Source organism: Kitasatospora sp. NPDC085895 (assembly GCF_040702125.1).
GTDB lineage: Bacteria > Actinomycetota > Actinomycetes > Streptomycetales > Streptomycetaceae > Kitasatospora > Kitasatospora arboriphila.
In genome coordinates this window covers 1-52,635 of the sequence record NZ_JBFBJY010000061.1, presented here as the reverse complement: position 1 = coordinate 52,635, position 52,635 = coordinate 1, and the positions used below count along the sequence as shown (strand labels likewise).

Annotated in this window: 47 protein-coding genes and 1 pseudogene; 27 read left to right on the top strand and 21 right to left on the bottom strand. The window is 75.4% G+C overall.

Annotated features, from left to right (window positions below; translation table 11 throughout):
• Nucleotides 1-752 precede the first annotated feature (752 nt).
• A complete protein-coding gene (locus tag AB0442_RS29925) occupies nt 753-2,507 on the top strand; it encodes an FUSC family protein (RefSeq protein ID WP_366166769.1) in 1,755 nt (584 codons plus the stop codon).
• Here AB0442_RS29925 and AB0442_RS29920 read toward each other — a convergent pair.
• Nucleotides 2,431-4,035 (bottom strand): MFS transporter, encoded by a 1,605-nt coding sequence (locus tag AB0442_RS29920; protein ID WP_366166768.1) that lies wholly within the window; start codon nt 4,033-4,035, stop codon nt 2,431-2,433. The two genes, AB0442_RS29925 and AB0442_RS29920, sit on opposite strands and share 77 nt — an antisense overlap.
• Before the next feature lie 180 nt (nt 4,036-4,215).
• Between AB0442_RS29920 and AB0442_RS29915 the strand changes: the two genes are divergently transcribed.
• The 3 genes from AB0442_RS29915 to AB0442_RS29905 all read left to right on the top strand — a co-directional run bounded on the left by AB0442_RS29915 (nt 4,216) and on the right by AB0442_RS29905 (nt 6,555).
• Complete coding sequence (locus AB0442_RS29915) at nt 4,216-4,791, top strand: GNAT family N-acetyltransferase (RefSeq protein ID WP_366166767.1); 576 nt, start codon at nt 4,216-4,218, stop codon at nt 4,789-4,791.
• 329 nt (nt 4,792-5,120) lie between these two features.
• Nucleotides 5,121-5,366 carry a chaplin gene (locus tag AB0442_RS29910; RefSeq protein WP_366166766.1) on the top strand — a complete coding sequence of 82 codons (246 nt, stop codon included), beginning with the start codon at nt 5,121-5,123 and terminating at the stop codon, nt 5,364-5,366.
• Nucleotides 5,367-5,568: 202 nt separating this feature from the next.
• Nucleotides 5,569-6,555 (top strand): GNAT family protein, encoded by a 987-nt coding sequence (locus AB0442_RS29905; RefSeq protein WP_366166765.1) that lies wholly within the window; start codon nt 5,569-5,571, stop codon nt 6,553-6,555.
• A 24-nt stretch (nt 6,556-6,579) separates the two neighbouring features.
• On the opposite strand, the gene AB0442_RS29900 is transcribed toward AB0442_RS29905, so the two are convergent.
• Nucleotides 6,580-7,356 (bottom strand): DUF2785 domain-containing protein, encoded by a 777-nt coding sequence (locus AB0442_RS29900; protein WP_366166764.1) that lies wholly within the window; start codon nt 7,354-7,356, stop codon nt 6,580-6,582.
• 220 nt (nt 7,357-7,576) lie between these two features.
• Here AB0442_RS29900 and AB0442_RS29895 point away from each other — a divergent pair, with 220 nt between their 5' ends.
• From AB0442_RS29895 to AB0442_RS29875, 5 genes are all read left to right on the top strand, one after another.
• The gene (locus tag AB0442_RS29895) at nt 7,577-8,662 is read left to right on the top strand and encodes a PP2C family protein-serine/threonine phosphatase (RefSeq protein ID WP_366166763.1); all 1,086 of its coding nucleotides are present in this window, start codon (nt 7,577-7,579) and stop codon (nt 8,660-8,662) included.
• Nucleotides 8,663-8,723: 61 nt separating this feature from the next.
• Nucleotides 8,724-9,362, top strand: coding sequence for a PAS domain-containing protein (locus tag AB0442_RS29890; protein ID WP_366166762.1), 639 nt, complete (start codon nt 8,724-8,726; stop codon nt 9,360-9,362).
• A complete protein-coding gene (locus AB0442_RS29885; RefSeq protein ID WP_366166761.1) occupies nt 9,359-10,492 on the top strand; it encodes a pyridoxal phosphate-dependent aminotransferase in 1,134 nt (377 codons plus the stop codon). Before AB0442_RS29890 ends, AB0442_RS29885 begins: the two co-directional genes overlap by 4 nt.
• Nucleotides 10,489-10,962, top strand: coding sequence for a hydrolase (locus AB0442_RS29880; protein ID WP_366166760.1), 474 nt, complete (start codon nt 10,489-10,491; stop codon nt 10,960-10,962). Before AB0442_RS29885 ends, AB0442_RS29880 begins: the two co-directional genes overlap by 4 nt.
• A 64-nt stretch (nt 10,963-11,026) precedes the next feature.
• Nucleotides 11,027-12,310 (top strand): aminotransferase class I/II-fold pyridoxal phosphate-dependent enzyme, encoded by a 1,284-nt coding sequence (locus AB0442_RS29875; protein ID WP_366166759.1) that lies wholly within the window; start codon nt 11,027-11,029, stop codon nt 12,308-12,310.
• A gap of 88 nt (nt 12,311-12,398) precedes the next feature.
• Here the strand turns inward: AB0442_RS29875 and AB0442_RS29870 are convergent, their stop codons facing one another.
• On the bottom strand, nt 12,399-13,763 hold the full coding sequence (locus AB0442_RS29870) for a chloride channel protein (protein ID WP_366166758.1): 1,365 nt from the start codon (nt 13,761-13,763) through the stop codon (nt 12,399-12,401).
• Nucleotides 13,764-13,863: 100 nt separating this feature from the next.
• Entirely contained in the window at nt 13,864-15,300 is a 1,437-nt protein-coding gene (locus tag AB0442_RS29865) for a DUF2252 domain-containing protein (RefSeq protein WP_366166757.1), read from the bottom strand.
• Nucleotides 15,301-15,508: 208 nt separating this feature from the next.
• Here AB0442_RS29865 and AB0442_RS29860 point away from each other — a divergent pair, with 208 nt between their 5' ends.
• Entirely contained in the window at nt 15,509-17,026 is a 1,518-nt protein-coding gene (locus tag AB0442_RS29860; protein ID WP_366166756.1) for a hypothetical protein, read from the top strand.
• A 46-nt stretch (nt 17,027-17,072) separates the two neighbouring features.
• Here AB0442_RS29860 and AB0442_RS29855 read toward each other — a convergent pair whose 3' ends face one another.
• Together AB0442_RS29855 and AB0442_RS29850 are read right to left on the bottom strand one after the other, a co-directional pair.
• A complete protein-coding gene (locus AB0442_RS29855; protein ID WP_366166755.1) occupies nt 17,073-18,026 on the bottom strand; it encodes a DUF389 domain-containing protein in 954 nt (317 codons plus the stop codon).
• A gap of 100 nt (nt 18,027-18,126) precedes the next feature.
• On the bottom strand, nt 18,127-19,881 hold the full coding sequence (locus tag AB0442_RS29850; RefSeq protein ID WP_366166753.1) for a cation:proton antiporter: 1,755 nt from the start codon (nt 19,879-19,881) through the stop codon (nt 18,127-18,129).
• Between the two features lie 559 nt (nt 19,882-20,440).
• Between AB0442_RS29850 and AB0442_RS29845 the strand changes: the two genes are divergently transcribed.
• Nucleotides 20,441-23,323 (top strand): ABC transporter substrate-binding protein, encoded by a 2,883-nt coding sequence (locus AB0442_RS29845; RefSeq protein ID WP_366166751.1) that lies wholly within the window; start codon nt 20,441-20,443, stop codon nt 23,321-23,323.
• 22 nt (nt 23,324-23,345) lie between these two features.
• Here the strand turns inward: AB0442_RS29845 and AB0442_RS29840 are convergent, their stop codons facing one another.
• From AB0442_RS29840 to AB0442_RS29825, 4 genes are all read right to left on the bottom strand, one after another.
• Nucleotides 23,346-23,672, bottom strand: coding sequence for a hypothetical protein (locus tag AB0442_RS29840; protein WP_366166749.1), 327 nt, complete (start codon nt 23,670-23,672; stop codon nt 23,346-23,348).
• A 67-nt stretch (nt 23,673-23,739) separates the two neighbouring features.
• Entirely contained in the window at nt 23,740-25,254 is a 1,515-nt protein-coding gene (locus AB0442_RS29835) for a CYTH and CHAD domain-containing protein (RefSeq protein WP_366166748.1), read from the bottom strand.
• An 81-nt stretch (nt 25,255-25,335) separates the two neighbouring features.
• The gene (locus tag AB0442_RS29830; protein WP_366166746.1) at nt 25,336-25,887 is read right to left on the bottom strand and encodes a YceI family protein; all 552 of its coding nucleotides are present in this window, start codon (nt 25,885-25,887) and stop codon (nt 25,336-25,338) included.
• A gap of 182 nt (nt 25,888-26,069) precedes the next feature.
• On the bottom strand, nt 26,070-27,545 hold the full coding sequence (locus AB0442_RS29825) for an MFS transporter (protein ID WP_366166744.1): 1,476 nt from the start codon (nt 27,543-27,545) through the stop codon (nt 26,070-26,072).
• Nucleotides 27,546-27,739: 194 nt separating this feature from the next.
• On the opposite strand from AB0442_RS29825, the gene AB0442_RS29820 reads away from it, so the two are divergent.
• The 3 genes from AB0442_RS29820 to AB0442_RS29810 all read left to right on the top strand — a co-directional run bounded on the left by AB0442_RS29820 (nt 27,740) and on the right by AB0442_RS29810 (nt 30,184).
• Nucleotides 27,740-28,444, top strand: a complete 705-nt coding sequence (locus AB0442_RS29820) for a TetR/AcrR family transcriptional regulator C-terminal domain-containing protein (protein ID WP_366166742.1) — start codon at nt 27,740-27,742, stop codon at nt 28,442-28,444.
• A 122-nt stretch (nt 28,445-28,566) separates the two neighbouring features.
• On the top strand, nt 28,567-29,514 hold the full coding sequence (locus tag AB0442_RS29815) for an MBL fold metallo-hydrolase (protein ID WP_366166740.1): 948 nt from the start codon (nt 28,567-28,569) through the stop codon (nt 29,512-29,514).
• A gap of 112 nt (nt 29,515-29,626) precedes the next feature.
• Nucleotides 29,627-30,184: a TetR/AcrR family transcriptional regulator gene (locus AB0442_RS29810; protein ID WP_366166738.1), complete on the top strand. Its 558-nt coding sequence runs from the start codon at nt 29,627-29,629 to the stop codon at nt 30,182-30,184.
• A gap of 62 nt (nt 30,185-30,246) precedes the next feature.
• On the opposite strand, the gene AB0442_RS29805 is transcribed toward AB0442_RS29810, so the two are convergent.
• Together AB0442_RS29805 and AB0442_RS29800 are read right to left on the bottom strand one after the other, a co-directional pair.
• Nucleotides 30,247-30,798 carry a heme-degrading domain-containing protein gene (locus AB0442_RS29805; protein WP_366166736.1) on the bottom strand — a complete coding sequence of 184 codons (552 nt, stop codon included), beginning with the start codon at nt 30,796-30,798 and terminating at the stop codon, nt 30,247-30,249.
• Nucleotides 30,795-31,889 carry a Gfo/Idh/MocA family oxidoreductase gene (locus AB0442_RS29800; RefSeq protein ID WP_366166734.1) on the bottom strand — a complete coding sequence of 365 codons (1,095 nt, stop codon included), beginning with the start codon at nt 31,887-31,889 and terminating at the stop codon, nt 30,795-30,797. Before AB0442_RS29800 ends, AB0442_RS29805 begins: the two co-directional genes overlap by 4 nt.
• 137 nt (nt 31,890-32,026) lie before the next feature.
• On the opposite strand from AB0442_RS29800, the gene AB0442_RS29795 reads away from it, so the two are divergent.
• The gene (locus tag AB0442_RS29795; RefSeq protein ID WP_366166733.1) at nt 32,027-33,142 is read left to right on the top strand and encodes an ROK family protein; all 1,116 of its coding nucleotides are present in this window, start codon (nt 32,027-32,029) and stop codon (nt 33,140-33,142) included.
• 145 nt (nt 33,143-33,287) lie between these two features.
• On the opposite strand, the gene AB0442_RS29790 is transcribed toward AB0442_RS29795, so the two are convergent.
• Complete coding sequence (locus AB0442_RS29790) at nt 33,288-33,836, bottom strand: TetR/AcrR family transcriptional regulator (RefSeq protein ID WP_366166771.1); 549 nt, start codon at nt 33,834-33,836, stop codon at nt 33,288-33,290.
• A gap of 370 nt (nt 33,837-34,206) precedes the next feature.
• Here AB0442_RS29790 and AB0442_RS29785 point away from each other — a divergent pair, with 370 nt between their 5' ends.
• Together AB0442_RS29785 and AB0442_RS29780 are read left to right on the top strand one after the other, a co-directional pair.
• Nucleotides 34,207-36,150 (top strand): glycoside hydrolase family 3 N-terminal domain-containing protein, encoded by a 1,944-nt coding sequence (locus tag AB0442_RS29785; RefSeq protein WP_366166731.1) that lies wholly within the window; start codon nt 34,207-34,209, stop codon nt 36,148-36,150.
• A gap of 264 nt (nt 36,151-36,414) precedes the next feature.
• Nucleotides 36,415-37,653 (top strand): cation:proton antiporter, encoded by a 1,239-nt coding sequence (locus tag AB0442_RS29780; RefSeq protein ID WP_366166729.1) that lies wholly within the window; start codon nt 36,415-36,417, stop codon nt 37,651-37,653.
• 204 nt (nt 37,654-37,857) lie between these two features.
• On the opposite strand, the pseudogene AB0442_RS29775 reads toward AB0442_RS29780, so the two are convergent.
• A pseudogene (locus AB0442_RS29775) lies at nt 37,858-38,691 on the bottom strand (EamA family transporter); the annotation flags it as partial.
• A gap of 39 nt (nt 38,692-38,730) precedes the next feature.
• Between AB0442_RS29775 and AB0442_RS29770 the strand changes: the two are divergent.
• Complete coding sequence (locus tag AB0442_RS29770) at nt 38,731-39,243, top strand: MarR family transcriptional regulator (protein ID WP_366166727.1); 513 nt, start codon at nt 38,731-38,733, stop codon at nt 39,241-39,243.
• Between the two features lie 433 nt (nt 39,244-39,676).
• The gene (locus tag AB0442_RS29765) at nt 39,677-41,644 is read left to right on the top strand and encodes an ABC transporter ATP-binding protein (protein WP_366166725.1); all 1,968 of its coding nucleotides are present in this window, start codon (nt 39,677-39,679) and stop codon (nt 41,642-41,644) included.
• 30 nt (nt 41,645-41,674) lie between these two features.
• Here AB0442_RS29765 and AB0442_RS29760 read toward each other — a convergent pair whose 3' ends face one another.
• Nucleotides 41,675-42,895 (bottom strand): saccharopine dehydrogenase C-terminal domain-containing protein, encoded by a 1,221-nt coding sequence (locus AB0442_RS29760; protein ID WP_366166723.1) that lies wholly within the window; start codon nt 42,893-42,895, stop codon nt 41,675-41,677.
• 120 nt (nt 42,896-43,015) lie between these two features.
• Here AB0442_RS29760 and AB0442_RS29755 point away from each other — a divergent pair, with 120 nt between their 5' ends.
• Nucleotides 43,016-43,720, top strand: a complete 705-nt coding sequence (locus AB0442_RS29755; RefSeq protein WP_366166722.1) for a helix-turn-helix domain-containing protein — start codon at nt 43,016-43,018, stop codon at nt 43,718-43,720.
• 21 nt (nt 43,721-43,741) lie between these two features.
• A complete protein-coding gene (locus AB0442_RS29750) occupies nt 43,742-44,275 on the top strand; it encodes a GNAT family N-acetyltransferase (protein ID WP_366166721.1) in 534 nt (177 codons plus the stop codon).
• A 138-nt stretch (nt 44,276-44,413) separates the two neighbouring features.
• On the opposite strand, the gene AB0442_RS29745 is transcribed toward AB0442_RS29750, so the two are convergent.
• The 4 genes from AB0442_RS29745 to AB0442_RS29730 form a co-directional block, all read right to left on the bottom strand.
• Complete coding sequence (locus tag AB0442_RS29745; protein ID WP_366166719.1) at nt 44,414-45,139, bottom strand: lysophospholipid acyltransferase family protein; 726 nt, start codon at nt 45,137-45,139, stop codon at nt 44,414-44,416.
• A 116-nt stretch (nt 45,140-45,255) separates the two neighbouring features.
• A complete protein-coding gene (locus AB0442_RS29740; RefSeq protein WP_363542175.1) occupies nt 45,256-45,522 on the bottom strand; it encodes a hypothetical protein in 267 nt (88 codons plus the stop codon).
• A 73-nt stretch (nt 45,523-45,595) separates the two neighbouring features.
• Nucleotides 45,596-46,414 (bottom strand): maleylpyruvate isomerase family mycothiol-dependent enzyme, encoded by an 819-nt coding sequence (locus tag AB0442_RS29735; protein WP_366166717.1) that lies wholly within the window; start codon nt 46,412-46,414, stop codon nt 45,596-45,598.
• 83 nt (nt 46,415-46,497) lie between these two features.
• Nucleotides 46,498-47,907 carry an FAD-dependent monooxygenase gene (locus AB0442_RS29730; RefSeq protein WP_366166715.1) on the bottom strand — a complete coding sequence of 470 codons (1,410 nt, stop codon included), beginning with the start codon at nt 47,905-47,907 and terminating at the stop codon, nt 46,498-46,500.
• A 173-nt stretch (nt 47,908-48,080) separates the two neighbouring features.
• Here AB0442_RS29730 and AB0442_RS29725 point away from each other — a divergent pair, with 173 nt between their 5' ends.
• The 4 genes from AB0442_RS29725 (at nt 48,081) to AB0442_RS29710 (ending at nt 50,523) form a co-directional block, all read left to right on the top strand.
• Entirely contained in the window at nt 48,081-48,500 is a 420-nt protein-coding gene (locus tag AB0442_RS29725) for a hypothetical protein (RefSeq protein WP_366166714.1), read from the top strand.
• A 54-nt stretch (nt 48,501-48,554) separates the two neighbouring features.
• A complete protein-coding gene (locus AB0442_RS29720) occupies nt 48,555-49,130 on the top strand; it encodes a GNAT family N-acetyltransferase (protein WP_363542170.1) in 576 nt (191 codons plus the stop codon).
• A 112-nt stretch (nt 49,131-49,242) separates the two neighbouring features.
• Entirely contained in the window at nt 49,243-49,605 is a 363-nt protein-coding gene (locus AB0442_RS29715; protein ID WP_366166712.1) for an STAS/SEC14 domain-containing protein, read from the top strand.
• A 207-nt stretch (nt 49,606-49,812) separates the two neighbouring features.
• Entirely contained in the window at nt 49,813-50,523 is a 711-nt protein-coding gene (locus AB0442_RS29710; protein ID WP_366166710.1) for a hypothetical protein, read from the top strand.
• A gap of 5 nt (nt 50,524-50,528) precedes the next feature.
• On the opposite strand, the gene AB0442_RS29705 is transcribed toward AB0442_RS29710, so the two are convergent.
• On the bottom strand, nt 50,529-50,783 hold the full coding sequence (locus AB0442_RS29705; RefSeq protein WP_344627159.1) for a hypothetical protein: 255 nt from the start codon (nt 50,781-50,783) through the stop codon (nt 50,529-50,531).
• Nucleotides 50,784-51,035: 252 nt separating this feature from the next.
• Between AB0442_RS29705 and AB0442_RS29700 the strand changes: the two genes are divergently transcribed.
• Nucleotides 51,036-51,494, top strand: a complete 459-nt coding sequence (locus AB0442_RS29700) for a hypothetical protein (RefSeq protein ID WP_366166708.1) — start codon at nt 51,036-51,038, stop codon at nt 51,492-51,494.
• Nucleotides 51,495-51,517: 23 nt separating this feature from the next.
• Here AB0442_RS29700 and AB0442_RS29695 read toward each other — a convergent pair whose 3' ends face one another.
• The gene (locus tag AB0442_RS29695) at nt 51,518-51,895 is read right to left on the bottom strand and encodes a hypothetical protein (RefSeq protein WP_366166706.1); all 378 of its coding nucleotides are present in this window, start codon (nt 51,893-51,895) and stop codon (nt 51,518-51,520) included.
• Between the two features lie 631 nt (nt 51,896-52,526).
• Here AB0442_RS29695 and AB0442_RS29690 point away from each other — a divergent pair.
• Nucleotides 52,527-52,635 (top strand): HutD family protein (locus AB0442_RS29690; RefSeq protein WP_366166770.1); only part of this gene is annotated, 109 nt, incomplete at its 3' end.

Below are 52,635 nucleotides of genomic sequence, written 5' to 3'. Positions count from 1 at the left end.
CGCGGGGGCGCCGGGGGGCGGGCCCGCGCGGGGGGGGGGGGGCGCGGGAGCCCGCCCCCCCGCCCCGGCCGCACGCCCGCGGGCCCACCGCCCGGCCGGGTGCGGCGGCCCCGGGGACACCGACAGGGACAGCGGGGTGCCGATGAGCCGGACGCGCGCACTGCCCGACCGGCTCCGCGCCCGCGACCCCGGCCTGCGGATCGCGCACCGCGCCGTCCGGGTCACCCTGGTGGCCTGCACCGGCTTCTACACCTTCCGGTACGGCCTCGACCGGCCGACCGCCGCGACCTACGCCCTCTTCGGGGCGATCTCGCTCGGCCTGCTCTCCCGGATCGGCGGCGGCGCCCGAGCCCGGGCCCGCACCCTGCTCCACACGCTGCCCGCGGCCTACCTGCTGATCACCCTCGGCACCCTGCTCGCCGTGCGCCCGTGGGCGGCCGCCCTCGGCATGCTGGGCATCGGGTTCGCCGTCGCCTACAGCTCGGTCGGCGGGCCGCGGCTGGTCGGCCTCGCCAACGGCCTGCAGCTCCTCTACATCCTCCCGTGCTTCCCGCCGTACCGGCCGGAGGACCTGCCGCTGCGGCTGATCGGCGTCACCGCCGGGATCGTGCTGCTCGCCGCCGCCGAGCGGCTGCTGTGGCCGGTGCCGCCGCCGGTCGACTACCGCGACCGGCTCGCCCGCGCCGCCGCCGCGGTCGCCGACCTCGCCGACCGCACCGCGGCCGCCGTCACGGCACCCCCCCGGCCGTCCGGTGGAGGACCGCGCCCCGCCGGGCGCCGCGGACGGCCGTCCCGACCCGGCCGCCGCGGCGATGGACGACCTGAGGTTCTCCCGGATCCCCCTGATGGAACGTCCGGCCTCGGCGAGCGCCGCCGACCGCGCCCTCTCGCACGCGGCCACCGCCCTGCGCCACACCCGCGCACAGCTGCTGCGGATCGGCCGGATCAACGACCTGGCCGGCCCGCTGCCGCAGGCCGCCGCGCTGGTCAGGGCCGCGGCGCGGGCCGTCCGCGCCGCGGGCGAGGGCGTCCGGGACGGCGGGCCGGTCCCCGGCACCGACCCGATCGAGACCGCCATCGCCGACTTCGAGACCGTCCGGACCACCCCGTTCCACCCCGACGGCGGCCACCGCCCCGGCCCCGCCCCGGCCGCCGGTTCCGGCCGGATCGGGCCGTACCGCACCACCGACCCGGCGGAGGCGGCGGCCGCCGCCCGGCTCGGCCTCGGCAGCATCGCCCTGGAGGCCGCCGAAGGGGCCCGCTTCCTCACCCTCGCCGTGCGGATCAGCCGGCGCGCACCGCTGCCCCCGGACCCGACACCGCCCGCCGAGCGGCCGGGCCCGTTCTGGTACGGCCACGAGCCGGCCCTCCGGCTCTGGTGGGCACGGTTCCTGGCCAACCTGACCCCGCGCTCGGTGTACTTCCAGAACGCCGTCCGCACCGCCGTCGCCCTCGCCGCGGCCCGCCTGGTCGTCGGCGGCCTCGACCTCACCCACGGCTTCTGGGTCCTGCTCGCGACCCTCACCCTGATGCGGACCACCGCCGCCGACACCGGCATGGCCCTGCGGCCCGCGCTCACCGGCACGCTCTGCGGGGCGGCCGCCACCGCGGCGATGCTGATGCTGGTCGGCGACCGGCCGCTGTTCTACGCCGTCGCCCTGCCCGTCACCATGCTCACCGCGTTCACCGTGGGCCCGGTCCTCGGTCTGGCCTGGGCCCAGGGCACCTTCACCGTCGTGGTGGCCATGGTCTTCGCCCAGCTCGCGCCCGCCAGCTGGAAACTCGCCGAGGCGCGGCTGCTCGACGTGGCCACCGGCGCCGCCGTCGGCATCCTCACCGGGCTGTGCGCCTGGCCGCTCGGCGGCGGCCGCGAACTGCGCCGACGCGCGGCCGAACTGCTCGCCGACAGCGCCGCCGCGCTCCACGAGACCGTCGCCGTGCTGACCGGCGGACCCGCCGCGGGCCGGGCGGTGCGCCGGGCCCGCCGCTCCGCCGTCCTCGCCGAGGCGACCTACGCCCAGTTCCGCTCCGAGCACCACACCGCACCGCCGGGCACCCCGGACTGGCAGGCGGCGCTGCTGACCGGCCAGCACACCGTCCGCGGCGCCGAGCAACTCCTCGCCAGGATCGCCCCGCACTCCCTCGCCGGCTGGCCGGACACCGCCGGCGCCCTCGTCCGCGACGCCGACACCGCGGCCGCCGCCTTCCGCCAGGAGGGCGCCGCGCTGCGCGCCGGCCCGGACACGCCCGTCCCGCCGGACCCGCTGCTCACCGAGGCGCGCGCCGCGCTGCTCGACGAACGCGTCATGGCGGCCCGCCTGCCGCCGGCCCCGGCGGCGCTGCACGCCGTCGACACCGCCGTCTGGCTGGTCGGCCTGGTCGACGACCTGGCGGCGGTGCCCGCCGCGAAGGCCCCGGCCGACGGGACGGTCAGCCCTCCCGCTCCGGCTCCCGGCCGGCCGGACGTGCCTCCGGACGGGACCGGTCCGCCCCGCCCTCCGCGGTGATCCGGGTGCCGGGGTGCCACAGCGCGCAGAGGAACGCCACGGCCAGCGCCGCCGCCATCCCGTACAGCACCGGCCGGTTCGCCGCCGCGAAGTCCGCCCGCAGCGCGGCCAGCAGACCGGCGTCCACGCCGCTCGCCGCGGACCCGCCGGTGCTCGGCCCGGTGAGGCTCTTGGTGATCTGCTCGGCCGTGTTGCGCGCCGCCTGCGGCGGCAGCCCGCGCTGCTCCAGCGTGTCGGTGATCCGGTTGGCCGCGGTGTGCAGCAGGACGGTCCCGAGCACCGCGAGACTCACGCTCGCCGAGTAGTTCCGGACGGTCTGGGTGATCCCGGTGACCTCCCCGTACGAGCGGCCGATCGCCCGGTTCACCGCGTCCGTGGACGCCGGCGTCAGCAGCAGGCCGATCCCGGCGCCGGCGAGGACGATCCACACCCACTGCGCCCCCAGCGACAGGTCGGTGATCTTCGCCGCCCAGCCGGCGAACCCGACCGCGCCGACCACCGTGCCCAGCAGCATCGCCGGCCGGGCCCCGCGCTGGTCCAGGATCCGGCCGCCGACCTGCGAGGCCGGGCCGAACCCGGCGAAGAACACCAGCAGGTACAGGCCCGCCTCGTTCGCCGAGTAGCCGAGCGCGACCTGCGCGTACACCGAGGCGAAGAAGAACACCGGGACGAAGGACATCATCGCGAAGAAGAGCACCGCGTTGTCCGCCGAGAAGGCCCGGTCGGCGAAGACCTGCATGGTGATCAGCGGGTCCCGGCTGCGCAGCTCCGCCAGCACGAACAGCACCAGCACCGCGAGTCCGCCGACGATGCAGCCCCAGGTCGCGGCGCTGCCCCAGCCCCACACCGCCGCCTGCTGCAGGCCGAGCACGCTCAGGCCCATGCCGGCCGCGACCAGCACCGCGCCGGGCCAGTCGATCGGCTCCGGGCGCGGCGTGTTCCGGATCCGGGCCAGGAACGTCAGCACCAGGGCGACCACCGCCACCGGCACGTTGACCCAGAAGATCGCCCGCCAGGTCCAGCTGGTCAGCCAGCCGCCGAGGATCGGGCCGATCGCGGTCAGGCCGCCCGCCACGGCGAAGAACAGCGCCAGCGCCCGGCCGCGCCGCTCCACCGGGAACACCTCGACCACCACCGCCAGTGCGGCCGGGAACATCAGCGCCGCACCGAGCCCCTGCACCGCGCGGAAGGAGATCAGCCAGGCCTCGGCCGCGCCGCCGGTCGGCACCGCCCCGCAGAGCGCCGACGCCGCCACGAACACCACCGTGCCGACCAGCATCACCCGCTTGTGCCCGAGGATGTCCGAGACCCGGCCGCCCAGCGCGAAGAACGCCGCCAGCGCCAGCAGGTAGGCGTTGACCACCCACTGCATCGCACCGGCGGAGAGCCCGAGTTCGCGGATGATGCTCGGCGCGGCGATCGACACGATGGTCTGGTCGATGAAGGTCATCGAGACGGCGAACAGCATGCCCGCCAGGGCCAGCCGCTCGCTGGTGCCGCCGTCCCGTCCGCCACTGCCGGCAGCCATGCCGCTCCCCTTCCGTCCCGGCGCCGCCCCGGTCCCGTTCCGCTCCCGGTCCGGCGGCCGTTTCGCACGACACTGCCCGTCCCGCGGCCCGGGCGCGCGCTGCGCCGCGGCGAAGTCATCCGCTCGGCGGACGCCCGCAGCTCCGCCCGCCGCCGCGGGCGGGGACGGCAGAATGGGCGCATGCGCATCCGAGCCGCCCGCCTTGAGGACGTCCCCGTGCTGCAGGAGATCGAGCGGGCGGCGGGGGAGGTGTTCCGCGAGGTCGGCATGCCGGAGATCGCCGCGGACGAGCCCTTCTCCGACGAGGAGTTCGCGCCCTTCCTGGCGGCCGGCCTGGCCTGGGTCGCCGCGGACGGCGGCGACCGCCCGGTGGCGTACCTGCTCGCCGAGCGCGTCGACGGCGACCTGCACGTCGAACAGGTGTCGGTGCACCCCGGCAGTGCCCGGCAGGGCCTCGGCCGGGCGCTGATCGACCGGGCCGCCCGCCGCGCCGCCGACGAGGGGCTGCCCGCACTGACCCTCACCACCTTCGCCGAGGTGCCGTGGAACGCCCCCTACTACGCCCGCTGCGGCTTCACCGTCCTCGACGGGCCGCAGATCGGACCGCAACTGCGGGCCGTCCGGGAGCGCGAGGCCGCCCACGGACTCGACCGGTGGCCGCGGGTCTGCATGCGGCGCGCCGTCCGGCCGCAGGACGGCGCAGCGGCCTCCTCTTCCGCCCCAGCAGCGCGGCCGTGCCCACCGCCGCGAGCGTGAGCGCGGCAACCCACCCCGCCAGGGACACGAACAGCAGCACCGGACCCATGGCAAGCCCCCTGACCGCGGCTCCCGCCGAACCTGCTCCGGGCCGCCCGTCCCGCCGACACGCCGTCAGGGAGACCACCGGGCACGCCGTCCGCCGCCGTCCGGGCCGCACCCGTTCCCCCGCGCCGCTCAACGGACGGCCGGACCGCTGCGCCGATCGGGTGGACTGTCGTGGCCGGGCCAACCCCGGAGGCCGTTCGTGCCGAAAAGGTGGTGACGGCCGTTCGTCGATCGCGCGGCCGACGCGTCATCAGAACAGCTCGACACGACAGGAGTCCACCATGACCGCACTGCGCACCGCCCTGGCCCTCGCGGCCGCCGCCGGCACCCTCGTCCTCGGCGCGGCTGCCGGCCCGGCCTCGGCGAGCGCCGGGGCCGAGGGCCTGGCCACCAACTCGCCCGGTGTGCTGTCCGGCAACGTCATCCAGATCCCGGTCCACATCCCGGTGAACGTCTGCGGCAACTCGATCGGCGTCGTCAGCATCCTCAACCCGGCGACCGGCAACGCCTGCTCCAACGTCGGCTGACACTCCGGCACCGCCGACCTGCCGGCCCCGGGCCCGCCGTCACACCGCCACGGCCCGGGGCCGGCAGCCCCAAGCGCACCGGTTGTCCGAGCCCTCCGGCATGCTGACCCCGTGCTGATCCGCCGACACGACACCCCGCCGGTCCCCGGCGTGCCCCGCCCCGCCCGTCCGGGCCGGGACACGCACCCGGAGGGCCTGCGCCGTGCGCTGTGACGTCTGCGACCACGCGATGGCGAAGTGGGACGTTCCGCCGTCGCGGTGGCGCCGTGAGCTGTGGACGTGCACGTGGTACCTCTACCTGCATCACGGCGGCCAGTCCGCCGTCGTCTGCTCCGAGCGGGACTTCACCTGGGAACCGGAGCCCCGCCACGGACCCGAGGGTGAGACCGTCCCGCCGCAGTGCGACGTCTTCTGGACGGCGCCGAGCGTCGAGGTCTTCGCCTACCGCTTCCTGACCGAGGCGAGGCTCTCGATCGCGATCGAGGACAAGGAGCGGGCCGCCGACCTCGATCCGGAACTCCTGGCCTACCTCGCGCACCACGTGCCCCGTTCGAGCAGCGAGTGGGGCCGCGCCTGCCGGGGCCGTGCCGGCCGGCCGGCCGGAGGCACCGCCTACGCTGTCCGGGTGATCGCCTTCTCCGCGCCGGTCGCCGGCGACGTCCTGATGCGGCCCGCCGTCCCGGAGGACGCCGAGGCGCTGAGCCGCGCGATGATCCGCAACCGGGAGCACCTGCGCCCCTGGGACCCGCCCCGCGACGAGCACTGGTTCACCGTGGCCGGCCAGCGCGCCCGGCTGCACGACCAGCTCGTCCAGGCCGAGACCGGCCGGCTCGCCCCCTGGGTGCTGGCGAGCGGCGAGGAGATCGTCGGCGGCGTCACCCTGTCGAACATCGTCCGGCTGCACCTGTGCAGCGCCAACCTGGGCTACTGGGTGGACGCCGCCCGGGCCGGCCGCGGCCTGGCCTCCGCCGCCACGCTGCTCGCCTGCCGCGCCGCGGACGCCGAGCTCGGCCTGCACCGCCTGGAGGCCGGCGCGGCCGCCGCCAACCTCGCCTCGCAGCGGGTGCTGGAGAAGTGCGGCTTCGAACGGATCGGTACGGCCCGCGGCCTGCTCTTCCTCGACGGCGCCTGGCGCGATCACGTGCTGTTCCAGAAGCTCCTCCACGACCGCCCGCTGCCGACCGCCTGAGGCCCGCCCGACTGCGGCGGCCGGTCAGCCCGCGTACGGGGACGGCAGCGCGAGGGTCGCGGCGACCGCCTCGGCGACGGCCCCGGCGTGGGTGAGCGGGACGGCGGCGGAGTCCGGGGCGGGCCGGACGCCGCGGACGGCGAGCAGGTGGAGCACCCGCAGCGTCCGCATGGTGTTGGAGGCGTGCGCCGGGACGGGTCCGGGCCGGCCGGCGGCGAAGTCGGCGGCGACGGGGGCCAGCCAGTCGACGGACTGGCACTCGGTCAGCTCCGGGCGGGTCAAGGTGAGGGCGATCGCGAGGCCCAGCCGGTCGTCCTCCATGGCGTCGAAGAGGTGCTCGGTGGGGGCGATCAGCCGGGCGCAGGCCAGGTCCAGCAGGTCGGCGGGCTCGGTGTGCGGGCTGCGGCCGAGGGCGCCGAGCAGGTCGGCGCCGTGCGCGACCGCGTGCAGCCAGCCGAGTTCGGGGTCGTGGCCGCGCAGGTCGGGTTCGGTGCGGTACCAGGTGTCGAAGGCGCGCTGCCAGGCCGGGTCGTGGTCGCCCAGGCGGACGAGCCGGGCGAGGACGAGCGGGGCGAAGGTGCGGGCCTGGATCTCCGGGTCGGTGAAGCGGTCCGCCATCTCGTCGCCGAGGCGGCGGCGTTCTGCGGCGGGCAGCCGCGGTATCCAGCGGTGCAGCAGGACGTAGGCCTGTTCGTCGCGGACCGCCGGGTCGGGTGAGCGCAGGTCGGCGCTGAGCGCGGCGACCAGCTCCGGTCCGGGCCGGAGGGTGTCGTCGTCGAGGAAGGGCCGCCACCTGGTCACCCGGCCGATGCTAGGGGAGGAGGGCGGGGCTCCGGACCCGCCGATCGGCGGGTCGCCCGGCCCCCGCACCACCGGCCGCCGCGCCCACTGCCCGTTCTGGACCGAGCGGATGACGGTCCGTCGACGGGACGATCGGCCGGGGTGTCCTGCGGGCGGGCGGCGGGTCGGCGGATATCGTCGAAAGCCCATCAGACCCTCCGACCGGGAGTCGTGGTTGCCGGTGGCGACGTTGTCCACGCAGTGGCCCCGCTACGTCCGGCTCGTGCCGTGGGTGCTGGTGGTCGGCGGTCTGGTCTGGGACTCGCTGGCGACGGCCGACTACTGGGGCGACCCGATGATGGCGGCCGCCTCCGTGCTGGCGGGCGCGCTGCTGCCGCTGCGGGACACGGTGGCGGTCGGTGCGGCGAGCGCCGTCGGGGTGCTGGTGCTGACCTCCCGGGACGGCACGTTCGGTACGACGGCCGGCTGGCTGGAGCTGACCAACACGGTGTTCGCGGCGCTGATCGGCGTCTGGGTCAACCGGGTGATCGCCCGGCACGGCCGCCGGCTGGCGGTGGTGCGGTCGGTGGCGGAGGCGGCGCAGCGGGCGGTGCTGCCCGCGCCGCCCGCCCGGGTGGGTCCGCTGGCGGTGGCGGCCTGCTACCGGGCGGCGCAGACGGAGGCGCTGATCGGCGGGGACGCCTATGCCGTCCAGGAGACCCCGTTCGGGGTGCGGCTGCTGATCGCGGACGTCCGGGGCAAGGGGCTGCGGGCGGTGGCCGCGGTGTCGGTCCTGCTGGGGGCCTTCCGGGAGAACGCCGACCGGGCGCCGGACCTGCGGGCGCTGGCCGACGCCCTGGAGCACTCGCTGGCCCGGGAGAGCACGGGGAGCGACGAGGAGGTCCGGACGGAGGGCTTCGTCACCGCGCTGCTGGGCGAGGTCGACGGGGTGGACGGCGGCCTGCGGCTGCTGAACTGCGGCCACCCCGGGCCGTACCGGCTGCCCGCGGACGGCGGGGCCGTCGACCTGCTGGCGGCGCGCGACCCCGGGCTGCCGCTCGGCATGGGCGGCCTGGGGGTGCCGCGGTCCGCGCCGGACGCCTGGCCGTTCGCGCCGGGCGACACCCTGCTGCTGGTCACCGACGGGGTGACGGAGGCCCGTGACGGCGCGGGGGAGTTCTACGACCCGGCGGCGCGGCTGGCGCCGCTCGGTCCGTTCGACCGGCCGCAGGGGCTGATCGACGCGCTGGTGATGGACGTCCGGCGGTGGACGGGCGGCCCGCGGGACGACGACATGGCGGTCCTCGCGGTCGCCCGCAGGACCTGAGTCCGTCCGTTCCGGCATTGCGTCTGGAATTTTTGTCCAGATCGGACGTATAGTCCAGATCATGGAGACGCGCGAAACCGACCCGCGGGTCCGGCTCTGGGGCCCGGTCTGCCAGGCCGTGGCCCTGCTGCTCGGCCCTTACGCCGAGGTCGTGCTGCACGACGCGGAACGGGACCGGGTGCTCGCCATCTGGAACCCGCACGCCGGCCGGGCCCCCGGCGACCCCTCGCTGCTCGGCGAACTGGACCGGCTGGAGCCCGCCGCCCAGGACGTCTTCGGCCCCTACGAGAAGCTGCTCGCCGACGGCCGGCGGCTCTCCTCGGTGAGCGCGGTGCTCCGCGCCGAGGACGGCCGCCCGTCCGCGGTGCTCTGCGTCAACCTCGACCGCACCCCGCTCGACCAGGCCGCCGCCGTGCTCAGCCGGTTCGCCGCCCCGACCGTGGAACGGCCCGAGGTGCTGTTCGAACAGGACTGGACGGAACGCATCCAGGAGATCGTCGGCACCCACGTCCGCGAACGCGGCCGCGCGGTCGAACGCTTCGGCCGCGCCGAGCGCATGGAGGTGCTCGCCGACCTCGACCGGGCCGGCGTCTTCTCCGTCCGCCGTGCCGTCCCCGTCGTCGCCACCGCCCTCAAGGCCTCGCGCTCCACCGTCTACGCGCTGCTCGCCGACCTCAAGGACCCCCGGAGCCCCCGATGACCCGCCTGCCCGACTTCCGCCTGGAAACCTACTTCTCCCGCTGGGAGTTCACCGCCCGCCACCACCTCACCGCCTCCGACGCGCAGACCATGACGATGGCCGAACTCCTCGCCCTCGCCGACGCCGACGACCGCCGGGCGTGGGAGGAGCTCACCCTCGGCTACACCGAGACCTTCGGCGACCCCGGACTGCGCGAGTCGATCGCCGGGATGTACGAGACCGTCGGCGCCGACGACGTGGTCTGCTTCGCCGGCGCCGAGGAGGGCCTGTACATCGCCATGCAGGCGCTGCTCGACCGCGGCGACCACGCCGTGGTCGTCACCCCCAACTACCAGTCCGCCGAGACCGTCCCGCTCGCCCTCTGCGAGGTCACCGGGGTCGCCCTGGACGAGAAGCAGGACTGGGCGCTCGACCTCGACGCCGTCACCGCCGCGCTGCGCCCCACCACCAAGGTGGTGTCGGTGAACTTCCCGCACAACCCCACCGGCAAGGTGATCGACCGGGCGGAGTTCACCGCGCTCGCCGCGCTCTGCGAGGAGCGCGGGATCCACCTGTTCAGCGACGAGGTCTACCGCGGCCTGGAGCGGGACCCGGCCCGAATCCTGCCGCAGGCCGCCGACCTCGCGCCGAGCGCCCTCTCGCTCAACGTCACCTCCAAGTCGCTCGGCCTGCCCGGCCTGCGGATCGGCTGGATCGCCTGCCGCGACCGCGCGGTGCGCAGCCGCCTGGAGCGGGCCAAGCACTACACCACCATCTGCAACGCCGCCCCCAGCGAGGTCCTCGCCCGGATCGCGATCAAGGGCCGGGACGGCATCCTGCAGCGCAACCGGGGCATCATCGCCGCCAACCTGCCGCTCTTCGACGCCTTCTTCGCCGGGTTCCCGGACCTCTTCGAGTGGCGCGCCCCCGACGGCGGCTGCGTCGCCTACCCGCGCTACCTCGGCGCGGACGGCGTCGAGGCGTTCTGCACCCGGCTGGTCGAGGAGGCCGGCGTGCTGCTGCTGCCGTCCGGCATCTACCGCTCCGAGCTCACCGACACCCCCGCCGACCGCTTCCGGATCGGCGTCGGCCGCAGCAACCCGGAGCCGGCCCTGCAGGCCCTCGCCGACTGGCTGCGGACCCGCCGGTGACCACCGCCGACTTCGTCGGGCAGTTGCCCGTCGGCTTCTGGCAGGTGCCGTACGCCGGGGCGCGCTTCCCCGGCTCGCGCGCGGTCGCCGAACGCCCCGGCCTCGAACACGGCGCCAACTGCCAGCTGTTCGCCCGGGCCGTGCTCGCACGGTCCGGGCTGCTGGTGCCCGCGCTGCGCTCCAGCGAGCTGTGGGAGGACACCGCGAGCACCGTCCGGGTGGCCGAGCCGAACGCGCTCGACCTGCTCTTCTTCGGCCGGGACGAGGACCCCTGGGGCGCGCACGTCGGCGTGCACGCCGGCGGGGACACCGTGCTCCACCTGTGCGCCGAGGTCGGCCGTCCCGCGCTGTGGAGCCTCGCCGACTTCGCCGCCCGCGAGCGCTACCGCGTCCTGCTGGGCGCCAAGCGGGTCACCGCACGGCTGCCCGGACCCGCGGCGGCCGGCCGGGCGGCCCCCGCGGATTGGTAGATTGTCGGCGCAGCAGTGCCCCGGCAACGCCGGTAGAACCGCACCCACACCGGAGGGAAACCTCGTGTCACAGCCGTCCACCACCACGTCGGCCGGTCCGGAGCAGGGGGCGGAACTCGCCGCCGCCCGGGCCGCCTACGAGCAGCTCCGCACCCGCGGCCTCAGCCTCGACCTCACCCGCGGCAAGCCCTCGCCGGAGCAGCTCGACCTCTCGGACGCGCTGCTGACGATCCTGCAGCCGGGCGACGTGCGCGCCGCGGACGGCACCGACTGCCGCAACTACGGCGGCCTGCAGGGCCTGGCCGAGCTCCGCGCGGTCTTCGCCGGGCTGCTCGACGTCCCCGCCGACCAGCTGTTCGCCTGCGGCAACGCCAGCCTCACGGTGATGCACGACGTGGTCGCGCACGCCATGCTCGCCGTCCTGCCGGGCGCCAAGCAGCGCTGGGCGGACGAGGACGAGGTCCGCTTCCTGTGCCCGGTGCCCGGCTACGACCGGCACTTCACGATCTGCGACCGCTTCGGCATCACCATGGTGCCCGTCCCGCTGACCGGCGAGGGCCCGGACATGGACGTGGTCGAGGAGCTCGTCGCGGCCGACCCGCGGATCAAGGGCATGTGGTGCGTGCCCAAGTACAGCAACCCCAGCGGCGAGAGCTACAGCGACGAGACCGTCCGCCGGCTGGCCGCCATGCCGACCGCCGCGCCCGACTTCCGGCTGTTCTGGGACAACGCCTACGCGGTGCACCACCTGACGGACGACCGCACCCCGCTGCTGCCGGTGCTGGCCGCCTGCGAGGAGGCCGGCCACCCGGACCGGGCGTTCGTCTTCGCCTCCACCTCCAAGATCACCGCAGCCGGCGCGGGCGTGGCCTTCCTCGGCTCCTCGCCCGCCAACATGGCCTGGTACGCCCGGCTCGCCGCCGCCCAGACCATCGGCCCGGACAAGGTGAACCAGCTGCGGCACGCCCGCTTCTTCACCGACGCCGCCGCGGTGGAGACCCACATGGAGCGCCACCGGGAGCTGCTGGAGCCCCGCTTCGCCGCCGTGTACGAGGTGCTGGAGCGCGAGCTCGGCCCGCTCGGCATCGCCACCTGGACGCGGCCGCTCGGCGGCTACTTCGTCAGCCTGGAGGTCCCGGAGGGCTGCGCCTCCGAGGTCGTCCGCCTCGCCAAGGAGGCCGGCATCGCGCTGACCCCGGCGGGTGCGGCCTTCCCCGGCGGCAACGACCCGCGCGACAGCCAGATCCGGCTGGCCCCGTCCTTCCCGTCGGTGGACGAGGTGCGCTCCGCGATGGAGGGCGTCGCCCTCTGCGTCCGCCTCGCCGCCGCGGAGCGCGCCGCGGCCTGACCCCCGCCGGTTCCCCGCACCCCGCCCACTCGGCGCGGTACGGGGAACCGGCGTTCGTCAGGGGGCGTGTCCGGGGAGTCCGGCGCGCTCAGGCCGTGGCCGGCCCGGGTGGCGGAGCCGTCGGTGGTGCCTGCGGGGCCGGTCGCCGGGCCAGCCGCAGCGTGCCCACGTAGGAGACCACCACCGCGACGATCACCAGCGGCATCACGGTGAGGCTCTCCGTGCCGAGCAGCAGGGTGGCCAGCAGCACCGAGGTCATCGGCAGCTTCAGCATCGCCACGCTCATCGCCCCGACGCCCATCGCGAACGCGGTGGTGGTGTCCACCCCGGGCAGGTGCGCCAGGGCCATGCCGCCGGCCCCGCCGACGAACACCGCGGGGAAGACCGGGCCGCCGCGGAAGGCGCTGAGCGACAACCCGTACGCGAGCGCCTTGCAGACCACCAGCAGCACCAGGACGCCCGCCGTGTAGGAGGAGTTGTCGGCGAGCAGCGGTCCGATGGTGTTCTCGCCGGAGTAGAGCACGTCGGAGATCGGCTTGTCGCTGATCGCCGCGTACACCAGGGCCACCACGCCGACCAGCACGCCCATCAGCACGGTGAGCGGCAGCCGCCGCCGTTCCACCTCCGACTGCAGGCGCAGCGCGGAGCGGCGGATCCCCTCGCCCAGGAACGCCGCGATCACGCCGACCAGCAGTGCCCAGCCGAACTCGGAGAGCGAGGGCCGGTCGGCGTGCGGCACCTGGTGCAGCGTCAGCGAGTAGGTGCCGAGCCCCGTCCAGTGGCCGAGGCCGGTGAAGATCAGCGAGCCGATGCCGGCGGCGAGCAGCCCGGGCACCAGCACCACGCCGAGCATGGGCCCGGCCAGTCCGGAGGCCTCCATCAGCAGGAAGGCGCCGACCAGCGGCGAGCCGAGCAGTTCGCTGATCGCCGCGAAGCTGCCGGCCGCGCCGAGCACGCTCACCGCGGTGGGCGGGGCGTCGCGCTTCAGCAGTTTGATCGCCCCGACCGCGATGCCGCCGCCGAGCGCGATCAGCGGGGCCTCAGGGCCGAGCACCACGCCGAGGGAGAGCGAGGCGATCGCGGCGAGCGCCACCCCGGGCACCGCCGCGACGGAGGGCGTGTCGCCGGTCTTCAGCCCCTCGGCCGGTTTGTGGCCGCCGCCGCCCGGCAGGTAGCGGATGGCCAGCGCGACCAGCACGCCCGACACGGCGAGCGGCGGGATCGCCCACCAGTCCGGGGTGCCGTCGAAGCCGAGCCCCTTCGGCAGGTCGGTGAAGACCAGCGACTGCAGTTCGGAGACGAGGGCGAGGAAGCCGAACGCGCCGGCCGAGATCGGCACGCCGAGCAGCGCCGCCAGCACCAGGATGGTCACGTAGCCCCGGGTGCGGACGATCGCGATCGGGTCCTGCGGCGCCGGGGCCTGCTGCTCGGTCGGTCCGGCCGGCATGCGCATCGTCTCCTCGGCGTCGGGGCCCGGCCGGAGTGCCGGGCTCCCGGGCCTGTGTCAGGTGATACCACGCGGGCCCGGCCGTCCGGGCCCGCCGCGCCCGCGGTCAGCGGGGCTCGGCCACCGGGTCCGCGGCCGGCAGCCGGCCGTCCTGGACGGCGTCGACCAGGGCCCGGTGGTCCCGCTCGTTCTGGTCGGCGTACGCCTCCGCGAACTCCGCCAGCGCGTGGTCGAAGACGTCCTTGCCGCCGAGGTAGGCGGCGATCGCGATGCGGTCCCCGGAGCGGGCGTGGGCACGGGCCAGGGTGAAGCCGCAGAGGGCTCCGAAGGCCCGCATCCCCTCCGGACGCATCTGCTCGGCGACCGCGATGCCCTTCCAGTCGCGCAGTTGGCGGACGTAGAAGTCGCGGCGCTTGCCGTCGATGCCGTCCACCCGCTCCCAGCCGAGGAAGATGTCGCTGGCCGCCTGCATCAGCCGCTGGCCGGACACCACCCGCTCGCCCTGGTTGCGGTACTGGCTGGCGCCGACGTGCGGGGCGAGCACCGAGGTGTCCGCCTCCTTGGCCTGCAGGAACAGCGGGTCCTGGCCGTCCCGGCCGAGCAGCAGGAAGATCCAGCATCGGGTGCCGACGCTGCCGACGCCGACCACCTTGCGGGCCACGTCGACCAGCCGGAAGTTCTCCAGCAGGTAGCGGCGGTCGGAGGGGAGGGTCTTGCCGTAGCGGGCGACCAGGCTGCGGAAGAGCGTCATCAGCGCGTCACGCTCGACGTTCGGCAGCAGTTCGGAGATCGGCATCAGCAGCGGCGGGTCCGCGGCGATCCGGCGCCGGCCGTCGACGACCTCGGTGAGCTTCTCGAAGGCCTGCAGGCTGTCCCGGGTCCGGGCCTTGGCCATCGCTTGGGCCAGTCCGCGCTGGCCGCGCTTCGGCGCCCGTTCGGCGGCCAGCTCCTGCAGCATGTCGGAGTCCATCCGGGCGTACCAGACGTCCAGGTTCCGCATCCCGGCGAACCGGGCCATCGCCTCGCGGTACTGGCGGACGGTGGCCCGTACGATCTCCGCGCGCTCCTTGTCGTCGAAGCCGTTCGCCCGGCCCGCGATGACCAGGCTCGCCGACAGCCGCTTGACGTCCCACTCCCAGGGGCCGGGCAGGGTCTCGTCGAAGTCGTTGATGTCGAACAGCAGCTGACGCTCCGGGGAGGCCAGCAGCCGGAAGTTCAGCATGTGGGCGTCGCCGCAGAGCTGGGCGCGGATGCCGGAGTCCGGGCTGCCCGCCAGGTCGGACGCCATGATGGCGGCCGCGCCGCGGTAGAAGCGGAACGGCGACTCGCTCATCCGGCTGTAGCGGATCGGTACCAGCTCGGGCACCCGCTTGGCCGACTGGGCCTCCAGGATGCCGAGCGGGTCCGGCCGCTTCTTCGCCGGCCGGTACTCGGCGTGACTCGAACGCGGTGCCCGCCGCCGTGCCGCCCGCCCGCGGGCCGCGCGCTCCTCCGGGGTGGCCTGCGCCGCCGGACGGGTCTCCGGGTTCTGGTCCTTCGCCATGGGGTCCTCCTGCCTGACCGGGTGCGGCCGTGCACCGCTCCGCTCGGGGCGGCTCGCACGGACCCTCCGATCATCGCCGCCACCGTGCCGTCCGGCCTGCCGTGGGCGCGCCGGAACCACCCGTACGCCCATTCCCGGTGGTGGCCGCGCCGGGCCGCGCTTCTCCTGGTAGGGCGAACGGCCGCAGGCCCCGACCCGAGGAGAGCAGATGGCGTCGAGCGAACCGGAGCCCGGCTCCGGCGAATCCGCGTCCGGCGGCTCCGGCCACGGCAAGCCGCCGGAGCCCGTCCCGCCGGGCGGGCCACCGCCCGCCCAGGGCCCGGGACCGTCGTCGGACCGGCCCACCGTGGCGGGCGGCGGCCCGGGGCCCTCCTCGGAGCGGCCCACCGTGGCGGGCGGCGGGGGAGGCGCGGACGAGGTGGCCGCGCTGAAGGCGCGCCTCGCCGTGCTGGAGGCGACCACCCCGCCGCACAAGAGGGAGCACCACCGCTGGCGGACCTCCGGCGCCGTGGTGCTGATCGTGATCGCCTCGCTGCTCTCCATGCTGTCGGTGATGGCGGTCTGGACGGCCAACTTCGTCGGCGACACCGACCGCTACGTGCAGACCGTCGCCCCGCTGGCCACCGAGCCGGACGTCCAGGACGCGATCACCAACCGGGTCACCACCGTCGTGCTCGACCAGATCGACGTCGACGCCCTGGTCAAGCAGCTCTCGGACACCGCCGCCCAGCAGGGCGTGCCGGAGAACCTGTCCAACCTGATCGGCAACCTCAGCGGCCCGATCAAGAGCGGCCTCACCGACCTGATCAGCACCACCGTCCACAAGGTCGTCACCAGCGACCAGTTCGCCACCATCTGGGTCGACGCCAACCGGCTGATCCACAGCACGCTCGACAAGGCGCTCACCGGCAAGGGCGGCGGCACCGTCAAGCTCGAGAACAACCAGGTCTCCATCGACCTCGCGCCCGTCATCGCCAAGGTGAAGACCCAACTGGTCGACTCCGGGCTCTCCGTCGCCTCGAAGATCCCGGACGTCCACACCAACTTCGTGATCTTCTCCTCCAAGGACATCGGCAAGATCAGGACGTACTTCCGGCTGCTGGAGATCATGGGCAACTGGCTGCCGATCCTCACGGTGATCGTGGCCGCCGGCGGCGTCTTCCTCGCCGTCAACCGCCGCCGGGCGCTGATCGGCGCGGCCGTCGGCATCGCGATCGCCATGCTGCTGATCGGCGTCGCGCTGACGATCTTCAGGGCGTACTACCTGGACCACCTGCCACCGGGCGCCAACCAGGCGGCGGCCGGGACGGTCTACGACACCCTGATCCGGTTCATGCGCGCGAGCATCCGCGCCATCGGCGCCGTCGCCGTGGTCACGGCGGTCGGAGCCTTCCTGATCGGGCCGTCGAAGCCCGCCGTCGCGGTGCGCACCGCCTGCCGCCGGATCATCGGCTCGCTGCGCGACGCGCTGTACTCGCTCGGCATGAAGCTCGGCCCGGTCGGCCCGTTCGTGCACCGCTGGAAGCGCTGGATCGGCGTGGTCATCCTGCTGGTCGGCGCGCTGATCCTGGCGACCTGGTCCTACCCGACCTGGGCCGTCGTCCTGTGGATCACCTTCTTCGTGGCGCTGGGCTTCGCGATCCGGGAGTTCCTCGACACCGGTCCCGAGGGCGACCGGGCCGCCCCGCCGGCCCGGACGGGCGGACCGCCGCCCGCCACCGCCTGACCGTCCCGGAGGGGGCGGGGCCACCGGCCCGTCCCCTCCGGCGGGCTCAGTCCGCGGCCGGTAGCCCGCGCCGCCGGCCGATCCGGCGCCAGACGGCGCGCTGGGTGCGGAGCGTGCCCGTGCCGACCAGCACCAGCACCCCGGCGTTCAGCAGCAGCTGCAGGAACGAGCCCCAGGACTTCTCCCAGTTCTCGAACGCCGCGGACACGGCGACGTCCGCGGCCGCCGGAATGGTCGTCACCGAGATGAACACCCCGAGCAGCGCGCTCGTGCGGGCCTCGGTGAGCGAGACGATCCCGACCACGCCGGCCAGGCAGGCCACCACGACCGAGAAGAAGTCCGGCGTGCCGATCAGGTTGGACACCGGCCGCAGTCCTGCGTCGTACGCCCGCGACTCCAGGCCGAACCCCCGGATCATCAGCGCGAACAGGAAGGTGATCACGATGGCCGCCGGGAACCCGCAGGCCAGCGCCGTCAGCCCGCGCCGGACGGCCCGCCGGTCACCGAGGTCCAGGCCCAGCGCCACCCCCACGATCGCCCCGTACTCCGGGCCGACGACCATCGCGCCGACGATCAGGATCTGCGAGTTGGTGACGATCCCGACCGCGCCGAGCAGCGCCGCGACCACCAGGTACAGGTAGAAGCTCGGCGCGTAGCTGCCCTGGGCGCGGATCCGCGCCTCGACCTCGGCCCAGACCGGCGCGTGCACGCGCCGCCCGAGGCTGCGCCGCCCGGCCTCCGCGGCCGGGCCGAAGAAGGCGAGGTCCACCGGTTCGACGACCACCGAACCGCGGGTGTCCAGGCCCAGGCCGCGCAGGCCGTTCAGCACCTCGTTGGCGCCGCCCGCCAGCACGTCGCAGGCCAGCGCGTCGCCGTCCGGGTGCAGGGCCGCACCCGGCTGCACCACCAGGTTGAGCACGCACGGGTCGGCCGCCAGCATCGCGACCGCCCGCCCGGTGAGGTCCGGCGGACTCACCGCCCGGACGTGGATCGTCGCCACCCGGTCCTCCTCCCGTCGTGGTCCGCCTGCCGGGTCCTCGCACAACACCACCGCCGTCGCACCGCGGGCCCGCCGCGACGCGCCGGGCCCGGCCGGGGGATCACGCGGGCGGGCTCAGCAGCACCGCCCTGTCCCCGGGGTCCCGGGACGGGGTGCGGCCCTCGGTGACGGGCAGCAGCCGGCCGTCCGGCTTCACCAGGAAGAGCAGCCGGTGGCCCGACGGCAGCCCGCCGTCCGCCGGCGAGGTGGTGACCCGCGCCCCCTCGCCGTACTGCCGGGCCAGCTCGGGCCGGGTCAGACCCGGGCCGAACAGCGCCTCGCCGCCGGTGTACGGCGCCACCACGCCCCGGCTGCCCGCCGCAGGCGCCAGCCGGTACACCGCGCCCTCCAGCGTCTCGTGCAGGGTCGTCGACGCCAGGGCGTTGAAGTCGTCCTCCTCGGTGAGCAGCAGCACCCCGGTGATGCCCTCCAGTTCGGCGCCCGCGCCGGTCGCCGCGGCGAGCAGCTCGCCCGGCGCCAGCGTCAGCCCGGCCGCGGTGATCCGGTCCTGCTCGCTGTCGGCCCCCGCCCACATCAGCACGTCCAGGCCGAGCGAGCGCAGTGCCAGCCCGAGGTCAACCGCGAAGGCGTCGCCGCCGACCAGCAGCGGCCGCGACCGCGCCGGACGCAGCACCCCGAGCCGCCGGGCCGCCGGATAGGCCGTCAGCCCGTACACCGTCACCGTCGCGACGATCACCACGAAGGTGGCGGGCAGCAGCCGCTGGGCGCCGTCGACGCCCTTGGCGACCAGGGTGGCCGAGAAGGTGGAGGCGGTGGCCGCCGCGACGATGCCGCGCGGGGCCATCCAGCCGACGAACGCCCGCTCCGGCCGCGACACGTCGGTGCCCAGCGTCGCCAGCAGTGCCACCACCGGCCGGACCACCAGCACCAGCGCCGCAGCCAGGCCCAGCGCCGGAAGGACCACGTGCCGCAGCGAGGCCGGAGTGACGGTGGCCGAGATCGAGACGAAGAGCAGACCGATGACCAGCGAGACCAGGGTCTCCAGGAACGGCCGGCGGACGGGCAGGTCGAGGCCCGGCAGGTTGGCCATCGCCATGCCCGTCACCACCGCGGCGATCAGCCCGGTGTCGTCGCGCAGCGCGTCGCAGGCCGCCGCCGTCCCGATCACCGCGGCGAGCTGTGCGGTGGTGCCGAGGATCTCGTTCGGCCGCAGCCGGTCCAGCACCAGCCAGAGCACGGCGGTGCCCACCGCGCCGCCCGCGCAGCCCACCAGGACGCTGAGCCAGAAGCCGCCGAGCTCGCTGCGCATGCCGTCCTCGCCGGCCGAGACGACGCCGTGGAAGACGAACGCGCCGAGGATGCCGCCGACCGGGTCGATCAGCGTCCCCTCCCAGATCAGGATCCGCTGCAGCCGCTCGGTCGGGCGGACGAAGTTCAGCAGCGGCCCGACCACCGTCGGCCCGGAGACCACCAGGATCGCGCCCAGCATCACCGCCGACCGCTTCGGCATGTCGAGCAGCGGCACCGCCAGGGCCGTCGCCGCCGCCCAGGTGATCAGCGTGCCGAGCCAGATCAGCCGGACGACGGCCCGGCGGGTGTGCGCCTGCAGCCGGCGCAGCTCCAGACCGAGGCCCGCGTCGTAGAGGATGACCGCGACGGCCAGCGAGACCAGCGGCGAGAACGCCGGGCCGAGCAGCCGCTGCGGGTCGACGGTGTCGGTGAGCGCCCCGGCGCCGAAGCCGACCGGCAGCAGGACGAGCAGCGCCGGGATGCGCAGCCGGGCGGCGAGCAGCTGGGAGGCGGCGGCGAGCACCACGATCAGCCCGATGCCGAGCAGGATCTGGTCGGGCGTCACGGCCGCGCCCCGGCCGGCGGACGCCGGGCGGTGACCGGGGGCACCCGTGCGGCGGCCGGGCTGCCGTGCGCCCGCCGCACGGGCTGCCTCTCGGCGGCCGCTGCCGCTGACCCTGCCGGTACCGGTGCGGGGTGCGCGGCCGGCGCGGTCGGCGTGGCCGCCGTGCGCCCGTGCGGGGGCGGCGACTGGCCCGGCGTGCCCGCCGGCGGGAGTGGTGCGGTGGTCATGCGGCCCCCGATCGCTCGTACCGGACAGCAGGCGGCACCGGCGGGGTCGCGGGCCCGCGCGGTGGCCCGCGCCAGCCTTCCCGCGCGGCGCGCCGGGCGCAGGGCGCGGCTCGCGGCACTGCTCCGTCGGGGTGAGCGCCGTCCCTCCGACGGAGCAACCGGTCGCCCGCCGCCCGCGGGCTGCGCGATCCCGTGTGCGCCGTCGCACCCCGGGTCTACACTCGCGGTCTGACGCCAGGTCAGGCCGGGGCGCGGTGTGCGCCCCGCGGGGGGCGGCTACGGGGGTGCAGGTGGCTCAGGGCTCGGCGCGCGAGAGCGCCCGGATCGGTGGTATGCGCACGACCGCCAAGTACGAAGTCGACGCGCTGGTGAAGGACCTCATCGGCCAGTTCAGCGGCGCCCGGCTGCCGATGCCGGTCGTCGTGCTGTACGCCGAGGACGACGACCCGGAGCTGGACCGCGAGGTCCGCGGCGTGGTGCACGCCGTCCAGGAGGCGCAGGAGGCCGGCGGACTGCCGTACCGCGTGGTCGCCGGCGCGGACGGCGACGACCCGCACCGCAACGCCGTCGCCATCGTCGACGCGCTGGCCAAGGGCCCCTGGGCCCGCCGCGGCCCCGCCTGGTACCGCAGCTACCCCGCGCCCCGCTCCCGGCTGGTCGCCGCGATCGAGTCGGCCGCCCGGCACGCCCTCGCCGCCCCCGACGCCGCCGGCCGGCCGCTCGACGACCACGTCGAGACCGTCCTCGGCCGGCTCCGCGACCTGCACTGGCGGCCCGAACCGCGCCCGGCCGGCGGCGAACTGCAGCGGCTGCTGTCGCCCGTGCTCAACTCCACCAGCCTGATCGGCGCCTTCGTCCTCGCCGGGCTCACCAGCCTGCTCACCCAGGCCACGTGGCAGGTCGTCGTCCTCGTGCTGCTCGCCGCCCTGCTGGTGCTCGGCGTCACCGGCTGGGTCCGCCGCAACACCGCGCCGCTCTCCTGGCTCGGCCGGGCCAGCCGCTGGTTCGCCACCACCACCTTCCTCGCCGCGTCCGGCCGGCAGGCCGCCGCCTGGTCGCTCTGGCGGCCCCGGATGTCCTGGGACGTCACCCGGGCCCGCGCCCGCGAGGTCGCCGGCGAGATCCTCAAGGCCCAGCTGCCCGGCACCCCCGAGGACGAGAAGGACCGCGCCCAGCAGTTCCACCTGCAGCTGCGCACCCTCGCCCTGCTGGAGGACCTCCGCTGGGCGCACCGCTCCTGGGCGCCGGACCTGCGCGGCCGCAAGCGCCGCGTCCCGCCGGTCGTCTTCGTGCCCCGCGCGGACGCCCGCAACGGCGCGCTGCGGGTGCTCGGCGCGATCTCCGACGTCCGCAGCCGCCGCAGCGAGCAGGACCCGCTGCTCGTCCTCGCCGCCGTCGCCCACGCCGACGTCGCCGCCTGGCTGGAGGACGCCGGCACCGCCCCCGTCACCGTGCACGCCGTCGGCTCGCGCCGCCGCGGCCCGTACGAGAACTGGGTCAGCGACCTGCGGGTCCGCCAGGCCCCCAGCCGTGGCCGGGCACTGGCCTGGACGCTGCCCGTCCGGCTCACCCGGCACCAGCTGGGGGCCGGCGAGACCACCCGGCTCGCCCCGGTGCCGGTCGGCCGCTCCTGGTGGTTCCTGTGGTCCCGCTGGACGGTGCTCGCCGTCCTCGTCCTCGCCGCCTGCGGCGGCCTGCTGCGGGTGCATCAGCTCGGCGACCGCTACTGCGGGCCCCGGCTGCTCGGCTCCAACCCGGACGCCCTCTGGCGGGTGGACCCGGGCGGCACCCGCGAGTGCGTCGGCGTCGCCACCGGCGGCGTCTCCTTCGCCGGCGACGGCGGCGGCGTCCGCCTCAGCGGCACCCTGCCCGGCGAGGACACCGACCGCACCGGCGCCGCCGTCGGCCTGGAGACCCTGGAGGCAGCGATCCGGCGCGAGAACGCCCGGGTCGACGCCCTGCCCGACGTCCACTACGTCACCGTCGTCTACGCGGGCTCGCTCACCACCGTCGCGGGCCAGCAGTCCCGCGCCCTCAACAGCCTCAAGGAACTCACCGGCGTCCACCTCGCGCAGATGCGCAACAACGCCGGCCCCGGCGACCCGCTGAAGATCAAGGTGCTGGTCGCCAACGGCGGCCAGGACATGTACTTCCAGACCGACATGGTGCAGCGGATCGTCGACCTCGCCCGCCGGGACCGCTCGATCGTCGGTGTGGTCGGCCTCGGCCGCGACACCGCCGACAGCGACAGCGCGCTCACCCTCCTCCAGCAGGCCGGCCTCGCCGTCGTCAGCACCACCAACTCCGGCAGCTACCTCGCCAAGGGCCACGTCAACTACTTCGGCCTCGCCGCCACCGACCAGGAGGAGGCCGCCGCACTGCGGCTGATCGTCGACGGCCTCGCCGTTCCGCCCGCCGACCGCTGGGCCGCCGTCCTCACCCGCACCGCCGGCCGCGACGACCGGTACAGCCCCGAACAGGCCCAGTACGGCTCCGCGATGCTCAAGGAGGCCGGCTTCCAGCTCATCGGCGGCCACCCCCTCGAGTACGGGCTCACCAGCAACGGGGACCCCGACTTCGAGGCGGCGCTCAGCACCAGCTGCCACTCCGAGCACCCGCCCGCCGTGCTCTACCTGGCCGGCCGCGCCGACGACGTCAACCAGCTGATGCGGCGCCTCGCCGCCGACGCCGGCTGCAGCCGGCCGCTCACCGTCCTCACCGGCGACGACCTGACGAAGGCCCAGTTCCGCACCGGCGCCACCTCGATGGCACCGCAGGCCACCCTCTACTACACCGCGCTCTCCGACCCCTCCGTCACCGCCCGCGACTCCGACCTCGCCGCGGTCGCCGCCGCCGAACTGCGACTCGCCCCCGCCGGCGGCAACCCCTACGAGGACGACCTCTTCTCCGACGGCGCGCTCGCCCTCGCCTACGACGCCACCGCCGCGCTCCAGGCCGGCGCCGCCAAGGCCGGGGCCTCCCAGCACGGCGGCGTCGGATCGGTGATGGCGGGCCTGCGGGCGGTGGAGATGAAGAGCCGGGCCACCGGCACCGTGGACTTCCGCGACACCCGGCCGCTCGCCACCGGCCCGCAGCCCGGCCACGGGCTGCACATCATCCGGGTGCGGCGCGGGCCGCAGGGCACGCCGGTCACCGAACGGATCTGCGGGCGGGCGGCGGGCGACACCCGGCCGCTGACCGGCTGCACGCCGTGAGACCGGCCCGCCCGCCCCGGGGTCAGACCGGGTGGCCGGCCGACCGGAGGCCCTCGCGGACGGCGAGGGCCGCGGCGACGGCACCCGCGTGGGCCCCGGGGCGGGCGTCCGTGGCGGCGGCGATCCGCGCGGCCCGGCGCTCGGCGGCCTCGGCGACCCGCCGGGCCTCCTCGTCGGTCAGCCGGGCACCGTCGAGGCAGGCGGCCCGGCGCTCGCGCACCGCCTCGGCCTCCCGCAGCGCGCGGGCCAGCGCCACCTCGGCCTCCGTCACCCGGTCGGTGAAGTAGTTCGTCACGGCATCGCGGACGGTCGGGGCGTACGGCTCCGTCGGCTGCTCTCGGTCGGCCATGGCAGCACGCTAACCGCGGGGGCCGCGGGCGGCACGCAGCACCGCGGGGCACGGACGGGTACGCATGTCAGCCCTTCACCTTCTTCCGCGCCTTCTTCCGGGCCTTCGCCGCCTCGGCCACCTGCTGCTCCTCGTGGGCCCGCTGCACCGCGTGGAGCAGGCCGTAGCCGAAGGTGTCCTCGCCGTGGCGCCGGGCCTCGGCCGCGGCGTCCACGATCGCCGGCTCGGCGACCACGCCGTCCTGGTGGGCGCCGAGCGGCTGCTGGATCCGCTTCATCCGCTTGCGCAGCTTCCCGGCGGGCCGGCCGGCGGCCGGGGCGGCGCACTCCGCCGCGTACCGGGCCCGTTTGGCCGCCTTGCGAGCGCGGTGCAGCGCCTCGTCGCGTTCGCGGCCGGGCGGCAGGCCGAGCGCGGTGCCGAGGCGGCGGACGGCCCGCCGGCGCTGCCGCTCCAGGACCTTCCGGGCCTCGGACGTGCCGCGCCGGGCCCGCTTGCGCAGCGGCGGCCGGGCGGCGAGCTCGTCGAGGGCGTTCAGCAGGGCGAAGTACCGGCCGCCGTCCATGGCCTGCAGCGCCGTCCGGTGCGCGCGGCGGTAGCGGCGGGCGTACCGGGCCGAGATCCGGGCGGACACCTCGGCGGGCCGGCCGGCCGCGGGCAGTCCGGAGGCCTGTTCGGCGAGGCGCTCGCCGAGCACCTCGGCGTCCCTGGCCTTGCCGAGCACCTTGCCGAACCGGCGGAGCTCCTGCTCCAGCGGGTCGGTGACGGAGCGGTCCAGCAGCTTGCGGTGCGCGGCCAGCGCGCTGCGGATGCGGCGGACGGCGACCCGCAGCCGGTGCACCGAGTCCGGCCGGTCGACGCGGACGGCCGGGTCGAGGGCGTGCACGGCGGCGACCTGCTCGCGCAGGTACCCGGTGAGGGCCGCGGCGACGGATCCCTCCGGCGGGGCTGCCCGGTCGGCCGGTGATTCGAGGCGCTCGCCGAGCACCCGGCCGAGCTTGGAGCTCGCCGCGGACCTGCGCAGCCCCCGCGCCCGCAGCCGCTCCTCGACCTCGTCCAGCAGCTCGGGGCCGCCGTCGGCCAGCTCGACCTCGGTCTCCGTCCACACCGTCGGTCCCGCACCGGGGGCGGTGTCCACCGTGGGCGCCTTGGCCGACACCCGGTCGCGGACCAGCTCGGCGAGGGTGCGGCGTTGGGCGTCGACCAGCAGGGTGACCGTCCGCTCGGTCTTCAGCCGGGCGACCGGGGCGAGCCGCTCGCCGCGAGCCGCGCCCCGGACCAGCCGGACGAGCTCCTTGGGCGGCCGCCGCTTGTGCCCGGTGGCCAGCGGCAGTCGGGTCTCCACGCGCATGCCGTTCGACCCCGGCGTCTTCAGGTGCCAGCCGGCGTCGTGGCCTCCGCTGCGCCGGCGCAGCGTGATCCCGCTGCGCAGCAGGCGCAGGTCGGGGGTGTCGAAGTAGACGGCGTTCAGCTTCTCCGTCCCGCCGGGGACGACCCCGGACACCTGCGACAGCCCGTCGGCGGTGAGCGGGCGGTCGAGGGCGCCGTCGTACTTGCGCTCGTTCTCCTCGTGCACGGTGGTCATACGGATCGTCTCTCCGCTGCGGGCCCGGTCCAAGCGGCCGGGCGGCCGGTGTTTTCGGGCTGCGGGCCGGGGCGGCGCGGTTCAGTTCTGCTTGATGGCGGAGACGTCGAACTCCAGGACGACCCGGTCGGAGACCAGGACGCCGCCGCCCTCCAGCGCGGCGTTCCAGTTCACGCCGAAGTCCTTGCGGTTGATGGTGACCGTGCCCTCCAGGCCGACCCGGAGGTTGCCGTACGGGTCGACGGCGTTGCCGGTGTACTCGAAGTCGAGGGTGACCGTCCGGGTGGTGGCCTTGATGGTGAGGTCGCCGGTGACCTGGTAGCGGTTGGTGCCGACCCGCTCGACGGCGGTCGAGACGAAGGTGATCTCGGGGTGGTTCGGCGCGTCGAGGAAGTCGTTGGTGCGCAGGTGCTGGTCGCGCTGCTTGTTGCCGGTGTCGATGCTGTCGGCCCGGACGGTGATGCGGCCGTGGGAGCCGGCCGGGTCGTCGCCGTCCAGGTGGAGGGTGCCCTCGAACTCGTCGAAGGAGCCGCGGACCTTCGTCACCATGGCGTGGCGGGCCACGAAGCCGATGCGACTGTGGGCGGGATCGAGCACGTACTCCCCGGTGAGCCGGGGCAGCGCGGTGGTCATGGCGGCACTCCTCCTAGGACGGGCCCGGCGGCGGACGGCCGTGCGGGCGTTCCTCTGCGGCGGCGCTTCTGCCCGGTTCGCGGCCCGCCACACACCGCCCTCCCGTGCGGACGGCCGGACACGCGGAACGGCTGCGGCCGCCCGCGCGGGGCGGGCGGCCGCAGCCGTTCGGAAGGAGCGGATCAGGCGTGCACCGGTGCGGCCGGCTCGCCGGCCTCGGCGCCGCCGTCCTGAGCGCCCTCGGCGCCTTCGCCGCCCTGCGGCCGGGCGTGCTTCGGCAGCAGGAAGATCGCCGCGAAGACGACGGCCATCATGGCCAGTTCGACCCCGAGGGTGACCTGCTCGGCGTGCACGAAGTCGCCGCTCTTCACCTGCTCGAAGAAGACGGTGCCGAGGATGGCGGTGCCCAGCGCCGCGCCGAACTGCTGCACCGAGGTGAGCGTGCCGGAGGCGGAGCCGGTCTCGTGCGGCTCGACCGAGGCGAGCACCGTGTCGAAGAACGGCGCCATCACGAAGCCCATGCCGAGGCCGGTGACCGTGAGGGCCGGGGCGAGCTGCCACGGGGTGACCCCGGCGCCGGCCAGGTGCAGGGTGAGCATGATGCCGGCGACGCCGAGCGCCATCACGATCAGGCCGCCGTGCATCACCTTGCGGCCGAAGCGCTGCAGGGCCTGCGAGGCGATGAACGCGACCACCATGCCGAGCGAGGACGGGATGCCCGCGAGGCCGGCCTTGAGCGGCGAGTAGTGCAGGCCGATCTGGGTGTACAGGCTGAAGGTCAGCCAGAAGCCGGTCATCGCGGAGAAGAACAGCAGGCCGAGGACCATGCCGCCGCTGAAGCCGCGCTTGGCGAACAGGCTGGGCTCGACCAGCGGGTCACCGCCGCTGCGGCTGCGCCGGCCCTCGTACCAGCCGAAGAAGCCGAAGACGGCGACGGAGGCGGCGATCAGGGCGAAGGCCCAGAGCGGCCAGTCGTGCTCGCGGCCCTGCACCAGCGGGAAGATCATCAGGGCCGAGCCGGCCGCGGCGAGCAGGGCGCCGAGCAGGTCGAGGCGGACGGCGCGGGCGCTCTTCCACTCGGGCAGGAAGCCCAGACCGCCGGCGATCGCGAACAGGCCGAGCGGGATGTTGATCAGGAAGATCATGCGCCAGCCGGTGCCGAACAGGTCGGCGTCGACCAGCCAGCCGGCGAGGATCGGGCCGCCGACCGTGGACAAGCCCATGACCGGGCCGAACATGCCGAACGCGGAGGCCTGCTCCTTCTCGGAGAACATCTCCTTGAGCATGCCGAGGCCCTGCGGCAGCATCACCGCGCCCAGCAGGCCCTGGAAGACCCGGGCGGCGATCAGCTGGTCGGGCCCCTGGGCGAGGCCGCAGCCGATCGAGCCGAGGGTGAAGCCGACGGCGCCGATCAGGAACATCCGGCGGCGGCCGAAGATGTCGCCGAGGCGCCCGCCGGTGATCAGGCCGATGGCCATCGCCAGCGTGTAGGCGGCGCCCATCCACTGGATGGTGCTCTCGCCGCCGCCGATGTCGGCGCGGATGGAGGGTGCGGCGATGTTGGTGACCAGCGAGTCGAGGAGGTCCATGACCTCGGCCGCGAGGATCACGAACAGCGCGGCCCACCGCCATCGGTACGGGGTGGGGGTGTCGGTCATGGCGTCTCCAGACGGGGAACAACGTTTCTATCGAGCGAACACCGTTCTACGGAGTCGATCGGCGTTCTGTCAAACAATATTCGCGGCTTCGAACGCTGTTCGCTCTCGGTTACGATGTTCGTCAACGTCCGTCGATCACGGACGTCCGTCCGTGCGTGCGGACCGGACGTCCCCCCGAGGTGGAAGAGGTGCGCGTGACCTCGGAGATGCCCCCGATCCCGTGGCACAAGGCGCGCAGGGCCGACACCCGTCAGCCGCTCACGCCCGAGGCCGTCGTCGAGGCCGGCATCCACGTCCTCGACCGCGAAGGGCTCGAGGGCCTGACGATGCGCCGGGTCGCCCAGGAGCTCGGCACCGGCCCCGCCTCGCTCTACGCCCACGTGTCCGGCAAGGACGAGCTGCTGGAGCTGATGCTGGAGCGCATCTCCGGCGAGATCCGGCTGCCCGGACGGCCCGAGCCGGAGCGCTGGAAGGAGCAGATCAAGGAGGTCTGCCGGGAGGCGCAGCGGGTCTACACCGCGCACCGCGACATCACCGTGGTCTCGCTCGGCGGCATCCAGCTCGGCCCCAACAAGCTGAAGGTCGCCGAGTTCGTCGTCGGCCTGCTGCTCTCCGCCGGCATCCCCCGGCAGGTCGCCGCCTACGCGCTGGACGGCCTCGGCCAACTGATCGACTCGGACGCCTACGAGGCCTCGCTCTACACCGCGAAGATCGCCGCCGGGGTGGACGTCGACGCCTACTTCGACGGGGTCCGCGACTACCTCGCCCGGCTCCCTGAGGAGCGCTTCCCGCTGCTCAAGGAGATGGCGGAGACGATGGTCCACGGTGACGGCGACGAGCGCTTCGAGTTCAAGGTCGAGGTCTTCCTGCGCGGCCTGGAGTCGTACATCGAGCGGTAGCGGCGCCCCGGCCGGGGCCGTCCCGCCGTGCGCGTAGGCTTAACGCAAAGATTGAGCTTCAGTGGCGCTCGGGGTCCGCCGCGCCCGCGGGCCCGGCGCCGACCGCACCCGGAAGGACGGCCGTGTCGTTACTGCGCCCCGCCACCACCGAACCGGCCCCGGCGCCCGCCTGGACGGTGGGCGACCTCGTCGTCCACCGCGTCGACGAGGTCGAACTGCCGCCGCGGACCGGCCCCTGGCTGCTGCCCGGCGCCACGCCCGAGGTGGTCGCCGCCGCCCCCTGGCTGCAGCCCGACTTCGCCGACGCCGACCGCGTCCTGCGGCTCGCCAGCCACACCTTCGCGGTGGCCGCGGGCGGCCTGCGGATCCTGGTCGACACCGGCATCGGCAACGGCAAGGACCGCGCCAACCCCGCCTGGCACCGGCTCGACACCGACTACCTCGACCGCCTGGAACGGGCCGGCTTCCCGCCCGGATCGGTCGACCTCGTCGTCCTCACCCACCTGCACACCGACCACGTCGGCTGGAACACCCGCCGGGACGGGGACGCCTGGGTCCCCACCTTCCCCCACGCCCGGTACCTCACCAGCCGCGCCGAGTGGGACCACTGGGCGGGCGCCGAGCTGGAGGAGCCCCGTCGGCAGATGTTCCGCGACTCCGTCCACCCGGTCGCCGAGCACGGCCTCCTCGACCTGCTCGACGTGCCCGCCGACGGCCTGGAGATCGCGCCCGGGGTGGTGCTCGTCCCGATGCCCGGCCACACCCCCGGCCAGGTGGCCGTCCGGCTGACGAGCGGCGGCGCCACCGCCCTGATCACCGGCGACTGCATCCACCACCCCGTCCAGCTCGCCGAGCCCGACATCCACAGCCACGTCGACATCGACCCGGCACTGGCCGGGGTGACCCGCCGCAAGCTCCTCGCCGAACTCGCCGACACCGACACCCTGCTGCTCGGCAGCCACTTCCCGCCGCCGACCGCGGGCCTGGTGCGCCGTGACGGCGCGGCCTACCGCCTCCTGGCCGTCCCCGGCACGACGGGCCGCCCGGCGGACGGCGGAACCGCACCGTGAGGCTCCGGGACCGCACCGTGAGGCTCCGGGACCGCACCACGAGGCTCCGGGACCGCGACATGAGTCCGCGGCCTCACGCCGTGAGGCCGCGGCGCCGCGGCGGACCGGCCGGATGAGCGGCCGGCCGGTGCCGCGCCCCGGCGGCCGGAGCGCCCGGGTGCAGGAGGCCGTCCGGACCGCGCTGCGGGAACTGGAGGCCGAGGTCGGCCGGTCGGCGCTCACCGTCCCGCTCGTCGCGGCCCGGGCCGGCGTCACCCCGTCGACGGTCTACCGCCGTTGGGGAGACCTGCAGATCCTGCTCTCCGACGCCGCGGTCGAGCGGCTCCGCCCGGACGCACCGCCCGAGGACCACGGCTCACTGGCGGCGGACCTGCGCGCCCGGGCCGAGCAGTTCCTGGAGGAGACGGCCACGCCCGCGGGCCGCTCGTACCTCCGCGACGTGCTGCTCGGCGACCCGGAGGGCGGCAACGCCGGCCGCTGCTCCGAGTACGCCGCGGAGCAGATCCGGACGCTGCTCGACCGGGCGGCCGGCCGGGGCGAGGCGGCACCGGACGCCGAGACGGTCCTCGACCGGGTGGTGGCGCCGCTGGTCCACCGGGTCCTGTTCCGGCCCGACGGTCTGGACACCGCTTACGCGCACCGGCTCGTCCGGGACGCGCTGGAGGACTGACGTGCCCGGCCCCCGGTCGTGGACCGGGGGCCGGGCGGGTCGGGCGGGTGCTTCGGACGGTGTCAGGCGCCGCGGCGGGCCGCGACGAGGTGCTGCTCCAGGGCGGTGACCACCAGGCGGTGGTCCTCGGCCTGGGGGAGGCCGGAGACGGCGACCGTGCCGACCACGCCGACGCCCTCCACGGTGACCGGGAAGGCGCCGCCGTGCGCGGCGTAGGTGTCCGGGTCGAGCCGGGACTTCTCCTCGAAGGTCTCGCCCTTCGCCGCGAAGCGCAGCCCCACCAGGTAGGAGGAGCAGCCGTAGCGGTCCACCGTCCGGGTCTTGCGCAGGATCCAGGCGTCGTTGTCGGCCGAGCTGCCGGGCAGCGCGAAGCGGAAGAGCTGCCGGCCGTTGCGGCGGACGTCGACCACGACCGGTGCCTGCTCGGCCCGGGCCAGCTCGACGAGCCGGGTGCCGAGCCGCCAGACGTCCTCGTCGTCGAAGCCGGGCAGGCGCAGCCGGCGCTCCTCGTCCTCGATCCGGTGGATCAGGGCGGCGATCTCCTCGGGCGTCCCGGGACCCTTCCTCGGGCTGCTCGGCGGGTTGCCCGCCGGCTCGGTCGTCGGCTCGGTCATCGGGCGTCCTCCTCGGTCAGTGCGACGGTACGGCCCTCGGCGGCGGAGCGCCGGGCGGCCTCCAGCACGGCGAGGGCGGCGACGGCGTCGCGCGGGTCGACCGGGGCGGCCGCGCCCTCGCGCAGCGCACGGACGACACCGGCGTAGAAGGCGGGGTAGTCGCCCGGCAGCGAGGGGTGCGGCGCCGCGCCGTCGACCGTGCCGAGCAGGCCGCGGTCGGCCTCGGCGACCTCGCCCCAGCCGGGGCCGGGGAGCTGCCCGGCGCGCAGCGCGTCCTCCTGCGGGTCCATCCCGTGCACGGTGTACGCGGCGCGGTCGCCGAGGACGCGCAGGCGGGGGCCGAGCTGGCCGGCCAGGGCGCTCATCCACAGGTGGGAGCGGACGCCGGAGGCGTGGGTGAGGGCCACGAAGGCGTCGTCGTCCGCGGCGGCGCCGGTGCGGCGGGCGTCGACCTCGGCGTACACGTGCGTGGCGGGGCCGAAGAGGGTCAGCGCCTGGTCCACGAGGTGGCTGCCGAGGTCGTAGAGGATGCCGCCGGCGTCGGCCGGGTCGGCGGACTCGCGCCAGCCCTCCTTGAGCTCCGGGCGCCAGCGCTCGAAGCGCGACTCGTAGCGGTGCACGGTGCCGAGCGAGCCGTCGGCGACCAGCTGTCGGACGGTACGGAAGTCGGCGTCCCAGCGGCGGTTCTGGAAGACCGTCAGCAGCAGGCCGCGGGCCTCGGCGAGGTCGGCGAGGCCGGCGGCCTCGGCCGCGGTGGCGGCCAGCGGCTTGTCCACCACCACGGGCAGGCCCGCCTCCAGCGCGGCGCGGGCGAGCGGCACGTGGCTGCGGTTGGGGGAGGCGACGACCAGCAGGTCAAGGGCGGACGGGTCGGTGAGCAGCTGCTCGGCGGTGTCGACGGCGCGGGCCTGCGGGTGCTCGCGGCGCAGCTGCTCGCGGCGCTCGGGGCTGGCGGTGACCACGGCCTCCAGCCGCAGGCCCGGGGTGGTGGCGATGAGCGGGGCGTGGAAGGCGGCGCCGGCCAGGCCGTAGCCGACCAGGCCGACGCGGAGTGCGGGGTGCTCGGGGTGCGGGGTGCTCGCGGTGGTCATGCCGCCAGTTAAACAACAGTGTTTCTTAAGTGCAAGTCCAGGTGCGCTCCAGGCGTGGGATCGGGCGCGGATCGGGCGTGGTCCGGGCACGGTTGCGGCGCGGTCCGGGCGCACCGGCGCCGGGCACAATGGGCCCCATGACGACGCACCCCGGCCCGACCGGCACCAACCTGGCCGGACTGCGCGACCACAACGCCGCCCTCGTGCTCGGCCTGCTGCGCGCGGCCCCCGAGGGCGGCAGCCGGGTCGGACTCGCCGCCCGCACCGGCCTCACCCCGCAGGCCATCGGCAAGATCACCGCCCGGCTGCTCGCCGAAGGCATGATCGAGGAGGCCGGCCAGAGCGCCTCCACCGGCGGCAAGCCCCGCACCCTGCTCCGGCTGCGCGCCGAAGCCGCCTGCGCGGTCGGCGTCCACCTCGAACGCGACGAACTCACCGTCCTGCTCGTCGACCTGACCGGCCGCCGCCTCCACCTGCACACCCGGCCGGTGGCGGCGGACATCGCCCCCGGCGACGCCGTCCGCCTGGTCGCCGACGGGATCCGCCGTGCCGCCGAGGCCCTGCCGGAGGGGGCGCGGCTGCTCGGCGCCGGCATCGGCTGCCGCGGCCCGCTCGACCACGCCGCGGGCGTCCTGCACTGGTTCACCCCGGCAGGCCCGCGCGGCTCGTCCGCCTGGCACCACTACCCGCTGCGCGACGAACTCGCCGCCCGCCTCGACGGACTGCCCGTCGTGGTCGACAAGGACACCAACACCGCCGCCCTCGGCGAGGCGCCCGCCGCCCCGCGGCCCGGCGGCGGCCTCGCCTACGTCCACCTCGCCGCCGGACTCGGCGCGGGCCTGCTCCTCGACGGCGCGCTGCACCGCGGCACCCGCACCAACGCCGGCGAGTTCGGCCACCAGACCGTGCAGGTCGACGGGCCGCTCTGCGCCTGCGGCAACCACGGCTGCCTGGAGGTGCTCTGCCTCGCAGCCCTGGAGCGCGGCGACCACGCGGCCGCCGCCCGGCTGGTCGGCGTGGGCGTCGCCAACCTCGTCCGGCTGCTCGACATCGACCGGGTGGTGCTCGGCGGCCGCGCCGTACTTGCCGCCCCCGACACCTACCTCGACGGCGTCACCGCCCAGCTCAAGGCCCGTATCCCCGACCCGGAGTGGCAGCCCGTCCCGGTCACCCTCGCCGCCGCCGGCCACCTCGCCGTCGCCGCGGGCGCCGCCGAACTCGTCCTCGGCCCGCTCTTCGGCCGCCGGACCTGAGAGGCGGGTCCTGTGCGGAGGACGCGTCCCGACGCGTCGATGCGCGCGTCCACCCGTGGATCGGTGTCGTGGGCCGCCGTACGCCTCCCGCCGGCCCGCCCCGCCCCGGGACCGGCCGGCGCCGTGCCCGTCGTCCGGGAGCGGCTCAGCCGGGCCGGTCGCCGGTGCGCAGGCCGGCGAGGAGCGCGTCGATGGTGCGGCGGGTGGTGGCGGCCATGTCCACCGACTCCGGGGCCAGCAGCCACTGGAGCTGCAGGCCGTCCATCACCGCGATGATCGCGTTGGCCACCGACTCGACGTCGGTGTCCGCCCGGGTCTCGCCGAGCTCGCAGGCCTCGACGAGGGCCTCCACCACCATGGCCCGCAGGCCGGTGTAGCGGCTGCGGAAGAAGTCCTGGGCCGGGTGGCCCTCGGTGACGCTCTCGGCGGAGAGCACCGCGTACAGCCGGACGATGCCCTCGCGCTCCGCATTGCGCCGCACCGTCTCCACCAGGTGGTCGAGGAGGGCGAGGCCGCGCGGCCGCTCCGTGCCGAGCTGGGCCATCTCGGAGTCGTCGCGCAGCTCCAGCACGCCGCTGAGCAGGGCGGTCTTGGAACGGAAGTGGTGCAGCAGACCGGGCTGGGTGAGGCCGGCCCGTTCGGCGATCTCGGCGAGCGAGGCGTGGTGGTAGCCGCGGGTGGCGAAGGTCTCCACGGCGATCGCGAGGATCTCCTCGCGGCGGCGCGCACCGCCCGGTCGCGGGGAGCGGGCGCCGCCCGGGGCGCGGTGCGCCGGGTGCTCCACGGGCTGGTCGGGGCTGTGGTCGGCGGTGCGGTCGAGGGTCACCGGGTGAGTGTACGAGCCCCCGGCGGGCCCCGTGGACGGGTCGCCGGGCGCAGTCCGTCCCCGCGGCCGACGATCCGTCAAGCTCTGAAAAAAGTGGGGCAGAAGACTTACCTAGTGGTCGGTAGGTCTGATTGCATGTCAGCGGCCCTCAGCAGTGCACCACCCGGCGCGGCCCCTGCCGCCGCCGGACGCGCCTGTGTGCGCGTGTCCGCCCATCCACCGCGATACGGAGAGACACGTGGAACCCACCCGTCACGGCACCACCCGCCGCCCGCGCCGCCGGGCCCTGCTCGCCCGCGCCCTGCTCGCCGCGTCCGCCCTGGCCGCGGGCACCGTGCCGCTGAGCACGGCGCAGGCCGCCGAGCCGGCCGCCGGCGGACGCCCGCTGCCGTACCTCGACGCGAAACTGCCCGTGCAGCAACGCGTCAAGGACCTCCTCGCGCGGATGACCCTGGACGAGAAGATCGGCCAGATGACCCAGGCCGAGCGCAACGCCGTCGACGCCGACCGGGCGCAGATCACCGACCTGAAGCTCGGCTCGCTGCTCTCCGGCGGCGGCTCCACGCCCACCCCCAACACCCCCGCCGCCTGGGCCGACATGGTCGACGGCTACCAGCAGCGCGCCCTCGCGAGCCGGCTGCACATCCCGCTGCTGTACGGTGTCGACTCCGTCCACGGCCACAACAACCTGGTCGGTGCGACCGTCTTCCCGCACAACATCGCGATGGGCGCCACCCGCGACCCGGACCTCGTCGAGCGGGCCGCCCACATCACCGCCACCGAGACCCGGGCCACCGGCCCGCAGTGGGTGTTCGCACCGTGCGTCTGCGTGACCCGCGACGACCGGTGGGGCCGCACCTACGAGAGCTACGGCGAGGATCCGGACCTGGTCTCCCGGATGGAGACCGCCGTCGACGGCTTCCAGGGCGACAGCCGCAAGGACCTCGCCCGCCCCGACCGGGTGCTGGCCACCGTCAAGCACTACGCCGGGGACGGCGACACCGCCTACGGCAGCTCCACCAGCGGCAGCTACAAGCTGGACCAGGGCGTCACGATCACCGACCGCGAGCACTTCCGGACGGTCGACCTCGCCCCCTACGTCACCGCCGTCCGCAAGCACGACGTCGGCAGCATCATGCCGTCCTACTCCAGCGTCGACTGGACGGAGGACGGCATCGGGAACCCCGTCAAGATGAGCGCCAACAAGGAACTGCTCACCGACGTCCTCAAGCAGAAGATCGGCTTCGACGGCTTCCTGATCAGCGACTGGGACGCCATCAACCAGATACCCGGCGACTACCCGACCCAGGTGCGCACCGCCGTCAACGCGGGCCTCGACATGTTCATGGTGCCGTACAGCGCCGGGAAGTTCGAGCAGGCCCTGCTCGCCGAGGTGCAGGCCGGCCGCGTGCCGCTCTCCCGGATCGACGACGCGGTGCGCCGCATCCTGCGCGCCAAGTTCGAGCTCGGCCTCTTCGAACACCCCTACACCGACCGCTCCAACGCCGCGACCATCGGCTCGGACGCCCACCGCGCGGTCGCCCGCCGGGCGGTCGCCGAGTCCCAGGTCCTGCTGAAGAACGCCGACCGCGCCCTGCCGCTGAAGGCCCACCAGAAGATCTACGTCGCCGGCGCCAACGCCGACGACATCGGCAACCAGGCCGGCGGATGGACCGTCACCTGGCAGGGGCAGAGCGGCAACACCGTTCCGGGCACCACGATCCTCCAGGGCATCCGCCAGTACGCCCCGGACGCGGCGTACAGCCGGGACGCCTCCGCACCCGCCGCCGGGTACGACGTCGGAGTCGTGGTCGTCGGCGAGACCCCGTACGCCGAAGGCATGGGCGACGTCGGCAACGGCCACACCCTGAACCTCTCCGACACCGACCGGGCGAACGTCGACCGCGTCTGCGCCGCCGTCCCCACCTGCGTCGTCCTCGACGTGGCCGGCCGTCCGCAGATCATCACCGGCGAACTGCCGAAGGCCGACGCCTTCGTGATGTCCTGGCTGCCCGGCAGCGAGGGCGGCGGCGTCGCCGACGTGCTCTTCGGCAAGCTGGGCTTCACCGGCAAGCTCCCGGTCAGCTGGCCGCGCAGCGAGGCCCAGGAGCCGATCAACACCGGCGACCGCCACTACGACCCGCTCTTCCCGTACGGCTTCGGCCTCACCACCCGCCGCTGACCGCACCCGCGCCGACCGCACCCGCGGTCCCGGCACCAGGCCACCCGCCGCCGCTGCCGACCCAGCGGCGGCGGGGACCCGCGGAGGACCCTCCCGGCGCAGGGAGGGTCCTCCGCGCACCACCCGCGCACCAGCTCCTGCACCGGCCCGCCCGCCGGGACACGCGGGGAGTGCCTCGCGGTCCGGCCCGCGGATCCGCCGCGCATACGATCGGGAGCACTCCGCCGCCGTCCGGTCGCGCACCGGGGGAAGACAGGTGCGCGCGTGATCGCGCTGGTCGTCAGCATGGGGACGCTCTTCGCGTGGGCCCTGGTGGCCGGACGGCTCGCCCGCTGGAGCATCACCGCCCCCGTCGCGATGACCGCGGCCGGCGTGGTGCTGACCGTCGGTCCGCACCCGCTGGTCACCGTCAGCATGACCACCTCGGACGCCGAACGCGCCGTCGAGATCATCCTCGCCGTGCTGCTCTTCACCGACGCCACCGCGGTGCCGAAGGGCGTCGTCCGCGCACACCGCCGCCTGCTCGCCCGGCTGCTGCTGGTGGCCCTGCCGCTCACCGTCCTCGCCGGCGTGCTGGTCGGCGGACTGCTCTTCCCGTCCGGCCGCTGGTGGCTGGTCGCTCTGTTCGCCGCGGTGACCGTCGCCGTCGACCTCGCACCCGCCGCCGAAGTGATCAAGGACAGCCGGCTGCCGTCCTGGCTGCGCGGCGTCCTCACCGTCGAGACCGGCCTCAACGACGGCATCCTCGCGCCCCTCTTCCTGCTCTGCCTGGCCGGCGCCGACGCCTACGGCGACGTTCCGCAACCCACCGGCAACCCGCTCGGCGACGCCCTCGACGCCGTGCTCCGGGCCGTCGTCGCCGGCGCGCTCGTCGGCCGCCCCGGCGGCCTGCTGCTGCGCCGCGCCTGGCAGGCCGGCTGGACGAGGCCCTCCGCCGTCCGGCTCGGCATCCTCGCCCTGCCGCTCGCCGCGTACGGGCTGGGCATCCTGCTGGACGGCAGCGGCTTCATCGCGGCGTTCGTCGCCGGGCTCTGCTTCGCACCCGACGTGCGGGCCCTGCCGCCCAAGGCCCTGCACCTGGTCGAGGACGTCGGCGCGCTGCTCTCGCTGGCCCTCTGGTTCGTCTTCGGCGAACTCGTCACCCAGGCCTTCACCGGCGACTTCGACGGCCGGGTGGTGGCCTACGCCGCCCTGTCGCTCACCCTCGTCCGCGTCCTCCCCGTCCTGCTCGCCCTGGTCGGCAGCGGCCTCCACCGAGCCGACCGGCTGATGCTGGCCTGGCTCGGCCCCCGCGGGATGGCCACCATCGTGTACGGCCTGCTCGCCTTCAACGGCCTGGCCCCCGTCGACCCGCACGCCGCCGACCTGGTCGGTCAGCTGATGACCATGACCGTCCTGATGAGCCTCGTCCTGCACGGCCTCACCTACGGGCCGCTCGCCGCCCGCTACGCCCGCCGCGCAGACCGCGACGGCGGTGGGCGAGACCGCCGCGGCCCGCGGTGACGAGCGAACGACGGGCGGGGAGCGACGGGCGAGGGCGTCGGCGAAGTGCGGTTGAACGGCGGCCCTGCCGAACGAACGGGGGAGTGACCGTGAACGAGTCCGGGGCGGTGGCCGCCGCACGGCGACCCGCGACCGCCTGGCTGGAGTCCTGCTTCGGCCCGGGGACGGTCTGACGGCCGGCCGCGGCCGCCCGGCGCCCACCGGGCGGCCCAGCACGATACCGCCCAGGATCAGCGCCATGCCGGCGAGCTGGCGCGGCGTCAGCGACTCCCCGGCGAGCAGGGTGCCGAGCAGCACGCCGGTGAACGGATTCAGCAGACCGACCAGGCCCACCGTCCCGGCCGGCAGGTGTCGCAGCCCGGCGAACCAGGCGGCGAAGGCGACCGCGGTGGCCACCACGGCCGTGTAGCCGAAGGCCGCCAGTTCGCAGGCGCCGAGCGCCGGCGGCGGCCCCTCCAGCACGGCGGCGACCGGCAGCAGGAACAGCCCGCCGGCGACCAACTGCCAGGCCGTGGAGGCGAGCAGGCCGGCGCCGGCACCCCACCGCTTGCCGAGCACGAAGCCCAGCGAGGACACCAGCATCGCCGCCACCGAGGCGAGCACCCCGGACGGACTCACCCCGCCCGTCCCGCCGAGCAGCATCAGGCACACCCCGCCGAGCCCGATCCCCGCCCCCGCCAGGTGCGCCGGGCGGGGCCGCTCGCCCAGCAGCGCCCACCCGGCCAGCATCATCGCCAGGGGGGCGAGCGCCATCACCGTGGACGCCACGCTCGTCGCCAGCAGCTGGGACGCCGTGTACACCAGCACGAAGAAGGCGCTGGTGTTGAGCAGCCCGAGCACGGCGGAGCGCCACCACCACACCCCGCGCGGGAGCTCCCGGCACAGCGCGAGCAGCAGCAGCCCGGCGGGCAGCGCCCGCACCGCCGCACCGAACAGCGGATGGTCCGGCGGCAGGAACCGCTGGGTGACGAAGTAGTTGACGCCCCACGCCACCGGGGCCACCGCCGTGACCAGGATCCACCGCAGATTGCCTTCCATGGAAGACACCATAGCTTCCGGGGAAGATATGATCCATGCATGGACCAGCCGCAGCCGCTCGACCGCGTCGCCCGCATCCAGGCCGCCTGGGCCCGCGAACGGCCCGACCTCGACGTCGCACCCCAGGGCGTCATCGGCCGCCTGCACCGCGTCGCCGCCCTCCTCGCCGAGGAGCTGTCCGTGGTGTACGGCCGCTACGGCCTCGGCGAGGGAGAGTTCGACGTCCTGGCGGCGCTGCGCCGTGCCGGTGACCCCTTCGAACGGGCCCCCGGCGAACTCGCCGCGCACACCATGGTCACCACCGGCGCCATGACCAAGCGGGTCGACCGCCTGGAGCGGGCCGGGCTGGTCACCCGCCGCCGCAGCGACGCCGACGGCCGCGGCCGGGTGGTCGCCCTCACCCCCGCCGGCCGGGAGCTGATCGACCGGGCCTTCACCGACCACATGCGCAACGAACACCGCCTCGTCGAGGCGCTCTCCCCGGTCGAGGCGGCCGCCCTGGAGGCACTGCTCACCTCCTGGCTCGCCCGGCTGGAGCCGCCGCAGCCGTAGGCCGGTCCCTGATTCGGGGCACGGACGTCGCCCCGGCGCCGGGGCGACGACTCCCCGTGGGCTGTTCGGGGTCGCCCGCCCCTGCGCCCCCGCCCGGTCGAGAAGCGTGCCTGCGGCGTCCCCGGCACGTACGCCACTCGCTGTCCGATGCCACCAACTCGCCGAGCACGACACGGATTTACCCGGATCGAGTGAGCCGCGGCAGGACACGCCGAGCGCGCCGCCGGCCCCTGGAAGGATCGTGTCCGCACCGGTCCCCGGCCGGCCCGGCACTCCCGCACTTACCGCAGCGTGCCCCCGTCCGGCACCTGCCCGCGCGCCCCTGCACCAGACCCTTCCCGCCAGACCCTTCCCACCGCGCACCGCGCACCGCGTATCCCGCGACGCATGGCAGCACCAGACCGGCAGCCCGACCGCCGACCCGAGGAGCAGCATGTCCGAGCCGAGCGTGACCCCCGACGACCCGTCCGCCCGCACCGCGCCTCCGGCGGAGGAGGACCACCCGCGCGACGAGCAGATCCGCGCCCGTTTCCCCGGCGACCAGCGGATCGCCGCCGGAACGACCATGTCCACCGCGGCGATGCTCCGCAGGATGCCCCAACTCGTCCGCCGCGCGATGGCGTTGGCCTGGGCCGCCGACCGGTCGGCCACGGCCGGGCTGCTGGTCTGCCAGTTGCTCTCCGGCGTGGCCGGGGCACTGGCGCTGTTCGCCACCACCCGCACCCTGGACGCGCTGCTCGTCCCCGGCCCGGTCGACGCCCATCTGCTGTCCGCGGCGCCCTCGTTGACGCTGCTCGCGGTCTCCGCCGGCCTGCACGCGGTGCTCGGCATCGCGGTCGCCGCGCTGGCCGCCCGGGTCTCGCCACGGGTCAACCGGGAGGCCGACCTCGCGCTGATCGCGGCCGGCTGCGCCGCCGAACTGAAGGCCTACGACGAGCCCGCCTACAACGAGCAGTGGGAGTCGGCGGACCGCGGCGCCGCCACCACCCCGGACCTGCTGTCCAACGCCCAGGACCTGATCGCCTCCACGGTGTCCCTGGTCTCCGCGGCCGGCGTGCTGGCGACCCTGCACCCGTGGCTGGTGCCCTTCCTGCTGCTCGGTTCGGTGCCGAGCGGCGTCGCCGCCGTCCGCACCGCCCGGATCCACTACCTGGCCGCCGTCACCACGAACGAGGAACGGCAGGCGCTGCGGATCTACCGGTGGTTCCTGATCGACAAGCTGCGGGCCGACCAGGTCCGCTCCGACCAGGTCACCCCGTTCATGATGGCCACCTACCGGGAGGTCGAGGGACGCATCGCGGCGGCCACCGACCGGGCCGCGCGGCAGGCGGCCCGGGTGTCCCTGGTGGCGGCCGTCGGCAGCGGGGCGGGCAGCGCACTGATCTGGGGCGCGCTGCTCTACCTGGTCGCCTCCGGCCGGATTGGACTGGCCGCGGCGGGTGGCGCCGCGTTCGCGCTGCGCACCGCCTCCACCGGCGTCCAGGGCATGGTCGGCAACGGTGCCCGGCTCTACCGTACGGGCCTGTACCTGGACGACTTCTTCACCTTCCTCGACGAGGCGGGCGGTCACCGGATCCGGCGCGGCGACGTGGTGCCCGGCCTGCCCGCCGTGGTGGAGGTCGAGGACGTTTCCTACACCTACCCCGGCGACCAGCAGGAACCGGCGCTGGACCGGGTCAGCATGACGCTGAGGCGCGGCGAGGTGGTGGCGGTCATCGGGCAGAACGGCAGCGGCAAGTCGACCCTGCTGAAGCTGCTGGCCGGCCTCTACCTGCCGCAGTCCGGCCGGATCGCCTGGGACGGCGTGCGGGTCGAGCAGTTGGACGCCGAGGGGATGTGGACCAGGGTGGCCCGGGTGCCGCAGGAGTTCGCCCGCTGGCCGCTGCGCGCGGCCGAGAACATCCACCTCGGCCACGGCGGGGGCGACCGGATGGCCGAGGTGCGGCGGGCCGCCGCCCGGACGGGCTTCGACGAGGTGGTCACCCGGCTCCGCTCGGGCTGGGGCACGCTGCTCGCCCAGGGCTGGCTGGGCGGGGCGGAGCTGTCCGGAGGCGGCTGGCAGCGGGCGGCCGTCGCCCGCGCGCTCTACCGGACGGCGCTCAACCCCGGCCTGCTGATCCTCGACGAGCCGACCTCCGACCTCGACCCGCGCGCCGAGCACCGCATCCTGCACGCCCTGCGCGGGTACGCGCCGGAGCGGATCACGCTGCTGGTCACCCACAACATCGCCAACGCCAGGGTCGCCGACCGGGTGGTGGTGATGGACCGCGGCCGGGTCGTGCAGACCGGTACCTGGACGGAGCTCGCGGAGCAGCCGGACGGGCTGTTCCGCGAGCTCCTGGACCTGCAGCGGGACCGGACCGTCCCCGCCCAGCGGCCCGCCACCGATCCCGTGCACTGACCGGCGCCGCGCGGCGGCGTCGCCGTGGGGTCAGCCCTCGCGCAGGCCCCACGGCGCGCCGTACTCGGTGAGCAGGTCGAGGAAGGGCCGTGCGGGCAGCGCCTCGGGGCCGAGCACGCCGGAGCCGGACCAGGCGCCGGTGGCGATCAGCTCCAGCGCGACGACCGGGTTGATCGCCGTCTGCCAGACCACCGCCTGCGAGCCGTACTCGCGCATCGACCACTGGTTGTCGACCACGTGGTACAGGTACACCTCGCGGGGGCGGCCGTCCTTGGTGCCCTTGACCCAGGTGCCGGCGCAGGTCTTGCCGTGCATCCGCTCGCCGAGGTCGGCGGGGTCGGGCAGGACGGCGGCGACCACGTCGCGCGGGGAGACCTTCGCCGGGCCGAGGTCGCTGCCCACGGCGACCGGCTCGGTGCTGTCCAGGCCGAGCGCGTGCAGCGTCTTCAGCTTGTCGATGAAGTCGTCGCCGAGGCCGTACTTGAAGGTGACCCGCTTGGCGTCGACCCAGCGCGGCACCAGCAGCACCTCCTCGTGCTCGACGTTGACGCACTCCACCGGGCCGATGCCCTCCGGGAAGTCGAACACCTCGGGCTCGCTGAACGGCGCGGTGGTGAACCAGCCCCGGTCGGCCTCGTACACCACCGGCGGGTTGAGGCACTCCTCGATGGTCGTCCAGATGCTGAAGGACGGGGCGAAGTCGTAGCCCTCGACGGTGAGGTCGGCGCCGTCGCGGATGCCGATCTCCTCGATCTCGTCGAAGAGCTCGTCCGCGGCGTGGCGGGCGAAGACGTCGGAGAGCCCGGGCTCCACGCCCATGCCGACCAGGGCCAGCCGGCCGGCCTTCTCCCACTGCTCGGCGCGTTCGAACTGGGCGTCGCCGAGCTTGACCCCGCACAGTTCGTACGGCCGCTCGGGGTGCGGGTGCGACAGCGACATCGCCATGTCGACGTAGTGGGCGCCCGCCGCGAGGGCCGCCTCGAACAGCGGCATCACGAAGCGCGGGTCGGTGGCGTTCAGCAGGACGTCGCAGTCGTGCTCGGCCAGCAGCGCCCGGACGGCGGCCCCGTCGGAGGCGTCCACCTGCCGGGCGCTGAACCTGCCGGCGGCCCCGCCGAGCGCGGCGACCGCGGCCTCGGCCCGGGCGGGGTCGTAGTCGGCGACGACCATGTGGTCGAAGAACGGGCGGCGGGCCGCGATCCGGGTGACGGCCGTGCCCACGCCGCCGGCTCCCACAAGCAGTACTCGCATGGCAGAACTCTTCCTTCCCCGGCGGGTTCCCGCCTGCCGGAAGGAAACTCCGGGCGGCCGTGCAAGGTCAATGGCGTTGGCATAAGCTCGGCGGCGCAGCCGTCCGAGGGGAGCAGTGCCGTGCCGAAGCAGGTCGTGCCCGAGTCGCAGCGCCGCAGGCGGCGCCCGACCAAGCAGGGCGCACTCCTGTCCGAGGAACTGATCGTGCGGACCGCCCTGCGGATGCTCCGCGAGCACGGCGGCAGCGGCCTCACCGCCCGCCGCCTGGGCCTCGCCCTCGGCTGCGACCCGAGCGCCCTCTACCGCTACTTCCGCGGCATGGACGACCTGACCCTCGCCATCGGCGACGAACTGATCGGCCGCGCCCTGGCCGGCTGGCGGGCCGGCGGCCGCTGGCAGGACGACCTGCGCGCACTCGGCCTGCGGATCCACCGGTCCTACCTCGACCACCCGCAGGCCGCCGCACTCACCGCCAGCCGGGTCACCGGCCGGGACCGCGAGATCGCCGCCGACGAGACGATCCTCGGCATCCTGCGCACCGCAGGCTTCCCCGACCCGGTGGCCGTCCGCGTCTACCACGCCTTCATCGACCAGGCCCTCGCCTTCGCCGCCCTGGACGCCGCCTCGCTCGCCCTCCCCGCCGAGGCCCGCACCGCCGACGAACGCATGTGGGAGTCCACCTACGCCCGCCTCCCCGCCGACACCCACCCCCACATCGCCGCCACCGCCGACCTCCTCGCCGCCCGCATGACCGACAGCGCCTACCCGGTCGCCCTGGACATGCTCCTCGACAGCGCCGAACGCCAACTCGGCGAAAGCATCTGACGGAGTGCCAGGATGGTGGACATGCACTCGGTACAGGTCGCCCACACCGCCGATCTGGACGCCGGAACCCTGGCGGCCGCCCGCGGACTGCTCGACGAGGTCTTCGCGCCGGACATGACGGACGAGGACTGGGAGCACTGCCTCGGCGGGCTGCACACGCTGGTGCGGGACGGCGCGGAACTCGTCGGCCACGCCGCGATCGTCCAGCGACGGCTGCTGCACGGCGGGCGGGCGCTGCGGACGGGTTACGTCGAGGGCGTGGCCGTCCGCGCTGACCGGCAGCGGGACGGCATCGGCTCGGCGATGCTGGCCGAGCTCGTCCGGATCGCCCGCGGTGCCTACGACCTGGCGGCCCTCGGCAGCACCGACACCGCCGTCCCGTTCTACACCGCCCACGGCTGGCAGCCCTGGCGGGGCCGTGCCTACGCCCTCACCCCGGACGGCATCCGGCGCACCGCCGAGGAGGACGACGGCATCTACGTCCTGCCGCTCGCCGTGCCGGTCGACGTCACGGGTGAACTGGTCGCCGACTGGCGCGAGGGCGACGTCTGGTGACGCACCGCCACGCCTCGGCCGTCACCGGTCCACGTCATGGCCGTCCGCAGGGGAGCAGGCGCTCGCGGGAGAGCGTCGCGCACCGCAGCCGCGAGGGTTCCCGCCGTTCGACCGCGGCTCCGGCTGCTGCACGGCGGTCTACGACGAGGACGGCAGTCCGGCCGGGCCGTGCGTCCGGGGCGTCACCGGAGACCGGTCCGGCCCGCCGGGGTGCCCCGCGTCGCCGTGCAGGTGCTGCTCGGCGGTGCGCCAGGCCGCGGTGACGGCCCGGTGGGCGGCGGCCGTCGCCTCGGCGATGTCGCCGTCCAGGTGCAGCGGGGCGCCCAGGTGGACGTGCAGGGCGGGGCGGCGCAGCGGGGCGGTGGCGAATCCGGCGAGCTGCTTGGCGGTGCCGCCCGAGCTCAACCGGCGGGCGCCGCACTGGCCGAGCGGGACGACCGGGGCGCCGCTCGCCGCCGCGAGGCGGGCGAGACCGGTGCGGAAGGCGCCGGGTTCGGCGTCGCGCGGGTCGCGGCGCTTCGGCAGGCCGCCCTCGCCGTAGATCAGTACGACCCGGCCGTCCGCGAGCGCCTCGGCGGCGAGGTCCAGGGCGGCGGCGGCCCGGGCCGTCCCGCGGTGCACGGGGACGTGCCCGCCGCCGCGCAGCGGTCGGCCGAGCAGCGGGACGCGCCACAGCCCGGCCGTGGCCATCACCACCGGCTCGGTGCCCAGCCGGTGCAGGGCGGCCAGCACCACGCCGGGGTCGGCGAGCGAGCTGTGGTTGGCGGCGACGATGCTGCCCGGGGCGACCGGGCCGGACGTCTCGGAGCTGACGGACAGACGGCCGAGAACGGGTACCAGGGCGCTGGCGGTCCGGCTGAGCATGGTGTTCCTTCGCTGCCTTCGGCGGGTGGTGCCGTCATCCTCGCGGAGCGTCGCCGCGGGCCGCGTGAGTAGCGGTACTCAACCGGGCCCGGGTACGGTCCGCGGCTGAGCCGGGGTCAGGCCCGGTCGCGCCCGGCGCGGCTGCCCCACTCGCCGATGCCCAGTCCGAGGAGGACCACCAGAGGTCCGGGCCACCACACCGGTGTCAGCAGGCCGAGCGTGCAGCCGACGGCCGTCACCACCGCGCCCGCCGCCCACAGCCGCGGGGAGCCCACCCGGTGGCCGAACCAGCGCGGAGCGCGGCCGCGCGCCAATGCCGGGACCGCCTGGATGAACACCACCAGCCACACCGCCACCACGCATGCCACCCGGAACGTACTCACCGGACCATCCCCTCGTCACCGCCCGGCGCCTGCCGGGGAGCGGATCGTCCCACACCGCCTACCGGCGCCCTGCTCAGGGGGCGGCGAACAGGCCGGGGAACGCCGGGGCCAGCCACGGCTTCCGGCCCCAGGCGAGCACCTTGCCGCGGGCGAGGGCGGTGGTGGCGGTGTACCGGCCGAGGGCGATGAGGAAGAAGGCCACCGACTCGGTCATGATCGTGCAGTCGGGCCGGCGCGGCGGACGGTCGCTCACCACGGCCGCCCCGTCCGTGAAGGTCACCGCGAACCCGTCCCCGCCGCGGACCCGCAGCCGGTAGCAGGCGTGGTGCCCGGCCGCCGAGCGGGGATCGACCACCCGCGGCATGGCCGTCCGCAGGAACGGCATCGTGAGCTCGACCCGCTGCCGGTCGATCGGGTGCGGCCGCCCGAGCGCGACGGCGATGTCGTACAGGTGGCCGAGCATGTGGGTCAGCAGGTAGGAGCCGAGGGTGTCCAGGTCCATCGGGCCGAGCGGGGTCAGCACCGGGTCGGTGCCCGCCCGCGGCCCGGCCGCGGCGGTGAACTCCCGCGCCTGCGCCGCGATGTCCGCGCCGAGCACGGCGAGGTCCCGCTCCGGCCGCTCGGCCAGCGAGGCCGCGTTCGCCGCCGCCAGCGACCCCGGGGAGCCGTCCCCGTAGGTCCGCTCCTCACCGGCGGCCAGTGCGGCCATCAGCTCGTTCGCCATCGCCAGATGGGCCGCGGCCTCGGCCACCGTCCACTCGGCACCGGATATCGGCGTGCCGCCGTCGCGGCCGGCGAGCAGCGCCACCGCCTCGTCACCGACCGCGGTGATCGCGTCGAACAGCCGGGTGCGCGCGGCACCGGGGGAGTGCGGGGGGAGCGGGAGGGTCATGGTGGTGAAGAGTGACCGACTCCCGCACCGCTGTCCAGACCCTCCGCTGTCCGGGCCCTCCGCCGTCCGCGCCCGGGACGCGGTCAGGAGGCCGCGCGTTCCGGCTGCTCCGCCGTGGGTCCCGGCTCGGCCGCCGGGACGCCGCGCAGCCGGGCGGCCGGTGCCGGCCGCGCGGGCCGGACCACCCGGGCCAGCACCGCCGGCGCCAGCAGCCGCTGCGGCGGCTCCGCCAGGTTGGCGACGGCGAGGAAGGCCCGGCCCACCCCGGCGTCGGCCTCGGCGGCCCGGTGGAGCCGGGCGACGTACCGGTTCAGCAGCCGGACCCGCGGCGAGCGGCGGCCGTCCACGAACGGGAACCGCAGGTCGCCGCCGACCGACATGTCCCAGGCCACGTCGGTGATCGCGGCGGCCTGCCGGAAGAACCGCCGGGCCAGCGGCTCCCCGGACGCCTCCGCCAGGCACTCCCGCAGCGCCGCCGCCTCGCAGGCCGCCACCGTCATGCCCTGCCCGTAGGTCGGGTTGAACTGGCAGAGCGCGTCGGCGAGCACCAGGTACCCCTCGGGGAAGCGCTCCAGCCGCTCGTAACGGCGGCGGATCGACACCGGGCTGCGCATCAGCCGCGGGGCGGTGAGCGGCTCCAGGCGCTCCAGCAGCCGGTGCAGGTCGGGCACGGGCAGGCGACGCGCGAAGCGGTGGTAGCCCTCCGGGTCCACCGGCGGGACGTCGCCGTTCATGCCGAACAGCGTGACCAGCCAGCGGTCGCCCTCGCCGCTGAGCGCCACACCGCCGCGCGGCGCGTCCGCGGAGGCGCCGACGACGAAGGCGTCCGCGTCCGCGTCGCCCGGGCTGCGCCGGTACTCCCGGGAGACGTACACCAGGCCGGAGTCCACCCGCTCCTCCGGCGCCGGCGCGTAGCCGAGGGTGCGCAGCCAGGTGGCGCCGCGGTTGCTGCGGCCGGTGGCGTCGACCACCAGGTCCGCCGCCAGCACCTCCGGCTCGGCGTTCACCCGCAGCAGCCGTACGCCGGTGACCCGGCCGCCCGCCGGGTCGGCGACCGGCTCCAGGACCTCCGTCCGCTGCTGGATCTCCACGCCCGGCAGCGCCGCCACCCGGGAGCGGAGGTGACGCTCCAGCCCGGGGCGGCTCACCATCAGGCAGGGGAGCCCGGACGGCGCCCGCAGCAGCCGCCGGCCGTCGTTGAACCAGTTCACGTCCGCCTGCACGTCCCGGACGAGCGCCCCCCGCGCCACCAGGTCCTCCCGCAGCCCGGGGAAGAGGTCCTGCAGGACCTCGAAGCCCTTCGACAGCATGCCGTGGGCGTGGTGGCTCTGCGGCACCCCGCGCCGCGGGCCACCGCCCTCCGGCAGCGCGTCCCGGTCGACGACCGTGACCCGGGCGAAGCTCTCGCTCAGCACCCGCGCGGCCAGCAGGCCGCCGATCCCCGCCCCCGCGACGACCGCGTGGCCGCGGCCCGTCCTGTCCCCGTCCTGCATGGCGTCCCCCTGTCCCTGGCCGGAGCGGCCACCCTCGACCGGGTCGGCCGTCCCCGACCGAACCACTCTGCCCGGCGCCGATTGACGACCGATTGACGACGGATTGACGCCGCCCCCCGCACGGGGAAGCTGGAGGGAGCGGGCACCACCGCAGGCCCGCCGGAGGGACGACCATGAGCGACGACGCGCAGCAGCCGCAGCAGCCCGACCGGCGCCACACCCGCCCGGACGGCATGGACGACAAGACGGTCGAGGCCCTCGGGCTCCTCTCCGAGGCCCTGGAGATGACCGAACGGGCCCGGGGCCGGCTCTACGACTTCCACCAGCTGACCGGCGGCGCGGACCGGGTCGTCGGCCTCGCCGTGCAGGCCCTGCGGGACGCCGGGCGCGGCGAGTGGGCCGACCTGGTGGCCCGCGAGGTGCAGGGCCGGGACGTGCTGCCGGGCATGTGGACGTACCAGGTCGTGGAGACCTACAACGACGGGTACCACCGGGCCTTCGTCGAGGCGGAGCGGCAGGTCCGCGAGGCGCTGGCGCCCGGCCGCGACCACATCGCCGAGGCCGAGATGCGGGCCCGGGGCGAGACCCGCTGAGCGCCTCCCGCCCCGGGCCCGGCACGGTGCGGACGGCGTGAGAGCCTGGGCCGCATGAGCGAGACGATCACCGTCACCACCTGGTACCTGGAGCAGACCTCCCGCACCGACCTGGTGGAGGCGCCCGCACCGGAGAACACCCCGCTGCAGATCCTCCTGGCCGAGGAGACCGGGCCGGAGTTCGCCCGCTTCCTCTACACTGCCGTCGGCGGCCCGTGGACCTGGACGGACCGGCTGCCCTGGAGCCACCGCCAGTGGCAGGAGTGGCTCGACCGCGACGGCGTGGAGACCTGGGTCGCGTACGTGGCGGGCACCCCGGCCGGATACGTGCAGCTGGAGCCGCGCGGGGACGGCCGCGTCGAGGTCGCCTACTTCGGGCTGCTGCCGCAGTTCATCGGCCGCGGCCTCGGCCGCCACCTGCTCGGCGTCGGACTCGCCCGCGCCTGGGACCTCGCCGACCGGCACCCCGCCCTGCCGCCCACCACCACGGTCACCGTCAACACCTGCTCGCTGGACGGGCCCGCCGCCCTGCGGACCTACCGCGCGGCCGGCTTCCGCACCGCCACCACCGAGACCACCGACAAGCCCGCCGTCCCCACCCCCGGCCCCTGGCCCGGCGCCCACACCTGACCGGGCCGGCCTCCGGACGGCGAGGAGATGCCCGGGCCGGGACGCCGTCCTAGCGTGGGCAGCGGCGCGCCCCGGCCGGGGCGGGACGGGACGGGTGGTTTCGGGAGGCGATGTGATCGAGAGGCTGGAGGACCTGCCGGCGGGTGTGATCGGGTTCGAGACCGGTGGCACGCTGTCGGCCGAGGACTACCGGGACGTGCTGCTGCCCGCGCTGACGGGGGCCGCCGAGGCCGGGGAGGTGCGGTGCGTCATCGTCGTCCCCGAGTTCCACGGGATGACCGGCGGGGCGCTGTGGCAGGACCTGAGGATGGGCGTGGAGCACCTGCGGGCGTGGAAGCGGATCGCGCTGGTCACGGACGTCGAGTGGATGACCCACCTGACCGCGCTCTTCGGCTGGATGACGCCCGGCGAGACGAGGACCTTCCCGCTGGCCCGGCGCGCAGACGCCGTGGCCTGGGTGCAGGACGGCGACTGACCCGGTCGGCAGCACGCGGGGCGTGACTTCGCCGGCGGCAGCTCGTTGGTGGAGGCGAGACCGGCCGCCGGGCACGAGCCCCCGACAGAGCGAGGGGCAGTGCCACCAGTCCCGTCCCGACCAGGGCCGTCCGCAGTACCCGGGGCCGGTGGGAGACCGTCCTCGGCAGCAGGGCAGGCCTCTCCACCGTCACGGGGGTTCCCCACTGTGTGCTACCGACCTGCCCTCAGCGCCGCCAAGGCCACCGCCGCGCTGGCGCTCCTCCCCGGCGTGCTGTTCGGCGGCCCGCTCGCCGGCCCCATCGCCGCCTCCGCGGCCGGTGCGCCGGACGACACCGCAGCGGTCGTCGTCCGGGCGGAGGACCCGGGGCACCGCTCGGTCGAGGCCGCACCGCCGCTGCGCGCGGACCGCGGCGCGGGCGTGCCGCTGCCCGACCGCGGACTCGGGGTGTTCACGGCTCACCGCAGCGGTCTGCGGCTCCAGGCGGACGGCACCGTCGCGGCCGAGGACTCAAGGGCCGCCGACGGCACCGGCCTGCGGACCGCGCCCGTCGCGGCCGCCGACTCCCAGGAGTGGCTGGTCCGCCCGTCCGCGGGCGGGCGGCTGCTGATCCAGTCGTTGCTGGCCGGCGACGACACGGCCGGTCCGCTGCTGCTCACCGCCGAGCCGGACGGCACCGTGGACCTGCGGTCGGACCGTGCCCGCGGCCTCGCCGACGACCCGTCCCAGATCTGGTCCTTCGTCCGGGTCACCGACGCCGACCCGCTGCACCTGGAGCCGCAGCCCGCACGGGCCCGCTTCACGATCCGCGCCGACGACGGGGGCTGCCTGGTCGACCGCGGGCCCGCCACCGCCCCGGTCGTCGGCAGCTGCGAGACCCCGCGGGCCTGGTGGACGGCCGACGGGCTGACCGGCTGAGGGCGTCAGCAGACGTCCCAGTGCCCCACGGTCACGGCCCGGTTGCACTCGGGACAGACCCGGGCCGACTCCGGCGCCGGATCCCAGGCCGCGGCGCCCACGGCCTCCATGTCCACCTGGCTCATGCCCTCGGCCTGCTGGCCGCAGAAGGTCCGGGTGAGGGGGACGTCGGTGGGGGCCGCGTGCACGGTGGTGCCCGCCCCGTCGGGCGGGAGCACCGGACTGTCGGCCAACGGCTCGTGCAGAACGACGATGCTCATGCCTCCACTGTTCTCCCCGGCCGCCCGCTCGGCACCCCCACCGGCGGCGCACCCCGGGGGCGCGGGCACGATCGGGTCCGCGGACGGAGGGGGAGCGGTGGGATTCATCGGCGTGTGGGTGCTCGCGCCCGTGCCGGTGGAGGTCGTGGCCGAGCCGGCCGCGGTGGCCGGGCCGGTGGTCGAGGCGCAGCGGAACGCCCCCGCACCCGGGAACTGCGGCAGCAGTGGTGCGCCGCACCGGAGGCCGTCGGGGTGGAGTCCGCGGACCGGGCGGCGACGGTGGCCTTCGACCTGCTGTCCGGTGCCTGTCCGCTGGACGGCTGGGTCGAGGAGCTGTACGCGGCCTTCGACCGGGTGCCCGCCGAGTGGCAGCCGCTGATGCTGACGCCGGTCTGCCGGAAGGGATTCCCCGCGGCGGCCCTGGCCCACGGGCTGGGCCCCGAGCGGTTCGCGCGGCTGCCCGGCTGGTTCGGTGACTTCTTCCTCGACGCCGGGCAGGTACGGGCCGCCCTGCCGGAGGTGTTCGCCGCGCTGGACCTGCCGGACGGCGAGTGTCCGGCCGTCGAGCGGCGCACCGCGGAGCGGCTGTCGGACTACGGCGGCGGCCGGCCGGAGGAGGCGGCCGCACTGCTGGACGGCATCGGCCCGCTGTGGCAGGCCGCCGCCGACGCGGGCGCGGGCCTGCTCGGGTGCATGTTCGTGCCGGGCTGAGCTCGGGAGCGGCCGGCCGGGGCCTACGGCGTGCCGGGAAGCGGAGCGGCGGATGTCACGCCGCTGTCGAGAGCGTCGGCCCGCCGGCGGAGATCGGCCGCGATGCCGTCCCAGCTGGGGCCGTGCAGGTAGAGGTTGTCCGCTGCCTCGCGCAGCAGTTCCGGCTCGTCGGGGCACTGCAGCAGCACCAGCCGGTACGCGAGGTTGCGCATGCGGACCGGCAGATGGCCGTCGACCAGGTGCGGCGAGAGCTCGCGCAGCATGGCGAGTACGGCGTCCGGGTCGGCGAAGGTGAGTTCCTCGAGGAACGAGGCCTCGTCGTGGCCGCGGTCGCATTCCGGCGTGGGCCGGTACTCGTCGCCGTACACGCACCGGGCGTGCTCCGTCAGGGTGTGGTGCATGGCGGGATGCCTACGTGTCGGCCGTTGCCGACCGCGGGTGGTGCCGGCGGGGACCGGTCGGGCGGGGCCGACCGGGCCGGGGCCGGTCAGAGGGCCTGGGTGGCCGGTCGGAGCAGGGCACGCGAAGGTCCGGAGGGGTCCTCGTCGCCCGGCAGGGCGTCCTCCGGGGTGCGCTGGCAGGCCGAGCAGAGCTCGTGCCGGCCGGAATCGGTGATGACGCTGCCCCATCCACGGCATTCCGTACAGCCTCGGGCGAGGGCGACGTCGGCACGGGGGGCAGGAGCGGGAGCGGGGTGGGCTCCGTGATGCATGGGTGATGTCCTCGGTAGAGCGGTATCACTTCGACCCAGCTTGTCATGATTTTCGACCGAACGTCTGTGACTCATCTCTCCCGGTGTTCGAGATGCGCGCAGACGGCCGGTGGGGCAGCCCGGCGTGGGTGGAGGCGTCCGGCGCGGGGTGCCGCTCCCGATGGTCCCACCGACGGCTCCACCCCGCCGGAGAGTTGACGACGCATCGGATCCGCCGCCGGGGGCCCGGGCCGGCACCGGTCGGCGGGCCGTGTCCGGCCCCGCGGTGCGTGAAAGAATCGCCGCGAAGCGGACCGGCGAGCAGGACGGGGCGAGGGGCGATGGCGGTGGAGGTACTGCGGGCGGCGGACCGGGCGGCGGTGCCGTGGCTCAACGGCGGCGGCGTGACCCGCGAGGTCGCGGCCGGGCCGGCCGGTGCGGGGATGACCG

Excerpts from the sequence above, each read along its gene's own strand:
- AB0442_RS29765 (WP_366166725.1), top strand. The coding sequence starts at position 39,677 with ATGTCCGAGCCGAGCGTGACCCCCGACGACCCGTCCGCCCGCACCGCG.
- AB0442_RS29835 (WP_366166748.1), bottom strand. The coding sequence starts at position 25,254 with ATGACCACCGTGCACGAGGAGAACGAGCGCAAGTACGACGGCGCCCTC.
- AB0442_RS29725 (WP_366166714.1), top strand. The coding sequence starts at position 48,081 with ATGAGCGACGACGCGCAGCAGCCGCAGCAGCCCGACCGGCGCCACACC.
- AB0442_RS29865 (WP_366166757.1), bottom strand. The coding sequence starts at position 15,300 with ATGGCGAAGGACCAGAACCCGGAGACCCGTCCGGCGGCGCAGGCCACC.
- AB0442_RS29830 (WP_366166746.1), bottom strand. The coding sequence starts at position 25,887 with ATGACCACCGCGCTGCCCCGGCTCACCGGGGAGTACGTGCTCGATCCC.
- AB0442_RS29920 (WP_366166768.1), bottom strand. The coding sequence starts at position 4,035 with ATGGCTGCCGGCAGTGGCGGACGGGACGGCGGCACCAGCGAGCGGCTG.
- AB0442_RS29745 (WP_366166719.1), bottom strand. The coding sequence starts at position 45,139 with ATGCTCAGCCGGACCGCCAGCGCCCTGGTACCCGTTCTCGGCCGTCTG.
- AB0442_RS29885 (WP_366166761.1), top strand. The coding sequence starts at position 9,359 with ATGACCCGCCTGCCCGACTTCCGCCTGGAAACCTACTTCTCCCGCTGG.
- AB0442_RS29770 (WP_366166727.1), top strand. The coding sequence starts at position 38,731 with ATGGACCAGCCGCAGCCGCTCGACCGCGTCGCCCGCATCCAGGCCGCC.
- AB0442_RS29760 (WP_366166723.1), bottom strand. The coding sequence starts at position 42,895 with ATGCGAGTACTGCTTGTGGGAGCCGGCGGCGTGGGCACGGCCGTCACC.
- AB0442_RS29840 (WP_366166749.1), bottom strand. The coding sequence starts at position 23,672 with ATGGCCGACCGAGAGCAGCCGACGGAGCCGTACGCCCCGACCGTCCGC.
- AB0442_RS29860 (WP_366166756.1), top strand. The coding sequence starts at position 15,509 with ATGGCGTCGAGCGAACCGGAGCCCGGCTCCGGCGAATCCGCGTCCGGC.
- AB0442_RS29910 (WP_366166766.1), top strand. The coding sequence starts at position 5,121 with ATGACCGCACTGCGCACCGCCCTGGCCCTCGCGGCCGCCGCCGGCACC.
- AB0442_RS29695 (WP_366166706.1), bottom strand. The coding sequence starts at position 51,895 with ATGCACCACACCCTGACGGAGCACGCCCGGTGCGTGTACGGCGACGAG.
- AB0442_RS29750 (WP_366166721.1), top strand. The coding sequence starts at position 43,742 with ATGCACTCGGTACAGGTCGCCCACACCGCCGATCTGGACGCCGGAACC.
- AB0442_RS29870 (WP_366166758.1), bottom strand. The coding sequence starts at position 13,763 with ATGCGCATGCCGGCCGGACCGACCGAGCAGCAGGCCCCGGCGCCGCAG.
- AB0442_RS29730 (WP_366166715.1), bottom strand. The coding sequence starts at position 47,907 with ATGCAGGACGGGGACAGGACGGGCCGCGGCCACGCGGTCGTCGCGGGG.
- AB0442_RS29795 (WP_366166733.1), top strand. The coding sequence starts at position 32,027 with ATGACGACGCACCCCGGCCCGACCGGCACCAACCTGGCCGGACTGCGC.
- AB0442_RS29805 (WP_366166736.1), bottom strand. The coding sequence starts at position 30,798 with ATGACCGAGCCGACGACCGAGCCGGCGGGCAACCCGCCGAGCAGCCCG.
- AB0442_RS29810 (WP_366166738.1), top strand. The coding sequence starts at position 29,627 with ATGAGCGGCCGGCCGGTGCCGCGCCCCGGCGGCCGGAGCGCCCGGGTG.
- AB0442_RS29705 (WP_344627159.1), bottom strand. The coding sequence starts at position 50,783 with ATGAGCATCGTCGTTCTGCACGAGCCGTTGGCCGACAGTCCGGTGCTC.
- AB0442_RS29890 (WP_366166762.1), top strand. The coding sequence starts at position 8,724 with ATGGAGACGCGCGAAACCGACCCGCGGGTCCGGCTCTGGGGCCCGGTC.
- AB0442_RS29735 (WP_366166717.1), bottom strand. The coding sequence starts at position 46,414 with ATGACCCTCCCGCTCCCCCCGCACTCCCCCGGTGCCGCGCGCACCCGG.
- AB0442_RS29845 (WP_366166751.1), top strand. The coding sequence starts at position 20,441 with ATGCGCACGACCGCCAAGTACGAAGTCGACGCGCTGGTGAAGGACCTC.
- AB0442_RS29800 (WP_366166734.1), bottom strand. The coding sequence starts at position 31,889 with ATGACCACCGCGAGCACCCCGCACCCCGAGCACCCCGCACTCCGCGTC.
- AB0442_RS29825 (WP_366166744.1), bottom strand. The coding sequence starts at position 27,545 with ATGACCGACACCCCCACCCCGTACCGATGGCGGTGGGCCGCGCTGTTC.
- AB0442_RS29720 (WP_363542170.1), top strand. The coding sequence starts at position 48,555 with ATGAGCGAGACGATCACCGTCACCACCTGGTACCTGGAGCAGACCTCC.
- AB0442_RS29915 (WP_366166767.1), top strand. The coding sequence starts at position 4,216 with ATGCGCATCCGAGCCGCCCGCCTTGAGGACGTCCCCGTGCTGCAGGAG.